Annotated in this window: 47 protein-coding genes, 1 other RNA gene and 1 pseudogene; 19 read left to right on the top strand and 30 right to left on the bottom strand. The window is 45.6% G+C overall.

Going from position 1 to position 44,125, the window contains the following annotated elements; translation table 11 throughout:
- The 11 genes and pseudogenes from KIH43_RS00280 to gyrA all read right to left on the bottom strand — a co-directional run.
- On the bottom strand, nt 1-1,009 hold a 1,009-nt coding region (locus tag KIH43_RS00280), incomplete at its 3' end, for a UDP-glucose/GDP-mannose dehydrogenase family protein (protein WP_297716609.1).
- A gap of 74 nt (nt 1,010-1,083) precedes the next feature.
- Nucleotides 1,084-2,295 carry a lipopolysaccharide assembly protein LapB gene (gene lapB, locus KIH43_RS00275; protein WP_296968092.1) on the bottom strand — a complete coding sequence of 404 codons (1,212 nt, stop codon included), beginning with the start codon at nt 2,293-2,295 and terminating at the stop codon, nt 1,084-1,086.
- Between the two features lie 108 nt (nt 2,296-2,403).
- Nucleotides 2,404-2,700 (bottom strand): annotated as a pseudogene (locus tag KIH43_RS00270) (integration host factor subunit beta); the annotation flags it as partial.
- Between the two features lie 50 nt (nt 2,701-2,750).
- On the bottom strand, nt 2,751-4,424 hold the full coding sequence (gene rpsA, locus KIH43_RS00265; protein ID WP_296968094.1) for a 30S ribosomal protein S1: 1,674 nt from the start codon (nt 4,422-4,424) through the stop codon (nt 2,751-2,753).
- A 150-nt stretch (nt 4,425-4,574) separates the two neighbouring features.
- Nucleotides 4,575-5,237 carry a (d)CMP kinase gene (cmk, locus tag KIH43_RS00260; RefSeq protein ID WP_297716606.1) on the bottom strand — a complete coding sequence of 221 codons (663 nt, stop codon included), beginning with the start codon at nt 5,235-5,237 and terminating at the stop codon, nt 4,575-4,577.
- A gap of 4 nt (nt 5,238-5,241) precedes the next feature.
- Entirely contained in the window at nt 5,242-6,561 is a 1,320-nt protein-coding gene (aroA, locus tag KIH43_RS00255; RefSeq protein ID WP_297716613.1) for a 3-phosphoshikimate 1-carboxyvinyltransferase, read from the bottom strand.
- Between the two features lie 5 nt (nt 6,562-6,566).
- A complete protein-coding gene (locus KIH43_RS00250) occupies nt 6,567-7,451 on the bottom strand; it encodes a prephenate dehydrogenase/arogenate dehydrogenase family protein (RefSeq protein WP_297716605.1) in 885 nt (294 codons plus the stop codon).
- The gene (gene hisC, locus KIH43_RS00245) at nt 7,448-8,569 is read right to left on the bottom strand and encodes a histidinol-phosphate transaminase (RefSeq protein WP_297716603.1); all 1,122 of its coding nucleotides are present in this window, start codon (nt 8,567-8,569) and stop codon (nt 7,448-7,450) included. Before hisC ends, KIH43_RS00250 begins: the two co-directional genes overlap by 4 nt.
- A gap of 33 nt (nt 8,570-8,602) precedes the next feature.
- Nucleotides 8,603-9,682, bottom strand: coding sequence for a prephenate dehydratase (gene pheA / locus KIH43_RS00240; protein ID WP_297716601.1), 1,080 nt, complete (start codon nt 9,680-9,682; stop codon nt 8,603-8,605).
- On the bottom strand, nt 9,682-10,779 hold the full coding sequence (serC, locus tag KIH43_RS00235) for a 3-phosphoserine/phosphohydroxythreonine transaminase (RefSeq protein WP_297716599.1): 1,098 nt from the start codon (nt 10,777-10,779) through the stop codon (nt 9,682-9,684). Before serC ends, pheA begins: the two co-directional genes overlap by 1 nt.
- Nucleotides 10,780-10,806: 27 nt before the next feature.
- Nucleotides 10,807-13,515, bottom strand: a complete 2,709-nt coding sequence (gene gyrA / locus KIH43_RS00230) for a DNA gyrase subunit A (RefSeq protein WP_297716598.1) — start codon at nt 13,513-13,515, stop codon at nt 10,807-10,809.
- A 158-nt stretch (nt 13,516-13,673) separates the two neighbouring features.
- Here gyrA and ompA point away from each other — a divergent pair, with 158 nt between their 5' ends.
- The 4 genes from ompA (at nt 13,674) to ssrA (ending at nt 16,131) form a co-directional block, all read left to right on the top strand.
- The gene (gene ompA / locus KIH43_RS00225; RefSeq protein WP_297716596.1) at nt 13,674-14,240 is read left to right on the top strand and encodes an outer membrane protein OmpA; all 567 of its coding nucleotides are present in this window, start codon (nt 13,674-13,676) and stop codon (nt 14,238-14,240) included.
- 100 nt (nt 14,241-14,340) lie between these two features.
- Nucleotides 14,341-15,030 (top strand): bifunctional 2-polyprenyl-6-hydroxyphenol methylase/3-demethylubiquinol 3-O-methyltransferase UbiG, encoded by a 690-nt coding sequence (ubiG, locus tag KIH43_RS00220; RefSeq protein WP_297716594.1) that lies wholly within the window; start codon nt 14,341-14,343, stop codon nt 15,028-15,030.
- Entirely contained in the window at nt 15,027-15,713 is a 687-nt protein-coding gene (locus tag KIH43_RS00215) for an HAD-IA family hydrolase (RefSeq protein WP_296968110.1), read from the top strand. Before ubiG ends, KIH43_RS00215 begins: the two co-directional genes overlap by 4 nt.
- Nucleotides 15,714-15,772: 59 nt before the next feature.
- Nucleotides 15,773-16,131, top strand: a transfer-messenger RNA (tmRNA) gene (ssrA, locus tag KIH43_RS00210).
- A 54-nt stretch (nt 16,132-16,185) separates the two neighbouring features.
- Here the strand turns inward: ssrA and KIH43_RS00205 are convergent.
- The 3 genes from KIH43_RS00205 to KIH43_RS00195 are packed head-to-tail and all read right to left on the bottom strand — an operon-like array spanning nt 16,186 to nt 18,773.
- Nucleotides 16,186-17,349, bottom strand: a complete 1,164-nt coding sequence (locus tag KIH43_RS00205) for a class I SAM-dependent methyltransferase (protein ID WP_297716592.1) — start codon at nt 17,347-17,349, stop codon at nt 16,186-16,188.
- Nucleotides 17,349-18,203: a pirin family protein gene (locus KIH43_RS00200; protein WP_297716590.1), complete on the bottom strand. Its 855-nt coding sequence runs from the start codon at nt 18,201-18,203 to the stop codon at nt 17,349-17,351. The genes KIH43_RS00205 and KIH43_RS00200 overlap by 1 nt, the downstream gene beginning before the upstream one ends.
- Nucleotides 18,204-18,221: 18 nt before the next feature.
- Nucleotides 18,222-18,773, bottom strand: a complete 552-nt coding sequence (locus KIH43_RS00195; protein WP_297716588.1) for a carboxymuconolactone decarboxylase family protein — start codon at nt 18,771-18,773, stop codon at nt 18,222-18,224.
- Nucleotides 18,774-18,876: 103 nt separating this feature from the next.
- On the opposite strand from KIH43_RS00195, the gene KIH43_RS00190 reads away from it, so the two are divergent.
- From KIH43_RS00190 to KIH43_RS00170, 5 genes are read left to right on the top strand one after another with little or no spacing between them, the layout of a single operon-like run.
- Nucleotides 18,877-19,644, top strand: a complete 768-nt coding sequence (locus KIH43_RS00190; protein WP_297716611.1) for a sulfurtransferase — start codon at nt 18,877-18,879, stop codon at nt 19,642-19,644.
- A gap of 42 nt (nt 19,645-19,686) precedes the next feature.
- On the top strand, nt 19,687-20,664 hold the full coding sequence (locus KIH43_RS00185) for a D-2-hydroxyacid dehydrogenase family protein (protein ID WP_297716587.1): 978 nt from the start codon (nt 19,687-19,689) through the stop codon (nt 20,662-20,664).
- A 13-nt stretch (nt 20,665-20,677) separates the two neighbouring features.
- On the top strand, nt 20,678-21,214 hold the full coding sequence (locus KIH43_RS00180; protein WP_296968805.1) for a chromate transporter: 537 nt from the start codon (nt 20,678-20,680) through the stop codon (nt 21,212-21,214).
- On the top strand, nt 21,211-21,735 hold the full coding sequence (locus tag KIH43_RS00175; RefSeq protein WP_296968803.1) for a chromate transporter: 525 nt from the start codon (nt 21,211-21,213) through the stop codon (nt 21,733-21,735). The genes KIH43_RS00180 and KIH43_RS00175 overlap by 4 nt, the downstream gene beginning before the upstream one ends.
- Before the next feature lie 21 nt (nt 21,736-21,756).
- The gene (locus KIH43_RS00170; protein WP_296968802.1) at nt 21,757-22,734 is read left to right on the top strand and encodes a tripartite tricarboxylate transporter substrate binding protein; all 978 of its coding nucleotides are present in this window, start codon (nt 21,757-21,759) and stop codon (nt 22,732-22,734) included.
- A gap of 47 nt (nt 22,735-22,781) precedes the next feature.
- Here KIH43_RS00170 and crcB read toward each other — a convergent pair whose 3' ends face one another.
- From crcB to KIH43_RS00150, 4 genes are read right to left on the bottom strand one after another with little or no spacing between them, the layout of a single operon-like run.
- Nucleotides 22,782-23,159 (bottom strand): fluoride efflux transporter CrcB, encoded by a 378-nt coding sequence (gene crcB, locus KIH43_RS00165; protein ID WP_296968801.1) that lies wholly within the window; start codon nt 23,157-23,159, stop codon nt 22,782-22,784.
- A gap of 10 nt (nt 23,160-23,169) precedes the next feature.
- Nucleotides 23,170-23,949 carry a 4,5-DOPA dioxygenase extradiol gene (gene ygiD / locus KIH43_RS00160; protein WP_297716584.1) on the bottom strand — a complete coding sequence of 260 codons (780 nt, stop codon included), beginning with the start codon at nt 23,947-23,949 and terminating at the stop codon, nt 23,170-23,172.
- A 9-nt stretch (nt 23,950-23,958) separates the two neighbouring features.
- On the bottom strand, nt 23,959-24,096 hold the full coding sequence (locus tag KIH43_RS00155; RefSeq protein WP_172793433.1) for a hypothetical protein: 138 nt from the start codon (nt 24,094-24,096) through the stop codon (nt 23,959-23,961).
- 44 nt (nt 24,097-24,140) lie between these two features.
- A complete protein-coding gene (locus KIH43_RS00150) occupies nt 24,141-24,308 on the bottom strand; it encodes a hypothetical protein (RefSeq protein WP_296968799.1) in 168 nt (55 codons plus the stop codon).
- Between the two features lie 28 nt (nt 24,309-24,336).
- Here KIH43_RS00150 and KIH43_RS00145 point away from each other — a divergent pair, with 28 nt between their 5' ends.
- Entirely contained in the window at nt 24,337-24,999 is a 663-nt protein-coding gene (locus KIH43_RS00145) for a site-2 protease family protein (RefSeq protein WP_297716581.1), read from the top strand.
- A gap of 98 nt (nt 25,000-25,097) precedes the next feature.
- Nucleotides 25,098-25,550: a cytochrome c gene (locus KIH43_RS00140; RefSeq protein WP_297716579.1), complete on the top strand. Its 453-nt coding sequence runs from the start codon at nt 25,098-25,100 to the stop codon at nt 25,548-25,550.
- 17 nt (nt 25,551-25,567) lie between these two features.
- Here the strand turns inward: KIH43_RS00140 and KIH43_RS00135 are convergent, their stop codons facing one another.
- Nucleotides 25,568-26,248: a cytochrome b/b6 domain-containing protein gene (locus tag KIH43_RS00135; protein WP_297716577.1), complete on the bottom strand. Its 681-nt coding sequence runs from the start codon at nt 26,246-26,248 to the stop codon at nt 25,568-25,570.
- Nucleotides 26,249-26,303: 55 nt separating this feature from the next.
- Entirely contained in the window at nt 26,304-27,245 is a 942-nt protein-coding gene (locus KIH43_RS00130) for a 3-hydroxyacyl-CoA dehydrogenase NAD-binding domain-containing protein (RefSeq protein ID WP_297716575.1), read from the bottom strand.
- Nucleotides 27,246-27,327: 82 nt separating this feature from the next.
- Here KIH43_RS00130 and KIH43_RS00125 point away from each other — a divergent pair, with 82 nt between their 5' ends.
- From KIH43_RS00125 to KIH43_RS00110, 4 genes are all read left to right on the top strand, one after another.
- Nucleotides 27,328-28,257, top strand: coding sequence for a 2-hydroxyacid dehydrogenase (locus KIH43_RS00125; RefSeq protein ID WP_297716573.1), 930 nt, complete (start codon nt 27,328-27,330; stop codon nt 28,255-28,257).
- 12 nt (nt 28,258-28,269) lie between these two features.
- Complete coding sequence (locus KIH43_RS00120) at nt 28,270-29,196, top strand: dihydrodipicolinate synthase family protein (RefSeq protein ID WP_297716571.1); 927 nt, start codon at nt 28,270-28,272, stop codon at nt 29,194-29,196.
- A gap of 35 nt (nt 29,197-29,231) precedes the next feature.
- Nucleotides 29,232-30,182, top strand: coding sequence for a TAXI family TRAP transporter solute-binding subunit (locus tag KIH43_RS00115; protein ID WP_297716569.1), 951 nt, complete (start codon nt 29,232-29,234; stop codon nt 30,180-30,182).
- Nucleotides 30,183-30,276: 94 nt separating this feature from the next.
- Nucleotides 30,277-32,292, top strand: coding sequence for a TRAP transporter fused permease subunit (locus tag KIH43_RS00110; RefSeq protein ID WP_297716567.1), 2,016 nt, complete (start codon nt 30,277-30,279; stop codon nt 32,290-32,292).
- 80 nt (nt 32,293-32,372) lie between these two features.
- On the opposite strand, the gene KIH43_RS00105 is transcribed toward KIH43_RS00110, so the two are convergent.
- Nucleotides 32,373-33,506, bottom strand: coding sequence for a mandelate racemase/muconate lactonizing enzyme family protein (locus tag KIH43_RS00105; RefSeq protein ID WP_296968785.1), 1,134 nt, complete (start codon nt 33,504-33,506; stop codon nt 32,373-32,375).
- Between the two features lie 131 nt (nt 33,507-33,637).
- Between KIH43_RS00105 and KIH43_RS00100 the strand changes: the two genes are divergently transcribed.
- Entirely contained in the window at nt 33,638-35,086 is a 1,449-nt protein-coding gene (locus tag KIH43_RS00100) for a M23 family metallopeptidase (RefSeq protein WP_297716565.1), read from the top strand.
- 73 nt (nt 35,087-35,159) lie between these two features.
- Here KIH43_RS00100 and KIH43_RS00095 read toward each other — a convergent pair whose 3' ends face one another.
- Nucleotides 35,160-35,600: a universal stress protein gene (locus KIH43_RS00095; RefSeq protein WP_296968781.1), complete on the bottom strand. Its 441-nt coding sequence runs from the start codon at nt 35,598-35,600 to the stop codon at nt 35,160-35,162.
- An 87-nt stretch (nt 35,601-35,687) separates the two neighbouring features.
- Between KIH43_RS00095 and KIH43_RS00090 the strand changes: the two genes are divergently transcribed.
- The gene (locus KIH43_RS00090; protein ID WP_296968779.1) at nt 35,688-36,089 is read left to right on the top strand and encodes a DUF2177 family protein; all 402 of its coding nucleotides are present in this window, start codon (nt 35,688-35,690) and stop codon (nt 36,087-36,089) included.
- A gap of 7 nt (nt 36,090-36,096) precedes the next feature.
- Complete coding sequence (locus KIH43_RS00085; RefSeq protein WP_297716563.1) at nt 36,097-37,725, top strand: SulP family inorganic anion transporter; 1,629 nt, start codon at nt 36,097-36,099, stop codon at nt 37,723-37,725.
- Here KIH43_RS00085 and KIH43_RS00080 read toward each other — a convergent pair.
- Complete coding sequence (locus tag KIH43_RS00080) at nt 37,722-38,420, bottom strand: sulfite exporter TauE/SafE family protein (protein WP_297716562.1); 699 nt, start codon at nt 38,418-38,420, stop codon at nt 37,722-37,724. The genes KIH43_RS00085 and KIH43_RS00080 overlap by 4 nt on opposite strands.
- Nucleotides 38,421-38,508: 88 nt before the next feature.
- On the opposite strand from KIH43_RS00080, the gene KIH43_RS00075 reads away from it, so the two are divergent.
- On the top strand, nt 38,509-39,279 hold the full coding sequence (locus tag KIH43_RS00075) for a helix-turn-helix domain-containing protein (protein WP_297716560.1): 771 nt from the start codon (nt 38,509-38,511) through the stop codon (nt 39,277-39,279).
- Here the strand turns inward: KIH43_RS00075 and KIH43_RS00070 are convergent.
- From KIH43_RS00070 to ccoN, 7 genes are all read right to left on the bottom strand, one after another.
- Nucleotides 39,276-39,536 (bottom strand): hypothetical protein, encoded by a 261-nt coding sequence (locus KIH43_RS00070; RefSeq protein WP_296968773.1) that lies wholly within the window; start codon nt 39,534-39,536, stop codon nt 39,276-39,278. The genes KIH43_RS00075 and KIH43_RS00070 overlap by 4 nt on opposite strands.
- Nucleotides 39,533-39,733 carry a FixH family protein gene (locus KIH43_RS00065; protein WP_296968771.1) on the bottom strand — a complete coding sequence of 67 codons (201 nt, stop codon included), beginning with the start codon at nt 39,731-39,733 and terminating at the stop codon, nt 39,533-39,535. The genes KIH43_RS00070 and KIH43_RS00065 overlap by 4 nt, the downstream gene beginning before the upstream one ends.
- A 30-nt stretch (nt 39,734-39,763) precedes the next feature.
- The gene (gene ccoG, locus KIH43_RS00060) at nt 39,764-41,221 is read right to left on the bottom strand and encodes a cytochrome c oxidase accessory protein CcoG (RefSeq protein ID WP_297716558.1); all 1,458 of its coding nucleotides are present in this window, start codon (nt 41,219-41,221) and stop codon (nt 39,764-39,766) included.
- Between the two features lie 22 nt (nt 41,222-41,243).
- Nucleotides 41,244-42,170: a cytochrome-c oxidase, cbb3-type subunit III gene (gene ccoP / locus KIH43_RS00055; protein WP_297716556.1), complete on the bottom strand. Its 927-nt coding sequence runs from the start codon at nt 42,168-42,170 to the stop codon at nt 41,244-41,246.
- Entirely contained in the window at nt 42,167-42,325 is a 159-nt protein-coding gene (locus KIH43_RS00050) for a CcoQ/FixQ family Cbb3-type cytochrome c oxidase assembly chaperone (RefSeq protein ID WP_296968810.1), read from the bottom strand. The genes ccoP and KIH43_RS00050 overlap by 4 nt, the downstream gene beginning before the upstream one ends.
- Nucleotides 42,326-42,353: 28 nt before the next feature.
- Nucleotides 42,354-43,001, bottom strand: coding sequence for a cytochrome-c oxidase, cbb3-type subunit II (gene ccoO, locus KIH43_RS00045; protein WP_296968765.1), 648 nt, complete (start codon nt 42,999-43,001; stop codon nt 42,354-42,356).
- A 10-nt stretch (nt 43,002-43,011) separates the two neighbouring features.
- Nucleotides 43,012-44,125, bottom strand: a 1,114-nt coding sequence (gene ccoN / locus KIH43_RS00040) for a cytochrome-c oxidase, cbb3-type subunit I (RefSeq protein WP_297716554.1), incomplete at its 5' end; no start/stop codon positions are given.

Below are 44,125 nucleotides of genomic sequence, written 5' to 3'. Positions count from 1 at the left end.
AGATGTGTATAAGAGACAGTGCTAGACCCCACAAAGCAAATTTCATATTAGATAGATCTTTGCCAAAACGCTTTTCAATTTTCTCAACCAAGACATACTTCTGAATCTCGTTGACCGTTTCCACGGCATCCAAAATCTTTAAATCACGGCCATGTTCTTTAGCAGTTTTTGATAATGCCGATACATCTTTCGGAAAACATGAGCCGCCATAACCTGTGCCAGGATACAAAAAGCCAAAACCAATACGGGAGTCAGAACCAATACCCTGACGCACTGCTTCGATATCAGCACCCACCAGATCGGCTAAGTTAGCCAATTCATTCATAAAAGAAATGCGAGTAGCCAACATTGCATTTGCAGCATATTTAGTTAACTCGGCACTTTTCACATCCATGTAGTAAGTGCGCTCATGATGACGATTAAATGGCGCATATAGTTTGCGCATCTGCTCTTTAGCTCGCAGACCAGCTGGCGTATTTTCAGTGCCAATGACAATACGGTCTGGACGCATAAAGTCCTCTACTGCCGCGCCCTCTTTTAAGAACTCTGGATTGGACACTACAGAACAAAGTTCAGCGGGCAAGCCTCTTTTTTCTAATTCTTCTGTAATGGCCTCATGCACTTTATCTGCAGTCCCTACTGGCACGGTCGATTTATCGACTATGACCTTCGCGCTAGTCATATGGCGTCCTATATTGCGAGCCGCTGCAACTACATACTGCAAATCAGCCGAGCCATCTTCATCTGGCGGTGTACCTACAGCAATAAATTGAATATCGCCATGGGCTACTGAAGCTGCAATGTCAGTGGAAAATTGCAAACGTCCTGCGGCACGATTGCGCTCAATCATCTCTTGAAGTCCAGGTTCATATATGGGTACTCCACCAGAATTCAAAATCTCAATTTTTTTGGGATCTAAATCCAAGCAAAAGACATTATTTCCCTGTTCTGCTAGACAAGCGCCAGTTACTAAACCAACATAACCGCTTCCAATAATCGTAACTTTCAATTTAACTCCTATGCTTTATCTATTTATTTGGCTGCCATGCCGGCACCACCACCAAACAAAAATTCAAAATACTATTACATCGAAGGACCGCTCGGCGTAACCCCTTCGGTGCGCCTTGGGGAATATGCTTCCCAGTGATTGCATCCAGGGCATTGCCAATAAAATCTTCGCGCACGAAAGCCACAATTACCGCAGGTATAACGCGCAAGACTGGTAGTGCGTTGGCGCAATAAATGCAAAATCGATTGCAACTCATTTATTCTTTCAGAATTTGCGCTACCCTCTTCTAGTGCTAAACGCGTTTCAGCAAGCTTAGATAATGCGCTCAAGCTGGGCGAATGTTGCATCACGTCTGAAAGCATTTGATTTGCAGCCTCTGGACCACGAATCTTCATCACCTGCTTGTGTACTACATCTAATAACTCACCCGATGCCTGAGTCTTTAATAATTCGCATAAGCGCTCAAGCCCTTCATTCTCTTTACCAATAGCAGTATGTGCAAGCATCCAACGATCAGCTAATAGATGCATATAGGCAGGGTGTGAGGTTGCCACCAAACTCCACGCTTCTATTGCTTGAGCGGGGCGCTCAAGTGCCACTAAATAATCCCCTTGCAAAATTAAAGCGCGTGCATGATTTGGTACTGCTTGTAAAGCACGCTCAATCGACTGTTCAACCTCTGCCAAATCTTTACGACGCAGTGCATCTTGACCAAGCTCACAATGAAATTGCGCAATCTCCGTTTGATGTGATTTGCCCTGCAAACTCTCTAACTCCGTTGCAGCAATAATGGCTTTTTTCCAATCACGTTCGATTTGATACATTTCCAGCAAGCTTTCTTTTGCTGGAATCGCATACTTACCATTCCCTACGCGATTTAAAGACGCCTCCGCCCGATCAAGCAAACCCGCACGCAAAAAATCTCGACCGAGTTCATAAGCAGCATGATCACGATCACGCGGCTTCAAATCATCTCGATTGGCTAAATGTTGATGCACCTTAATGGCGCGCTCAGTCTCACCACGGCGCCGAAACAAATTACCAAGAGAAAAATGTAATTCCACTGTCTCTGGATCTAATTGAGCAATCTTCACGAGGGTCTCAATTGCCTGATCAGGCTGCTCATTCAATAGAAGACTCAAACCTTTAAAGGTAGATCTCTGCTGGCGCATACGCTCACGCTCATCCATGCGATATTCCAGCCTGAGATCCCAGCGCGATGCCAGCCAACCTATACCAAACATCACTGGTAAAAGTAATAACCAAGAAGTTGCGATCTGAATCATGATGCGCAGACTCTCAATAAAAAAATGGTCCGAATGGACCACTGAGGATGAGCCAAAATACTAGGCACCAGAACCCTCTTTGGGTCCCGCCTGTTTTAACGGCTTGTAATCAACTCGTTCACGCAATTCTTTGCCAGGCTTGAAATGCGGTACACGTTTTTCTGGAATTAATACTTTTTCACCAGACTTAGGATTGCGCCCAGTTCGTGCGGGGCGATGGTGGAGAACAAAACTACCAACTCCACGTAGCTCAATACGCTTACCCTCAGCCAACGCTTGGGTCATCGTATCTAGCAATGTCTTTACAGCTAACTCCACATCTCTAGGTAAAAGCTGCGGAAACTGTTCCGCCAGACTCTCCACTAGTTCGGAGCGGGTGATTGCTTGTTGCTCTTGATCTGTCATGATCTATCAATAAAAAATCGCCGCCCCCACATGGAAGCGGCGATATTGATTTAGCCTTGATTATCCAATTTAGCTTTTAACAAAGCGCCCAAATTGGTAGTGCCAGACTGCGCATCACCTTGGAGTTTGTTCATAGCATCTTGTTGATCAGAGCTGTCTTTTGCCTTGATTGAAAGGTTGATTACACGTGACTTGCGATCAATGTTAATGATCATTGCAGTTACGCTATCGCCTTCTTTCAACACATTACGCGCATCTTCAACACGATCTGTTGAGATTTCAGAAGCACGCAAATACGCTTCAACTTCATCTGCGAGATGAATTGTTGCGCCTTTAGCATCGACTGCCTTAACAGTACCGGTAACCAAAGCACCTTTGTCGTTAACAGAAGTGTAGTTATTGAATGGGTCGCCAGACAATTGCTTGATGCCAAGGGAGATACGCTCTTTCTCAACATCAATGGCCAAGACAGTAGCCTCAACTTCATCACCCTTTTTGTATTTCTTGACAGCTTCTTCGCCTGGCTCATTCCAAGAGAGGTCTGAGAGGTGAACTAAACCATCGATACCGCCAGGCAAGCCGATGAACACGCCGAAGTCAGTAATAGACTTGATCGCACCAGAAAGCTTGTCGCCCTTCTGTTGTGAACGTGCAAACTCTTCCCATGGATTTGCCTTGCACTGCTTGATGCCCAAGCTGATACGACGCTTGTCTTCATCAATATCCAGAACCATTACTTCAACTTCAGTTCCTAATGCAGTAGCTTTACTTGGAGCAACGTTCTTGTTAGTCCAATCCATTTCAGAAACGTGTACCAAACCTTCGATACCAGATTCAATTTCAACGAATGCACCGTAATCAGTCAAGTTGGTTACTTTGCCGAATAAACGGGTATTTGGAGGATAGCGACGAGCGATACCAACCCATGGATCATCACCAAGCTGTTTCACACCGAGTGAAACACGATTCTTCTCTTGATCAAACTTCAAGATCTTGGCAGTGACTTCTTGGCCAACAGTCAACACTTCGCTTGGGTGACGCACACGACGCCATGCCAAATCGGTAATATGCAAGAGACCATCGATACCACCGAGGTCAACGAATGCGCCGTAATCAGTGATGTTCTTCACGAGGCCAGTAACCACTGCGCCTTCTTTCAAGTTAGACATCAACTTCGCACGCTCTTCACCTTGGCTAGCTTCAACCACTGCGCGACGTGACAACACCACGTTGTTACGTTTACGGTCAAGCTTGATCACCTTAAACTCCATCGTCTTACCTTCGTAAGGGCTGGTGTCTTTGATTGGACGAGTATCTACGAGTGAACCAGGCAAGAATGCGCGGATGCCGTTCACCATCACTGTCAAGCCGCCTTTAACCTTACCAGTAACAGTACCGGTAACGATTTCAGCTTGCTCAAGGGCTTTCTCTAAATTCAACCATGATGCCAAGCGCTTCGCTTTATCACGGGAGAGGATAGTGTCGCCATAGCCGTTTTCAAGGGCATCAATGGCAACAGAAACGAAATCGCCGGGCGCTACTTCAATTTCGCCAGCGTCGTTATGGAATTCTTCAACAGGAATAAACGCTTCAGACTTTAAGCCAGCGTTAACTACAACGAAGTTATGGTCGATACGCAGGACTTCAGCCGAAATAACTTGGCCAGTCTTCATGTTCGAGCGGGTTAATGATTCTTCAAATAATTCTGCAAATGATTCAGACATGTATATTCACTTTGTGCCGTCAGAAGGCCCGACGGGTTAGGTTAAAAAAGTCTTTTAGAAACACGCTGATGAAATAAATGCGTTGTGGAGTTTCTAAAGACGCCAAAACTACTACTTACAACTCACTGCCAACTACTTTGCTACCAAAAACTAGACAGTAGCGGATTGATACCAATCTAAAACCGTCTTAACTGCTTGATCTATCGAGAGATCTGATGTTTCAAGCACTTTTGCACCATCAGCTACGAGCAAGGGTGCAGTACCACGGTTACTATCTCTGGCATCCCGCTCCTGCAAATCATGCAGTAAGTCCGACAGTTTAGCAGAAATTCCCTTAGCTATCAATTGCTTATAGCGACGTTCGGCCCTGGCAGCAGCTGTGGCAGTCAAAAAAACCTTCAAAACTGCATCAGGAAATATGATGCTCCCCATATCCCTACCATCGGCCACCAGACCGGGAAATTGACGAAAACTGCGTTGCAAACCGACTAAAGCACTTCTTACCTCAGGATGTACGGCCAATGCTGAGGCTCTAAGCCCTATATTTTCCGTCCGAATCGCATCAGTGACATCCTCCCCATCAAGCCAAATTTGACTATTTTTGAATGAAATCAATAACTTAGGAACTAATAGACCAAGCTCAGAGGCATTTTTGACATCAATACCCCGCTTTTCACTTGCTAAAGCCACTAAACGATATAACGCACCACTATCCAAATAATGAAAACCCAATGTTTCAGCAACCAGCGCCGCAACCGTTCCTTTGCCTGAGGCGGTAGGCCCATCAATCGCAATTACTGGATAGTTACTCATGAAGTTAGTTCACGATCTTTGCAAACTCTGCAAAATAGGTAGGGAAAGTTTTGGCTACGCAGTTTGGGTCGTTGATGGTGAGTGCGCTTGGACCAAAAGCAGCAAGCGAGAAACACATCGCCATGCGATGGTCATCGTAAGTATCAATACCATCAACTGGAGACTTCCAATCACCTAATGATGCAGGTGCGTTAACCAGAATGTAATCCGGCCCCTCTTCAACCATGGCGCCCACTTTTTTTAGTTCTTTTGCCATAGCAGCAATACGATCAGTTTCTTTGACGCGCCAACTCGCAATATTATTTAAGCGCATCGGGCCTTCTGCAAATAAAGCGGCCACTGCCAGCGTCATCGCAGCATCCGGAATTTCCGTGCAATCCAAAGTGATGCCGTTTAATTTTCCATTGGCATTCTTGACGCCAGACACCTCGATCCAATCTTCTCCGGCTGAAATATTTGCACCCATTAATGCGAGTGCATCCGCAAAAGCAACATCCCCTTGAATGCTATCTTTACCGACACCTAACACTCGCACAGGTCCTTGCCCAATGGCGCCTAGCGCCAAAAAGTATGAGGCGGATGAGGCATCCCCCTCCACCGACAACTGACCTGGACTCTTGTAGACCACATCTGAAGTTTTAGCGGGGATAACAAAAGACTGAGAGTCTGGACACGCAACTTTCACCCCAAAACGGGCCATCAGTTTTAAAGTGATATCAATATAGGGCCGAGAGATCAATTCGCCAACCACTTCTATGCAAACAGGATCTTTAGCCACTAACGGCAAAGCCATCAATAATGCCGTTAAGAATTGACTCGATACATCACCACGCACTTTGACAACATCCTTGATCGCAATATCTGCCGCCAAGATCTTGATAGGCGGATACCCTTCTTGCAATTCATATTCAATCTTGGCGCCGACTTGACGCAAGCCATCGACTAAATCGCGGATAGGTCTTTCATGCATACGAGGTACGCCCGATAAGCGATAGTTGCCACCTTGCATCGCTAAAGCCGCAGTCAAGGGGCGAATCGCAGTACCAGCATTGCCCATAAAGAGATCGGCATCTCGCACAGGGAATTGACCGCCACATCCCTCTACTACGCAAACCTTGTCATCCTGATCAATGACAGTGAGACCCAATTGACGCAAGGCATTACGCATCACCTGCGTATCGTCAGCGTCCAGTAAGTTTTTAAGAGTAGTAGTGCCTGAAGAAAGAGCTGCCAACAATAGAGCGCGATTCGAAATACTTTTAGAGCCCGGTAAAACAATGGAGCCTTGCGCTCTTGTAAATGGACCAATACTGATGGAAGGCAAACCACTCATTCCATTGCATCCAAATCTTGACGGGCTTTACTTGCTCTATTAAATAATTTTTCTAAGCCTGCACCATCATTTTCAGCAATTAACTTACGCATATGATTCACAATCAGTAAATACTGATCGAGTTCTTTCAAAATCGCTGTGCGATTGCCCAAACAAATATCACGCCACATCTCAGGACTCGATGCAGCAATACGTGTGAAATCTTTAAAACCAGCTCCTACATGACCAAGCTTTTGCTCTGCATCTTCAGAGTTCACAACACTGGCCATGAGTGCATAAGACAAGATATGAGGCAAATGAGAGACAGCAGCATAAATCGCATCGTGCTGCACAACCCCTATCTTTTTCACAACAGAGCCAACAGACTCCCAAAAACCAATGATCAACGCAGTATCTTCAGGAGAATTTTCCTGCAAAGGACAGATGATCGTTTGCTTGCCTTTGAATAAATCTGCTTTTGCAGCGCTTGCGCCATGTTGTGCACCACCAGCAATAGGATGTGCAGGAACAAATTGGCACGCTTTTTTACCTAATACTTCTTTAGCAGCCAAAATGACATCGCCTTTGGTGCTCCCTGCGTCGGTAATCATGGTGCGAGACTCAAGATGTGGTTCCATCACCTCAAATGCAGCACGCATTTGCGCTACTGGCACACAAAGCACAATGACATCAGACTGCTTTGTTGCTTCAACCAAATCTACTACACCGTCAATCGCCCCCATCTTTTGCGCTTGATCTAGATTTTCTTTGCTGCGACCCACACCTAAAACTTTATTCACAACACCGGCTTGCTTTAACGCCAATCCCAAAGAAGCGCCAATCAAACCAACACCTACAATGGTGACTGTGCCGTAATTGCTTGCAGACTGGATAGTGGTCATAAAGAAAGAATTTCTTTTAATGCGGCAATAAATGCAGCGTTTTCTTCTGGCAATCCAATAGAAATCCGAAGCCACTGTGGCAAGCCGTAGTTGCCTACTGGGCGAACAATGATGCCACGTTTTAGTAACTCCAAATTGATGCGTGCGCCAGCCTGATCATCCTCGCCGACTTTCACTAATACAAAGTTTCCAGCAGATGGTAAGTAACGCAAACCGAATTGATCGAACGCTTTTGTCAGCTGCTCGTAACCAGCGCGATTGAGTTCAAAGCCCTGCTGTAAAAATGTCTTGTCCTGAAATGCTGCAATTGCAGCTGCCTGTGCGAGGCTATTGACATTGAACGGCTGGCGAATGCGATTGAGCAAGTCTGTCAAATGGGGTTGCGCCACACCATAACCAATACGCAATCCCGCTAAACCATACGCCTTAGAAAAACTGCGCGACAAAATCATATTGGGAAAGCGCCTCACCCAAGCAATCGCATCGTAGCGTTGCTCTGGTGTGAGGTATTCGTTATATGCCTCATCAAGCACCACAACCACATGTGCTGGCAAGGCAACCAAGAAATCTTCAATCTCTTTGGCTGTCAGATAGCTACCTGTTGGATTATTAGGATTTGCTACAAATACCAACTTCGCTTTATCACCAGCAGCTTTAATAGCTGCCAACATCGCAGGAAGATCATGGCCATAAGTATCTGTGGCAGCCACTTCGATAGACTTTGCACCTACTGCCTGGGTAGCCAAAGGATAAACAGCGAAAGCATGTTTAGAAAAAATCACCTCATCGCCTGCTTGCGCAACAGCGCGAGCAGCTAACTCCAAAATGTCATTGCTACCATTGCCCAAAGTGATCCAATCACTTGGTACCCCCAAAGAACTGGAGAGGACATTTTTCAGCTCAAAGCCATTGGAATCTGGATAACGGCCTAACTCACCAGCAGCTTTAAGCATGGCCTCTTGGGCGGACTTTGGCATTCCTAATGGATTTTCATTAGATGCTAATTTCACAATCTTGTTTTCATCCAAACCATACTCGCGTGCAACTTCGCTGATGGGGCGACCACCAACATAAGGTGCAATTGCATGGATATGTTTTAGACCAATCTTAGATGCCATTTGGTTTTTTAAGCGTTCTTATTTTTAAATAAATTAAGCAGAGTGCGGATAAGAACCCAAATTCTTATAGAACGCAGCCACTGCTTTCAGTTCTTTTAGCGCCTCAACCACCTGCGCATCATCTGCATGACCTGCAATATCGATGTAAAAGTGATATTCCCAAGTACCTTTGCGCGCCGGTCTTGACTCAAAACGATTCATGGAGACGCCATGCTTGGCCAAAGGAGCCAAAAGACGATGCACTGCACCGGGTTGGTTATCTACTGAGAGCACTAATGAAGTTTGATCTTTACCAGTAGGCTGGCACTCATAGTTACCCACAACGACGAATCGAGTGCGATTATGGGGATCATCTTGAATTTGCGCTGCCACCGCTTGCAAGCCGTAAGCTTCTTGCGCGGGATCGCCCGCAATAGCAGCTATGGTGGAATCATTCGCAGCCAATCTCGCTGCTTCTGCATTACTACTGACCGCCTGACGTTTCAGTTGGGGCGCATGCACACTCAACCACTGCTGGCATTGCGCCAGCGCTTGTGCATGAGCACAAACGGTTGTGACGCCATCTAAGTTTCCAGTTTTAGTGAGCAAGTGATGACGAATCGGCAAAACTACTTCGCCACTAATGCGCATCGAAGAATCTAATAACAAATCTAAAGTACGTGAGATTGCGCCCTCACTCGAGTTCTCAACAGGCACCACACCAAACTGTGCCGCACCTTTATCAACCGACTTAAACACTTCGTCCAAACTGGCACATGGCAAGCCTGCAATCGAGTGACCAAAATAGGTTTGCGCCGCTTGTTCTGAGAATGTTCCCACCGGCCCGAGATAGGCAATCGTTTGACGCGCTTCTAGTGCGCGGCAGGCTGACATCACTTCTCGCCAAATCGCAGCAATTCCATCTGGCAACAATGGGCCCTGGTTTATTTCCTGAAGGCGTGCAACAACTTGACGTTCGCGCTCAGGGCGAAACACTGGCGAGGAGAATCCTCCCTTAACATGGCCCACTTCTTGCGCCGCTTTAGCACGTTGCGTGAGTAAATCTAAAATTTGCGCATCTAATGCGTCTATTTTTTCCCTTAAGGGAGCTAAGCGCTGTTCTTCAGTACTCATCAAGCCCGCCTTTCAAAGTCACGCATAAATTCCACCAAGGCTTTTACCCCTTCTAAGGGCATCGCGTTATAAATACTAGCCCGCATTCCGCCAGCTGCTTTATGACCACGCAAAGCAACTAAACCAGCAGCGTTAGATTGCGCCAAAAATTCTGCGTTCAGATTCTCATCTTTTAAGAAGAAAGTCACGTTCATACGTGATCGATATTCTTTTGTGACGCGGTTTTCATACAAACTGCTTTGATCGATAAAGTTGTAGAGCAAGGCAGCTTTTTCTTGATTGCGTTTTTCCATTGCCTTGACGCCGCCTTGCTTTAACAACCACTTAAACACCAGGCCTGCCATGTAGATAGAAAAAGTGGGTGGGGTATTAATCATCGATTGGGTATTGGCTTGAATAGACCAATCCCAAATCGTGGGAGTAATTCCCATGCTATGTCCAATCAGATCCTTACGAACAATCACAATGGTTACCCCTGCAGGGCCAATATTTTTCTGCGCACCGCCAAACCATACTGCGCCCTTAGCAATATCCATTTCTTTAGAGAGAATATTGCTAGAGATATCGGCGACCAGCGGAACATTGCCAACATCAGGCACATCAGGAAATTCCACCCCACCAATCGTTTCATTGGCACAGTAATGAACATAAGCTGCATCACTGGACAGCTTCCATGTTGATTGCGGCGGAATCGTATTAAATTTTTCTGCAGCTGATGAGGCGACAAGATTCGCTGTACCGTATTTCTGTGCCTCTTTGTAGGACTTTTCAGACCAAATACCAGTGACTAAAAAATCGGCCTTAGGGCCATTTTTTGCCAGGGGCATCAGATTCATCGGAATCGCCGCATTTTGTCCGAGACCCCCACCTTGCAATAGCAAGATCTCATGGGAATCAGGAATATTCATGAGTTTGCGTAAATCAGCAATCACTTCTTCATACACTTGCATGAATTCTTTGCTGCGATGACTAATCTCCATTACGCTCGTGCCCAATTTTTGCCAATTGAGCATTTCATCGGCAGCCTGCTTCAGCACCTCTTCCGGCAAAGTAGCGGGTCCCGCAGCGAAATTAAATATGCGGCGGTCAAAAGTCATGATGTGTTCTGGTCTAAAAGGTGACGCTTAAGCGTCACCCGCCGTATCGTCAGTAGAATCCGTTGCTGGATCCGCAGCGACATCACCTTCATCTGCATCATCCGCTTCATCATCTGAATCGCTTTCAGCAATACGCTGCAAACCAGACAAACGAGTTCCTTCATCGACGTTGATCAATGTGACGCCTTGGGTAGCACGCCCCATCTCACGAATCTCAGAAACACGAGTGCGAACCAATACGCCGCCAGTAGTAATCAACATGATTTGATCTTCTGGAGAGACTAGGGCAGCGGCAACGACTTTGCCATTACGCTCCGTTGTCTGAATCGCAATCATGCCCTTAGTACCGCGACCATGGCGCGTGTATTCAGCAATCGGTGTACGTTTTCCAAAACCGTTTTCAGTGGCAGTCAATACGCTGCTTGGAATCGTTACGCCGTTGGCATCCACATGAGCGGCTTGCGCACCTTCTGCTGCTTCTGCAGGTGCAACGAGCATAGCGATCACTTGATGACCTTCACCTAAATTCATACCACGCACACCACGCGCTGTACGACCCATAGGACGAACATCATTCTCATCAAAGCGTACTGCTTTACCTGCATCTGAGAACAACATCACATCATGCTGACCATCGGTAATAGCAGCACCAACTAAGAAATCGTTGTCATTTAAATCGACTGCAATAATGCCGGCCTTACGAGGGTTTGAGAAATCCGACAAACGCGTCTTCTTCACAGTACCCAAGCTGGTCGCCATAAAGACGTAATGATCATCTTGGTAACCCTTAATCGGCAAAATCACAGTGATTTTTTCGCCTTCAATCAATGGGAACATATTGACGATCGGCTTACCGCGAGAAGTACGACTGCCTTGCGGTACCTCCCACACTTTGAGCCAGTACATACGGCCACGATCAGAGAAGCAAAGAATCGTATCGTGCGTGTTCGCTACGAACAGAGTGTCAATCCAGTCTTCATCTTTCGTTGCAGCCGCTTGTTTACCGCGACCACCACGTTTTTGCGCGCGGTATTCGCTAAGCGGTTGACTCTTCATATAACCAGTATGTGAGAGTGTCACCACCATATCTTGTGGCGTAATTAAATCTTCGGTAAAGAGTTCGGTGGCATTCATTTCAATAAATGAACGACGACCTGTATCGCTACCAGCCGCACCATACTCTGACTGAACTTCTTTTAATTCGCTTTCGATCACTTGTGTAACGCGTTCTGGTTTTGCCAACAAATCTAGCAAGTCAGAAATCTCTGCCATCACCTCTTTGTATTCATTGACAATCTTGTCTTGCTCAAGACCAGTCAAGCGTTGCAAACGCATCTGCAAAATCTCTTGCGCTTGACTATCTGAAAGACGATACAAGCCGGTCGATTGCATGCCATATTCAGGCAGCAAACCTTCTGGGCGGTAGGCATTACGGCCGCCTGGTGTATCGGATTCAGCACGCGCCAACATCTCGCGCACCATAGATGAATCCCAAGCTTTGCCCATCAACTCTTGTTTGGCAATAACAGGGTTTGCAGCCGCTTTAATAATCGCAATGAACTCGTCTATGTTTGCCAATGCAACAGCAAGGCCTTCTAAGACGTGACCACGCTCACGCGCTTTGCGCAATTCAAAAATGGTGCGACGTGTGACCACTTCACGACGATGCTGCAAGAAATATTCCAGCATCTGTTTCAAGTTCAACAAGCGTGGTTGGTTGTCCACCAACGCAACCATGTTCATACCGAAGTTGTCTTGAAGCTGCGTACTCTTATACAAATTATTGAGAACAACTTCAGGCACTTCACCGCGCTTGAGTTCAATCACAACGCGCATGCCGGATTTATCTGACTCATCACGCAAATCAGAAATGCCTTCGATTTTTTTCTCGTTCACAAGCTCCGCAATACGCTCGAGCAAGTTCTTTTTATTCACCTGGTAGGGCAACTCATCCACGATGATGGCTTGGCGCGCACCCTTGTCTAAATCTTCAAAGTGAGTCTTGGCACGCATCACTACCCGACCGCGACCGGTCCGATACCCTTCGCGCACCCCCTGGAGGCCATAAATAATCCCTGCCGTCGGGAAATCTGGGGCTGGAATGATCTCAATCAGCTCATCAATTGAGCATTCTGGGTTGCGCAGGACGTGTAAACAGGCAGAAATCACCTCATCTAGGTTATGAGGGGGGATATTGGTCGCCATACCCACCGCAATGCCAGAACTGCCATTAATCAGCAAATTCGGCACTTTGGCCGGCAAAATCAGGGGTTCTTTCTCGCTACCGTCGTAATTTGGCCCAAAATCGACGGTTTCTTTGTCCAAATCGGCCAAAAGGTCATGGGCGATCTTGCGTAGGCGGATCTCGGTATAGCGCATTGCAGCAGCGTTATCCCCGTCCACGGAGCCAAAGTTACCCTGGCCGTCAACCAGCATATAGCGCAAGGAGAAGTCCTGTGCCATACGAACGATGGTGTCATACACCGCAGAATCACCGTGCGGATGGTATTTACCGATTACATCGCCAACTATACGGGCAGATTTTTTGTAAGCTCGGTTCCAATCGTTGTTTAATTCATACATTGCGAATAAGACCCGGCGGTGAACCGGTTTGAGGCCATCACGCACGTCTGGCAGGGCTCTGCCGACGATGACACTCATTGCGTAGTCCAAATAGGACCGCCGCATTTCGTCTTCGAGGGATATTGGTAGTGTTTCTTTAGCGGCTTGTTCCATCTAGAAATAATATCATTTTGATGACAGAGGGGCGCTATGCTAAGATTCTGTCAGTTTGTACGAAATTGAGATGTGTCGCTTTGCAGTTTTGGCTTTAAGGTAGGGCGAATTACATTTAAGTTTGACTTTAATTAAAAAGAGATTTTTGAGGACTAAAAATGAACAAAACCCTAAAAGTGTTGCTCGCATCTGTTATTACTGTTTCTGCTTCTGCAGCAATGGCTTCTGACAACTGGGAGAACAGCTCTGGCTTGAACTGGAGAAACGGCGATGGCACATTGTGCTGGCGCGATAGCAGCTGGACTCCAGCTACTGCCGCTAAAGGTTGCGATGGTGCATTGGTAGCTAAACCAGCATCAGGCGTTAGCCAAAGCAAGATCACTTTGCAAGCTGACACACTCTATGACTTCGATAAATCTACATTGAAGCCAGAAGGCAAAGCAACTTTGGACAAAATCGCTGCTGATTTGAAGAAAATCAAATTGGAAGTGATCATCGCTGTTGGTAACACTGATAGCGTTGGTACAGATGCTTACAACATGGCTTTGGGTCAACGTCGTGCACAATCTGTTAAAGCTTACCTCGTAAGCAAAGGTGTTGACGGTAGCCGCATCTACACAGAATCAAAAGGCAAGAGCAATCCAGTTGCATCTAACGCAACTGCTGAAGGCCGCGCTAAGAACCGCCGTACTGACATCGAAGTTGTTGGTACAGCAGCTAAGTAATTCACTTTACTTGTAAAAAAGCCCGCTTCAAGCGGGCTTTTTTATTTCCGCTATATTCGTACTTCATACACCTATTACAGTTAAAACAACCACCTATTCCATGAATGTAGATCAATCCGAAATCGCTAAATTTAGCGCCCTCGCCCATCGTTGGTGGGACCCAAATAGCGAATTTAAGCCTTTGCATGCCATCAATCCTTTGCGTTTAAATTGGATTCAATCTTTTGTAAACCTAGATGGCAAAAAAGTGGTTGATGTTGGCTGCGGCGGTGGCATTTTGGCTGAGTCGATTGCGCAAGCAGGAGCTGATACCACTGGCATCGACTTATCAGAAAAGGCACTCAAAGTTGCAGAATTACATGCATTAGAAGTAGGCGCCAATCTTACTTATCGCTCAATTTCTGCGGAAGCATTAGCCGATGAGCAATCAGAACAATATGATGTGGTCACTTGCATGGAAATGCTAGAGCACGTACCAGACCCCGCATCTGTAGTTCGCGCCTGCGCAAAACTGTGCAAACCCGGTGGAACACTTTTTTTCAGCACTTTGAACCGTAATCCCAAATCGTATTTATTTGCCATTATTGGCGCCGAATACCTACTCAAACTCTTGCCCAAAGGTACTCACGAATACGCAAAATTTATCAAGCCATCAGAATTGGTAGGTTTTACTCGTGATGCCCATTTAGACATGCTGGGAATGAAGGGTATGAGTTATAACCCGATGACACAGGTTTACAGCCTCACTGATGATGTGGATGTGAACTACATGATTGCCGTACGTAAATGACAAAGTCTGCATCCTACAGCCCTTTTCAGGGCGTATTTTTTGATCTAGATGGCACCCTAGCAGATACCGCCCCCGATCTCGTTGCTGCTACCAATCAACTCCTTATTGCCCGCAATCTCACACCAAAGCCTTATGAATTTCTAAGGCCCTATGCTTCGGCTGGCGCAAGGGGGTTATTAGAAGGGGCATTTGGCATTCATCCAGACCATCCAGATTTCATTTCACTAAGAGATGAATTTTTTGGTAACTATGAAAAAGCTTTGTTGGTCGAAAGTAAGTTGTTTGATGAGATGCATCATCTGCTTGATCAAATGGATAGCGCCAAACTTCCTTGGGGCATTGTGACCAATAAAAGCGCGCGCTTTACTAATCCATTGGTTGATTTAATGGGATTAGGACAACGCGCCATTGCTACAGTTTCTGGCGATACAACACCACATTCAAAACCCCACCCTGAACCGATATTGCATGCCGCAAGATTGGCCAATATTGATCCCACTAAGTCAATCTATGTTGGCGATGACATCAGGGATGTTGTGGCAGGCAAAGCCGCAGGCATGAAAACAGTTGCTGCTGCATATGGTTATTGCGGCTGCAAAGAGCCTCCAGAAGCTTGGGGTGCGGATTACATCATCTACCAACCACTTGAATTGCTGCCAATCCTCTTTCCCAATCAGGGATAAAAGATATTCTGCAATTTCGCTCAAGCGGCTTTAAAATAGTACTTCCAGTGCATAACTCCGGGGTCGACATGGTTTCGACGTGGATTACAAAGCATCAAGGGCATACCGAGGACCCGTTATCTCGTAAATCAATGGGAATGTAATAACTGCTAACGACGAACGTTACGCACTAGCCGCTTAATTGCGGTTGCCCCTGAACTGATTCTCTCTTGGGTCAGGTAGCGCAAGCTACATCAGGGTCATATACAAGAGATAAGACTATTTTGCGTCACGAAGAATAGTACGAAAACCTAGTGAATCGTCAGTAATGAACGTGTCAATCCGTGCCTTATTGATTAAATCAAACGATATGACTAAGTATGTAGAACTTGTTGTGGAGGATTTGCGGACGCGGGTTCGATTCCCGCCGACTCCACCATATTAGTAGGCCGCTCTGTTTACAGAGAGGTTATTTCTTGAGAATCAGCTCGAATTACCGCGGTGCCAAGCGCCACAGTGAAGTCATTTCACGTGATCGGGCAACATACAAGGGATTTGTTGAATCAGACGCTTTTGGATGACGAGGTTTGATCTCCATGCGATCAATGACTTTTAAATCCGCATCTTCAATCCACGACAGCAATTGTTCGCGAGATCTCAAGCCTAAATGCTCAGCCAAATCGGATAACACCAACCATCCCTCACCCCCAGGCAACAAATGATCTTTTAGGCCCGCCAAAAAACCTTTCAGCATTTGACTACCAGGATCATAGACCGCATGCTCTAAAGGGGAGCTTGGCCTAGCAGGAAGCCAGGGGGGATTGCAAACAATCAGCGCTGCTTTACCTTGCGGAAATAAATGGGCTTTCTCAACGCTAATACGATTTGCAAGGCTTAAGCGCTCAATGTTTTCTTTTGCGCAAATCATTGCGCGATCATCCTGGTCTGTTGCTACTATTCTTTCGATCTGACGTGATGCAAGTAGCACTGACAAAACTCCACTACCCACGCCTATATCAAAAGCCGTGGAGCTCGCTTGCAAAGCCTTTGGTAGCGGCGCATTAAGAACAAGGTCTATGTATTCACCGCGCACAGGAGAAAACACACCATAGTGAGGGTGAATGCGAATTTCCCCTCCCTTCCCCAGCGAAATGGGCACCCCCTTTTTACGCCACTCATGTGCACTAATAACACCCAGTAATTCACGTAATGAAACCACATATGATTGAGTTTGTGTGCCATACACTTCTTGACACGCTTGCCTCACATCCGGAGCACGCCTCAGAGGAATCGTGTGATCCGCCTGAATGTGCACCAATATCATCCCCAGTATTCGTGCACGCTGCGATTGTGAAAGTCGGTATTGATTAAAAATATCAATGGGATTCTGAACCGCTGGAGATACTGAATTTTTCTTTTCCAGACGCTGCGATTTTTTCGATGGCCTCTCGACCCTTCTGACTAAAGCCTGAAGCAGCTGTCGGGCATTCTGAAAATCCCCCCGATACAAAATGGCGGTTCCTTCACATGCGTATCGGTAAGCTTGATCAGCTGTGAGTGTGTCATCACTAATCAGAATGCGCTTATGCGGCAATATGCCATTTTCCGAATGCCACCGAGCAAAGAAGAGCTCGCCATTCTCTTGCCACTGCATCATCAAGAAGTCACAAAACGATTATTTTGATAATCATCAATTGCCTGTTCAATTTCTGCACGAGTATTCATAACAAAAGGTCCATACTGAACAACCGGTTCATGAAGAGGTAATGCCGCAAGCACTATAAATTGCGCACCCTGGTTTCCAGATTTGGCTCTTAACAAGTCGCCATCGCCAAGCACAATAGCAGCTTGTTTTGGGACAGCTTTTGTTGGAGCGCCAAGCTCTAACTCGCCCTCATATACATAAACAAAGGCGTTGAGTTCTTTGGGGATCCGTTGCTCAAACGTCGCATTCGCCGGCAGAGTCACATCCAAAAATAATGGGGCGGTAGTAATGCCTTGAATAGGGCCTTGAATTTGAAGATCACCATCACTATAAGTGCCAGCGATGACCTTTACGCTTCCGCCGCTATTAAGCGGCACTTTGGGGATACTCTCAACCTGAATATCTTGATAGCCAGCAGGCTTCATCTTTTCTTTCGCTGGCAAGTTAATCCACAACTGAAAACCACGCATTGCGCCGGAGACTTGCTGTGGCATTTCAGAATGAATAATGCCACGCCCTGCCGTCATCCATTGCACGCCGCCAGTTTTGAGATGTCCGCGATTACCTAGATGATCTTCATGCAACATGTGCCCTTCGAGCATATAAGTAACCGTCTCAAAACCGCGATGAGGATGCGGCGGAAATCCTGCTACATAATCATTAGGATCATTTGATGAAAACTCGTCTAGCATTAAAAAAGGATCTAACCTGACTTGTTGCTGACCCCCTAAGCTACGACGCAGCTTTACACCAGCACCATCCGAGGTAGCAATCCCAGGAATAATCGTTTGGACATCACGAATCATCTACAAACTCCTCATCATCTAAGCAGGTGGATGATCTTCTGGATGAACATCAAGCGCAATTAAGAAACGAGAAACCATGTTGTATGCCGCTATCACGGTGACTAACTCCACTGTGTCGGTATTACCCAAAGATTTTTGCAAACGCTTCATCAGCTCTGGATCCACTTTAATATTTCGCGTCATTTGCAAGGATAAATCTGCTGCATCATTCTCCACTTGAGAGAACAACTCTCTAGGAAAATGCGCTTGTCCGATCAAACGCAAAGCCTGCACTTGCTCTTCGGTGCCACCAGCCTTTTTAAATGGTGGTGCGTGATGAAAAAATTCGTATTCAGCGTCATTCAGAACCGCTACGCTACACATTGCGAGCTCACGCAATTTCGGGTCCAAGGAAAGTCTATTACGAATACCTCCAATAAACTGATTCCACCCCTCAGCAATGGGCACACTGTGCAGCAACATGCGATCCAAATTCATAAATTGACCGCCACGACGCTCACGAATCGCAGCCACTAATGCTGCAGGTTCTGCCAAATCCATTGGCTGATATGGAATTAAACGTTCTGACATATGTGTATTCTTTTTAGGAGTCATTTTTTCGATTAAGGTCTCAAGATTACCACCGCCTGAGCTGATTTGCTCGATAATGAATATCTGCTCTTGGAAAGAAATGATGAAGTCAATTCTAAATATTGCCGCCTATTTGTTTGTCACTCTTGATGAGCTGACGAAGCTGCGCGACAAAATGCTCAGCGAATGCCATATCAGAGAACTCAAAGGCACTATATTGCTCACCGGCGAAGGCATCAATCTTTTTCTTGCTGGCAAACCCGAGCAATTAAGAGGTTTCCTAAGTTGGCTAAGAGAGGATCCTCGGTTTGCTCCACTGCAAGCAAAAGAAAGTTGGTCTGATGAGCAGCCATTTAAAAAAATGCTTATTAAAATTAAGAGCGAAATTATTCGCATGAATCATCACAGCATTCAACCAGAAAAAGGTCGAGCAAATTTTATTTCGCCAAAAAAATTGCAAGAGTGGCTTGATCGTGGCACAGATGATCTGGGGCGCCCAGTTGTCATGATTGATACCCGCAATGCTTTTGAAGTTGAGTATGGCACTTTTGAAAACGCCGTGCACTTTGATATCAAAAGATTCACAGAGTTTCCAGCGGCTATTTCTGCTCAGAAAGAAGCGTTAAGCGATAAGACGCTGGTTAGCTTTTGTACGGGCGGCATTCGCTGTGAAAAATCAGGGCTTTATATGCGCGAAATTGGCATGGAGCACAGCTACCAATTGGAAGGGGGCATCCTAAAATACTTTGAAGAAGTGGGCTCTGCTCACTATCAAGGTAGCTGCTTTGTCTTTGATGAACGGGAAGCACTGGATCCAAATTTGGATACTATTCCAATAGAGCGTTCGATTCGCAAAAAAAATCAAACCTGAGTAACTACATCATCAAAATGACAAAAGAAGGAATGGGAAGCAATGACTTCATTGGCTAATATTGTTATTCTGGGCGATTATGAACGCGCATTAAAACGCTTTTCCCATTGGGACAAAATAGAAAAACAAGCTAACATCACGATTCATCACGAACCCCTGCGTGATGAGGCTCTCTATAACGCCGTCAAAGATGCAGATGCTATTGCGATTGTGCGCGATCGTTCCCCATTTAATGAGGCCATGATTGCGCGTTTGCCGAGACTGAAATTTTTTATGTTTACTGGCGAGCGCAATGGCACTCTAGATGCAACAGCACTGATGTCCCGCAATATTCCAATTGCATGTACTCCTGGCGGACCTTCAAAGGAGACGACCGCCGAGTTAACCTGGGCCCTGATTCTTGGAGCTTCTAAACGCTTGATTGAGGAAAACAAACTCATTGCATCAGGAGGTTGGCGCGATTCGCTTTCAGTGCTACCCATGCTATCCGGCGAACGCTTGGGGATTATGGGACTTGGAGCGATTGGCAGCCGAGTGGCCCGCGTGGGAGCTGCCTTTGGCATGGAAGTGGTGGCTTGGAGCCCTCGGATGACGCCGGAACGTGCAGCAGCTGAAAATGCAAAAGCCGTTAGCCTGGAAGAATTGCTTTCTACCTCCAAAGTAGTATCTATGCACTTGGTGGCTGGACCCGGAACCAAGGGACTTATCAGCGCAGATCAATTAGCTTTGATGCGCCCAGACTCTATCCTCGTCAATACATCTCGGTCGGCCCTAATTAATATGAGCGACTTACAAAATGCGTTGGCAGCAGGCAAGCCTGGTCAAGCTGCCGTCGATGTATTTGATATCGAACCACTGCCAGCAAATGATCCTTTACGTAATACACCTAATCTTTTGGTAACCCCTCACTTAGGATTTATTGCTGAACCTATCTTTGCGACTTTCTCCAAGGGAATTACCGATACACTTGAGGCTTGGTTAGAAAACAAGCCAGTGCCCCACCCTTACGCGCCAAAGTAAAAAAACATCCATCTTGAAAACGCTTACCCCAAAAGATCTTTTTATTGGATTTAGCAAAATCGGCATGTCTGGATTTGGCGGGGTTTTGCCTTGGGCTCGCCGCACGATAGTAGAACAAGAAAAATGGTTAACGGCCGAAGAATTTAGCGCAATGCTAGGTATTTGCCAAATTGTCCCGGGACCCAATATTGTCAATCTTGGTGTCTGCGTGGGCAGTCGTTTTGCTGGCATCCCAGGTGCCATTGCTGCTGTCTTAGGCTTGATGCTTGGGCCGGTCGCACTTCTACTGATCCTGGCCGTACTGTATGAACACTACAGCTATATGCCTATTGTTCAAGGCATGTTAAGAGGAGTATCAGCGGTGGGGGTTGGTTTAATTGCAAGCACAGGATTTAAGATGTTGCGCACTGAGCTGAAGTATCCACTCATGCTCTCGGTCATTATCTTTGTCATACTTGCAGCCACTGTATTTCATTTGGGCCTAGGTTGGGTTGTGTTACTCGCCTCACCTCTCGCCATTCTTTTAGCATGGAAGAAGACTCAAAAATGATCAGTACCCTATTGAGTCTTTTTCTGAAATTTTCTTTATTTTCCATATTTGCTTTTGGTGGCATCAATGCCCTTCTCCCTGTCTTGTATGACTTATCAGTCAATCAAGAGCATTGGATTAATGGACAAACCTTCTCAGATTATTTTGCAATAGCGCAGGCCGCTCCTGGCCCGAACTTAATGACAGTGACATTGATCGGCTGGAATGTAGGGGGCGTTATTGGTGCCCTCATTGCAACGCTAGCCATTTCCTGGCCTTCATCAATCATGATTTATTTTCTGCAACGCTCTATTTTGAATATGCAAAATAAGCAACGGCAGCAAATGATTCAATATGCTGCAGGAGCGCTGGCTGTTGGACTTGTCTTAGCGGCAGCTTGGCAAATCGCCCATCAAATTAACCAAAGCCTAGCCGCATACCTATTGACGGTAGGAACTATTGCGATTACCTTTTTTACACGCTGGCATCCTCTTTATTTAATTGCTATTGGCGCATTATTAGGCATCTTTGGTTTCATCTAATGAAGGTGAAAAATGAAAAATATGAAATTATTTAAATGGGTCTTTCTTGCCGTGCTAGGGGCAGAAACACTGATAGGTTCAGGCGCTTATGCTCAATCAAACTACCCGAATAAACCGATCAATTTCATCGTGCCTTATGCCGCCGGAGGAGGAGCGGATGCTCGCAGCCGTCAGATGGCACAAAAAATGAGTGTGATTTTGAAACAACCCATTGTTGTTGATAACAAGCCTGGCGCGGGTGGAAATATCGGAACTGAATTTATTGCTCGTGCAGCACCAGATGGCTACACCATTGGCATGGGGAATTTTGCACCCATGGCTGTTAATAAGACTCTCTTTAGCAATTTGCGTTACGACCCAGAAACGGACATCACTCCTATTATTTTGATTGAAAAAGGACCTTTGGTACTAGTCGTCAATCCAAGCTCTCCTTATAAAAACCTTCAAGACATTATTAATGCTGCAAAGGCAAAACCTGGTGTACTCACGTTTTCATCGGGGGGCATTGGCGGTAGTCACCAACTATCTGCTGAGATTTTTGAGCAAAGTGCCGGAATTGACATGATTCATGTGCCATATAAAAGTGGCTCTGCCGCACTTACAGATCTGATGGCGGGTAATGTGAACATGATGTTTGATCAAATGTATTCTGCAATGCCATCGATTAAAGCTGACAAATTGCGTCCGATTGCGATCACTAGTAAAAAACGCTCCCCATTATTGCCAAATGTCCCTAGCTTCACCGAGCTAGGTTACCCAAAAGTAGAAGTATTAAATTGGCAAGGATTGATAGCACCCAAAGGGACGCCCAAAGAAATTATTGACAAACTTAATGCTGCAGCGAATGAAGCTCTCAAAGATCCGCAATTAAGAGAGCTTATGCTTTCCCAAGGAAATGAAATTGGCGGAGGCACACCCGCCGATTTTGCAGCACTTATTCGCTCTGAGTCGATTCGATGGGGCGCAGTTGTAAGAATTGCAAAAATCAAGCCAGAATAAATCGAAACCTCGCTACTCTAATAAATAAGGGGGCTTTGCCCCCTTATTTATTTCAAAGCTTGATAAGTCAAAATACCCAAGAAGGTCAACACAATTGAGCCTAAGAGATTCAGCAGCGCTGTACCCAATGCCCAAGTTAACTCTCCGCGCTGAATCAACGCTACTACTTCAGCAGAAAAACTGGAGAAAGTGGTTAACCCCCCTAGAAATCCCGTAACTACAAGGAGTCGCCACTCTGGAGATAATTGGGGATTGTTACCAAAAAATGCTACTGCTAAACCGATTAAATAGCCGCCAACCATATTGGAGATAAAAGTGCCCAGGGGAATAGTTGATGCGGCACTCACCGTTAAAAAATTAAATCCCGCCCTCAATAAAGCACCTAGTCCAGCGCCGCAAAAAATGACAAAAATGGAGAGCCACATAATAGTTTCTTTATTGAACGGTAAACCCGAGCATACTAATCGAGCTCATTTCAATGCCATCAACAAATACATTGGCACGTTCATCATCTCGTTGCAATGCTAAGGTGTATATCGCTGGCCAATAATGCTCAGGGGTTGGAATGGACATATGAGCAGCTTGCCCATATTTTTCCCACTCTATCAGTGGCTCATGACGGTTTGCTTGCATCATGGAAATAAAAAAAGCATTGAAATCTTTCGCCCAAGGATATGGCTTAGCATCCTCTTGCCAATGAATGGTGCGCAGATTGTGAACTATGTTGCCACTGGAAAGTATGAGAATATTTTCATCACGCAAAGGTTGCAATTGTTTTGCAAGGTGATAGTGCTCGCTCGCCGATATAGACCCATCTAAGCTAAGTTGCACCACCGGCACATCGGCGTCGGGATAAAGATACTTCAGCACCGACCAAGCACCATGATCTATTCCCCATTCGTTTTCTTCTAGTACTACAGGTACATCTAATAATTCCTGGACACGATCAGCAAGCGCAGGGCTTCCCGGTGCAGGATATTGAATATCGAAAAGCGCTTGAGGAAAACCGCCAAAATCATGAATCGTTTTTGGGTTTTTCATAGCGGTAACCCACGTACCTCGGGTTACCCAATGAGCTGAAATTACCAGAATGGCGTCTGGGCGCTTGAGTGTTTTGCCTAAAGCAGCCCAAGCATCGGTAAAACGATTGGGCTCTAGGGCATACATCGGACTACCATGGCCAGCAAATACAGCAGGTTGGCGATGGCTAGTCATTAAAACGGTTTAACCGAATACGTAACCAGTATGAGCAGCTACTAAAGCAAACAAAATCGCTAGGCTTGTTGCAGCAGCCAACATCACGATCAGAGTAATAATTTTCTTATTAACTTCTTCTTTAGATTCGTTATGCCATTCGTTCATGCTAATTCCTCTGTAAACACATTAATGATGAGTGCCATTATCCACTATCGCCCCCGGCCAGCCTTGCGCATCATACCTTTTCCGCCGCCAAAGCCTGCCTGAGGCCTACCTGCCGGGCCAGATGGCCCTTTTGGCGCAGGCGGCCGAGCCGGAGGTTTAGCTGCTACTGGCTTAGAAGGGGTTTTAGGGGTGGTTTTCTTTTCGTCAGTCACTTTAGGCTCCTGTGGATATCATATTGCCATGATTACCGACTATTCTATCCAAGCTGTCGCCATTAATGCGATTCCATTGATTTTTGCCATCACCATTCATGAGGCCGCCCATGGTTACGCTGCCCGAAGATTTGGCGACAATACCGCTTATATGCTTGGTCGGGTAAGCCTCAATCCCGCAAAGCATATTGATCCTGTGGGCACTATTCTCATTCCCTTAGCGCTGATCTTGACCGGATCCCCCTTCTTGGTGGGCTATGCAAAACCGGTCCCCGTGAATTTTGGGCGCTTACGCAACCCCAGAATTGACTCTATTTGGGTCGCCCTAGCAGGACCGGGCTCTAATTTCTTTCAGGCGCTGTTTTGGGCTATTTTGCTGATCTTGTTGCTAGGTTTTGGCATCAATGAAAAATTCTTTATTTCAATGGCGCAAGCGGGTATTACCTGGAATTTAGGCTTGCTCGTTTTTAATCTTTTTCCACTACCCCCTCTAGATGGCGGACGCATCCTCTCCAGCTTATTGCCCACCCGTCAATCCATTGCCTTAGGCAAACTTGAGCCCTGGGGATTTTTTATTGTCCTTGCACTGGTATTTACTGGAATTATCAGCAGCCTCTGGATGGAACCTTTAATGGCTTTTTTCAAATGGGTTGTTTACCTACTCACTATTCCATTGCAAATGCTCTTTTGATAAATCTTTGCAGAAAACTGTGTTTTCTAGAGTATCCTAAGTCCAGCACACACGCTGTCGCACTATTTAGCCGTCCAATCCATTGAATCGAGGTCAATATGAAACTACAAAAACTGATTCTAGTTACTACTGCAACCACTCTATGCATCAGCGCAGGCTCTGCTCTCGCGCAATTCCAAAAGCCAGAAGATGCCATCAAATATCGCCAAAGTGTTTTTACTGTGATGGCGAACGCATTTGGAAAAATGGGCGCAGTTGTCAAAGGTGAAGCCCCATACAACAAAGATGACGTTGCCAAGAATGCTGCAATTGTCGCTACTTTAGCCCCCCTGCCATGGCAAGCGTTTGGCCCAGGCACTGAGGGTGGCAAAGCCCAGCCTGCTGTTTGGTCTGATAACGCTAAATTCAAAGCAGCATCTGAAAAAATGCAATTAGCGGTAGCTGATCTCAATAAAGCAGCGCAATCTGGAGATGTTGAAAGCTTTAAAAAATCATTTGGCGCTGCCAGTCAGACCTGCAAAGGCTGTCATGATGATTTCAAAAAGAAATGATTCGGCCGTAACTCTTTTTATTGAGTGATCAGGTAACCGACCACGATAGCAATAGCGCTAAATAAAATCAGCGCTATTGTGCGATGCATGACTCCATCTTTCGATGGTTGACCCAAGTCAGAAGGTAAATAACTTGCCTCTTCGCTTGGGTCGATTTCTTTATCGCCGGTGAGCATAGGTTTAATTAGATTTTCACCCTTGAATTTTTTATAAAACCAAATCGCAGAAATATGGATCGTGATCAAGGTATATATCACTACTTGGTTGCCTTCATGAATCTCGGATAAAAAAGAGACGATGAAATTGGGAACATATTTAGCTAAAGGACCCTGAAAAGCAATTTCGTCATCCACAAACAAGCCGGTAATCACTTGAACGCTCAAGACAAACAACAACGCAAACACCGAGAGCGCCCCAATGGGGTTGTGCCCGAGGACGCGTACAGTCCTGCCCTGTAGATACTCCAAGATTGCCCTACGTGTTGGGATAAAGGAACTAAAGCGGGCATGTTTGGAACCTATAAATCCCCAGATAAACCTAAAGATGAGTAAGGTAAGAATGCTGTAGCCAAAATAGGCATGCCACTCAATCGCATTGCCACCTAAATTGACACTGATAAGGCTTCCAGCGATGCATAACACCAAAAGCCAGTGAAATAAGCGAATTGGCAAATCCCAAACACGAATAATCTTTTTCATATCCTAAGGATAAAGCACAAAAAGCTAGTTCTTTCTAAGCGCTTTAAGGGCTGGGTTATTTGATCTTCGGCAAATCTTGCTGAATAATTTTTAAACCCTCGCGCAAAGCCTTCTGATAACGCTCACGTTCCGTTTGTATCGACTCAGAAGTCCAGGTATAAAAGCCTTCACCTGTCTTCATGCCAAATTTTCCACCCTCTACTCGATCACTCAAACATTTCGCAATGGTAGATGAATTACTTAAGGTCGGATAAATGGTTGCCCCGCCTGCAGCATGCACCTCCAACCCAGCATGATCTCTTTGCATGGCTGGCCCAGCAGCAATATAGCGAAAGCCAAAACCATAACGGACCGCTTTATCAATATCTTCAGGAGTGCATACCCCAGCGTCCACCAATGCAAATGCTTCCCGCGATAAGGCATGTTGTAGTCGATTAGCCAAAAATCCAGGCAAATCTTTTTTCACAGTCACTGGCACCATACCGCATGCAGTCATCAATCGCGTCAGGCTATCGGCAACCATTGGTGAAGTTTTCTCACCATAAATCACTTCAACACAAGGAACCAAATGTGCAGGCATAAAAAAATGAAGGCCAATCATGCGTGCGGCAGTTTTTAAACCTTGTGCAATTTGGCTAATCGGAAAACTTGTGCTGTTGCTCGCCAATACGGCCTCTGATCTTGCATATCTCTCCAGCTTGGCAAATAATTCTTGCTTGACATCTAAGCGTTCTGGAACACATTCAATCACCAAGTCAATGTCGCCCCAGTCAACCTCTTCCAAGGTTCCAGCTACGGACAATAAATGAATGCGGTGCTCAAAGCCTAACTCAGTCATAGTCCTGGCAAAGTAGTCAGGAAGAAGAGCGCGTCTTTCAGTGGTTGGCTCTACTACTTGAACCGCGCAGCCACCGCGAGCACAAACAGCCGCAACATCAGCTCCCATCGTGCCACCACCAACTACGACCACCTTGGTTTCAGCAGGTGTAAACAACATAGCTATTCTCCTTAGAGCCCAACCTAATTTAAAAAATCCTCATACAATGGGGCCATTATTCCAATAAAAATTAGAGACAAACATGATCCCCGTCAATTCAGTATTGCAGGTGGGCCATTTTCCTGAGGTGATGCAGGCGGAAATTGACCGCCGTCTTACACCTGTGCAATTGCTGGACGCTAACTCGCCGCCTCCCGCAGGGAACTTTGAAGCAATTCTGGTGCGCTCAAACACCAAGCTTCCAGAATCTTTAGTGGCACAGATACCGAGCATTCGCCTAGTTTCCACTTGCGGTGTCGGCTACGATAACCTTCCTTTGAGTTATCTTAAAAAACAAGGCATTAAAGCCACTAACACCCCTGGTGTTTTAAATGATGCAGTTTGTGAACTCGCTATAGGGATGATGATCGGCTTGATGCGACGCATTCCCCAATCCCAAGAACACGTCAAAAGCGGCGCATGGTCAAAAGCGGTTTTTCCTTTAACCACTACTCTAGCTGGCAAAACTGTAGGCATCGCTGGCATGGGTCGAATTGGACAAGAGCTTGCAAACCGCTTGTTGCCATTTAAGGTAAAAATCGCTTACTCAGGACCGCATGAAAAACCTGTTCCTTACGCCTACCATCCGGATATTTGTGATCTCGCAAGGATATGCGACGTCCTATTCCTGACATGCCCAGCCACATCAGAAACAGATAATTTGATCGATGCTAAGGCACTGAGGGCTTTGGGACCCCATTCTTATCTGATCAATATCGCCAGGGGTAGCGTAGTAAACGAGACCGATCTTTTATGTGCACTGCAACAAAATGTCATTGCCGGTGCTGCCCTAGATGTGTTCAATAATGAACCAAATCTCAATGCTTCATTTTTAAGTCTTGATAATGTTTTGCTGACACCCCATATTGGAAGTGCCACCTTAGAAACACGGATAGCCATGACAAATTTAGCCATAGATAATCTAGAGGCATTTTTTAAACAACAACCGCTTTTAACAGAAGTTCATTATTAAATTGGAGACAGTATGACCATCGCTTTGCATCCGTCCACATTGCCAGCAGTGTTATCACCTGTTCTGACGCCCTTCAAGGCTGATGGTAACCCAGACGCACAAAAACTACTCAAACAATGCAAATGGCTTGAATCCAACGGTGTTGGTCAGGCCATCTTTGGGACAAACTCTGAAGCAAACTCCATGTCAGCGCCTCAGAAGATGGGTACGCTAACCGCTTTAATTGAGGGTGGATTAAACCCCGCGCATATGATGCCTGGCACTGGCGCAACATCCATTGATGCTACGGTCAATATGACACGACATGCAGTAAGCCATAAATGCGCTGGTGTTTTGATGCTTCCACCGTTCTACTATAAAGACGTGACGGATGATGGCCTCTTTGCTTACTTCTCTGAAGTGATTCAAAAAGTAGGTGATGCAGGATTGCAAATCTATATTTACAACATTCCACCAGTCACAAAAATTAATCTAAGCCTTTCCTTATTGGAGCGCCTAACAAAAGAGTACCCTAAGACTGTTGTCGGCATGAAAGATAGCTCTGGTGACTGGGCCTACACAGAATCTGTGATCAAACTCTTAGCCCCCTCTGGTTTTCGCGTCTATGCAGGTAGCGAAGTATTCTTAATGCGTACATTGCGTGCTGGCGGTGTAGGTTGCATCTCTGCTACTGCAAACGTCAATCCTCATGCTATTGCAGACCTAACAGCACATTGGAGAGAAAAGAATGCGGATGAGCGTCAAGCCGATTTGGATAAAGTGCGTAGTGTATTTGCTAAATATCAAATGATTGCTGGCATGAAGACTGCAGTAGCACACTACAGCAACGATCCTGAATGGCTGCGTGTACGTCCACCACTCATGCAATTGAGCGCTGAGCAACAAGCTCAATTACTGAGTGAGCTCAAGCAAATCAATTTCAGCATGCCGGGCCTTTGAAGTGTATTTATAAATTAAATCAATAGGAGACAAATATGAAACTATTTAAGTTAATCGCATTAACACTCAGTTTTTTGTGGGCGAGTGCAAATGCACAAAATGTTTCAATCGCTACCGGCGGCACTGGTGGTGTTTATTACCCAATGGGCGGCGGTCTTGCCGCCGTGCTATCTAGCAAAGTACCAGGAATGTCAGCAACTGCCGAGGTCACTGGTGGATCTGTTGATAACTTGAAGTTGGTCGGAACAGGCAAACCTTATGTAGCCTTTTCGATGGCTGATGCTGCTAAAGATGCATCTTCTGGGGTAGATAAATTTAAAGACAAGCCCATTGACGTTAAAGCACTCTTAATTCTTTACCCAAATCTCATGCACGTCGCCACTGTTGAATCGACTGGTATTAAGACCATGAGCGATCTCAAGGGCAAGCGTGTTAGCACTGGATCTCCAGGTAGCGCTACTGAAGTCATGGCCTTTCGCCTTCTTGAAGCTGCAGGCATTGATCCTAATAAAGACATTAAACGTGAGCGCCTCAGCGTAGCAGAATCAGTCAATGCCGTGAAAGACAGAAAAATCGATGCATTTTTTTGGGTAGGCGGATTACCCACTGCTGCAGTTACTGATTTAGCCAACAGCCCAGGAATGAAGATTGTCATGGTCGATACAGCAGCTGAGGTACCTGCAATGAATAAAAAATATGGCAACCTATACTTTCCATCTGTGATCACGAAGCAAACCTACAGCGGCATGAGCAAAGACAATAATGTTGCAGCGGTAGCCAATCTATTGGTTGTAAATGCATCTATGCCTGATGACGAAGCCTACAAAATTGTGAAGGCTGTTTTTGATAATCAGCTCGAACTAGTACGTTCACACGCTGAATACAGAAATGTCAAATTAGATGCCCAAAAAGCTAATGCCACACCGATTGCTTATCACCCAGGCGCCTTGAAGTACTTCAAGGAAAAAGGAGTTAAGGTTAACTAATCACGACAGACGTAATGATAGGGGTGAGTAAATCTCACCCCTTATGCATTAAAGTGGCGCAATATAACTAAAAAAAATATCAATAGAGCGAGACATGGAACAAAACGTCATTGACAATGAAACCCAAGAGAAATTAGACGCATTCATTAAGCAAGAAGAGGGTGACTCAAACGACTACAAGGGGTTACTAGCTAAGTTCATCACCTTGGTGGCAGTCGGCATGTCCATATTTCATCTTTATGCCGCCTACTCGATTGTTCCAACACAACAGCTGCGGGTTATCCATGTTGCCTTAGTTCTATTTCTTGTTTTTTTAAGCTTCCCCATCATGGCACGATTTAAGAATCGTCTCATGCTGTGGGATCTCGTTTTTGCCTTTGGATCCATTGCCATTGCTTATTACATTTTGAGTGGCGGCGATGACTTTATGGATAGAAACACCGCACCAAATTCAACAGATGTCATGGTGGGGATAGGCCTCATTCTGCTAATTCTTGAAAGTGTGCGCAGAACCAATGGCATGGTGCTAGTCACCGTAACCGTTTTATTTTTACTCTACGCATTATTTGGTAACTACTTACCTGCGCCTTGGACTCATAAAGGTTATGGCTTAGATCGTTTGGTGGGCTATATGTACATGACTCTTGAGGGGATCTATGGCACCGCTGTTGACGTTTCAGCCACCCTCATTATTCTGTTCACCATCTTTGGCGCGTTCTTGCAATTTACCGGTGCTGGAAAATTCTTTATTGACTTCTCTTTTGCGGCGATGGGAGGTAAATCATCTGGCGTTGGAAGAACAATCGTTTTGTCATCTTTTCTTATGGGCGGACCGTCGGGTTCAGGAGTGGCAACAACAGTCACAGTAGGCTCAGTAGCTGCGCCGATGCTGGACAAAGTCGGCTATGAAAAGAATGCTGCGGGTGGCCTATTGGCGGCAGGTGGTCTTGGCGCCATTATTTCTCCGCCTGTTTTGGGTGCTGCGGCTTTCTTGATTGCCGACTTTCTCAAGATCTCCTATTTAGATGTCTTGCTAATGGCAACCATTCCAACCATCCTGTTTTATCTCGGCTTATTTGTCATGGTTGAAATTGATGTTCGCAAATATGGAATGAAAAATATCCATTTTGAATCCGCTGAGTCTGCATGGCAATTGACTAAAAAATATTGGTTCCATTTTTTCTCATTGATCTCCATCGTTGTCTTCATGATGCTCGGCTTCTCACCAGTGATGTCCGTTTTTTGGGCAACGGTGGTGTCTGCAATCTCCAGCATGCTGCGAGAAGACACTGCCATTATTCCTTGGGCATGGTTTAGGGGTAAGGAACCTATTTTGTCAGGTCTTTATAACTCCAATCTAACCAAAGCATTAGCCTCTGGTTCAACTGGCGTCCTCGCAATCGCAGCGACCTGTGCGGGAGCCGGCCTGATAGTCGGAACCGTAACCCTCACTGGCCTAGGCTTGAAATTTAGTTCCATCGTGATTCAGTATGCTGGCGGATCTCTACTGCTGACAGCTATATTCACCGCATTAATCGTATGGATAGTAGGCCTTGCGGTTCCCGTCACTGCTTCTTACATCATCTGTGCTGTGATTGCAGCGCCAGCCCTCATTAACCTGGGTGTACCGGCATTTGCTGCCCACATGTTTATTTTCTACTACGCTGTGTTATCTGAAGTCTCCCCGCCTACAGCATTGTCACCATTCGCAGCTGCGGCGATATGTAAAGGCAATCCATATAAGACCACCTTACAGACTTGGAAATATGTCGCCCCAGCAATCTTAGTTCCCTTTATGTTTGTGCTTGATAAGTCTGGAGTTAGCTTACTCTTAATGGGTTCTAGCACCGCACTAGAGCAAGCGAATTGGTCGCAAATTGGTTGGATTTCCTTTACTGCAGTCGTTGGCATTATCTGCTTGGCCGGAGGCCTTCAGGGTTGGTTCATTGAAAAAACCAAAGTATTTGAACGCATCATCATGGTGATCTCTGGCGTAGCATTAGCCTATCCATCTACCGAAGCAGACTTTATTGGATTTATTGGATTTGGCCTTGTTTTGGCGACGCAATTATTTACTTACTTCCGACTTCAGCGCAAACCGACGACATAGTCAAAATAAATACATTAGATACTCCACAAAATATTAAGCCCGCATTAGCGGGCTTAATATTTTGTAGGAAAAAAATCACATTACGCGATCTTGGTCCACGCTGCTTTGCCAGCGTATTTTTGGATGGCTTTTTCATCAAACTCAAAACCAAGGCCTGGTGTTTGATGCAAAATCAAATCGCCATTTTTAAAGGCCAGCTGTTTGTTAATCAGTCTACGGAAATTTAAGACCTGATCATCTAAGAAAAATTCTACAAAGCGTGCGTTAGGAGTGGCTGCTACGAGTGGGGCATGCAGATCATGAAACCAGTGCGGGCAAACCGTTATACCCTTGACATCAGCATAAGCTGCTATGCGTCGCCACTCGGTAATACCGCCACAAACCGCGGCATCAGATTGCAGTATGACAGCGCCGCCGGCATCAACTAACTCCCTAAAACGCCAACGCCCTACCTCCATTTCGCCTGTAGCGACATTAATAGTCGTTTGTCTTGCCAACGCCGCATGCAGATCAATCGCATCTGCGGAGAAAGGCTCCTCTATCCAATAAGGGTTATATGCTTCAAAGCGTCTTACATATTCAAGCGCTGTTGGCAGATCACGCCAAGCATTGTTTGCATCCAAAGTGAGCAAAACATCATCGCCAATTGCTTTACGCGCTGCTTTAACGCGAGCCTCTTCCTCCGCAGGAGAAAGGCGCCCTACTTTCATTTTGACAGCTTTAAAACCCTGCTTCACATAGGACTCCATCTCTTTTCCTAGTTTTGCAGGTGTTTTACCCTCAAGATAGTATCCACCACTGGCATATGCTGGCACGCGATCATCAACCACAGATCCAAGGTATTGATGTAATGGCAATTTAGCTGCGCGCGCATTTAAATCCCAAAGCGCAGTGTCCAATATCGAAATTCCGCGCATGACAGCGCCAGCACGACCCTGCAAGACGGACTCGTTATACATTTCCATCCAAAGACCTTCGCTTCGATGGCTATTTTGACCAATGAGCTTTGGAGCAAGCAATTGCTCTACGGCAATTTTGGCAATTTCTCCACCCGCACTTCCAACATAGCAAAAGCCAATGCCCTCGGGGCCGTTTTTAGCCTTCACTTTTACCAGGCAATAATGCCGTTCTGATACTGTGCGGGTAGAAAATGAAGTGACTTTATCTAGAGGTACAGCGACTGATGCGACATGCACCGATTCAATCATTGGCATCTGATCTCCTTTTTTTTAAAAAATTATTGTAGCTATTATTGCTTTTCTCGACTTGTACCATTTTTGGGGGTATTTATTGCGGCACAACAAATTTATCAGGTAGCGACCCAACAATATTAGATAATGAGGGCGTGAATATAAAAGGTTCTCTACATTCTCGACTTTCCAGAGGCATCACACTGCTATTTGGCATGGGTTTACTTTGCCTCTCTATGGGATTAGTCATTCCGGCGCAAGCGCAAACCACCCAAAACCAAAATACTAGCGCTCAAGGCAAAACCAAAGTGACCGTGCCTAACACCAAACAAGTTGGTCTGAAGGATACATCCAAGGGGAGTACTCAGAAAACCAGCAGCATGAGCCTTAATCCATCGCTATTTCTGAAGAAAGATCCCAAAGATCTGCTGCTGGATAATGACGCCAATCTCGACTACAGAGTCATGCAGGGATGCCTGCAACGCAGCCTGACAGAAGAAAATCTACCATCAAGTATCGGCATCGATAATCTTCAATTTGCCGAATTCTTTAAGAATCAGACCAAAGTATTTTTTGAAAATATGCGAGGCAATTGCATCCCTTACGCAGTTGCCTTTACAACGCGCAATCGCTTCCAGTCTCTGAGTATCATGAATGGCCCCATCCAAGACAGCAAAACGGAAGTTTGGACATTCACCCCATCCACCTTTGGTGGATTTTTGGTTCAACGAGATTTTTTGAGAAATGAATCCAAAAATCTAACGGAGATTCAAGTTCCGCTAAAAGAAGTTTTATATGATCAACGAAAATTGGGTGATAAGTTGCCCGTTGAGTTGGTGTGGGAACTCAATTCCATCATCAAACAAATTTATCCTGAAGAAAATAACTCCCTTGAAAATACGAATAGCACAGTAAGAATCATTGTCGATTTTGGTGATCGAGAAAAATGGGCGCAAATTTGGGCCGTTGAAATTATTGATCCTAGCGACAATGATGTTTTTGCTAGCGCCTTCTGGATTGACCGGGGAGATATTCCAGGGGGATTTTTTACCGGCAACGGTGAATCCTTAGAAAGATCTTTTTGGACTAATCCATTAAGCTATCGACGCATCTCGCGCGGCGTGGGCATGGTGCGAGCAGGTGCACCAAAACGCTCTAATAACAATCCGGCTGTCACGCAACCGCCACAAAATAAGCAACGCTATCGCGCCCATATGGGTATTGACTATGCAGCCCCCGTGGGGACCCCCATTTTTAGCGTAGCGAATGGCAAAGTCGTCCATCTTGGCTACAGCGGTGCGTTTGGCAACTTAATTGTTTTAGAACACCCGGGCGGATATCACACCTACTACGCCCACCTAAGCGGTTATAACCGAGAGCTTGAAGTTGGTAATGAGGTGCGTCGCGGTTTGGAAATTGGTTATGTTGGTTCAACAGGCCGCTCTTCAGGACCGCACCTACATTTTGAATTACGAAAAGATGGTATCTATATCGATCCTTATGCCGCCAAAACGCAACTTGATCTTTGGTCTATGCGCGCCAATGAAGGTGGCCAACTTACTCGGGAAGTTCTCCTTTTAGGAAGCCCTATTACCCGCCAGTAAATCCATCATTAAGTTTTGCACAAATCAATAAGGGGTCCTTGAGACCCCTTGTTAACTAATGACTCAGAGCGAATTATCCCAATACCAAGACTGGCAATTTTGAATGAACAATCACTTCATGTGTTTCACTTCCCAATAAGACACCTTTAATACCGGTGCGCTTGTGTGAAGCCATCACAATGACATCCGCTTTTGCTTTTTTTGCTCCATCTAAAATACCCTCTGAAAGATTGGTATTAGCAATATGCAGTGCATTCGATTTAACACCAGCGCCAAGCGCCGTAGTAGCTTTTTTAAATACATCTTTTGCATACGCATCACAAGCACTTTTATGCTCTTTTGCAGACACCCCATAACCCATGGTGCTATCTGAATAGACTAAAGGAGGGAGCGGATCAGAGACGTAGACAAGAGTGACTGCAGCGCCATCCGCTTTTGCGAGTTCTGCTACCTTTTTTAAAGACTTTTTACTGACATCAGACCCATCAACTGGTACTAACATACGCTTAAACATATCTATCTCCTCTAAATTGACCTACTCATATCATCTTTCCATCATAATGCTTATTATTGACCTATAAAAGCTCTAAGGGTAAAAGAATTGCTCAAGTATTTTGGTGTCTATTTTTCCTTTTTGATTGCCCTGATCGCGGTAGATCTAGTTTGGCTGTTAGGTATTGCAAAAAATCTCTATCGCAGTGAGATGGGGGATTTAATGGCTAACGAACCCAAGCTCATGGCAGGCCTTGCTTTTTACTTGCTCTATACCTTAGGCGTTTGTATTTTTGTCATCGCTCCAGCACTCTCCAAGCAATCCCTAATATATGCTCTCCAATATGGCGCCTTGTTTGGATTGTTTTGCTACATGACGTATGACCTAACAAACCTTGCTGTTATCCGCGACTTCCCCACAAGACTGGCATTCATCGATATTGCTTGGGGTTCTCTGGTCACCGCCATCTCTTCTGGAGTTGCCTACTGGGTAGGCAATCGACTTTCGTAGTTTGCCTATGCTTTTTCACCCCAGAATTTTTGACTCTTTTAAGGGCTATAACCGCACCCTATTGATCAAGGATGTTTTAGCAGGAATAACTGTTGGCATCGTGGCGCTACCCTTAGCCATGGCGTTCGCCATTGCCAGCGGATTAAAACCCGAGACGGGCATTTTTACCGCCATCGTCGCCGGCGGACTCATTTCATTATTAGGTGGCAGTCGCGTCCAAATTGGTGGTCCTGCTGGAGCATTTATTGTCATTGTGTATGGCATTGTGGAGCACTATGGCGTAGCAAACTTGTTGGTAGCTACCGCAATGTCTGGCGTATTTCTATTACTAATGGGCATCTTTAGGCTCGGAACTTTAGTGCGATTTATCCCCGTCGCAGTCATCATTGGATTTACTAATGGTATTGCGGTATTAATTGGTCTATCCCAAATTAAAGATTTCTTTGGGCTCTCAATTGATAAGATGCCTGCAGAATTTTTTCAGGCTATTCAAGCTCTATATCAAGCAGCCGATACAGTAAACCCAACCGCTCTCGCCATTGCCTGCGGCAGCCTTGCCATCATTATTGTCTGGAAATTAATCCAAAGACACTTGGGCTGGTTTAGCCATTTACCCGGAACAGTTGTGGCTATGGTTGCTGCAACTATCATTACCTCCCTTTTGAATCTACCGATAGATACGATTGGCACCCGCTTTGGAGGCATTCCTTCATCATTGCCACATCTTGAGTGGCTGCCGATAAGCTGGAGCACTGCACAATTTATGATCGCTCCAGCATTAACTTTGGCGCTACTTGGCGCCATTGAATCCCTGCTTTGCGCCCGTATTGCCGATGGCTTAATTCATGATCGACATGAATCCAATCAAGAACTCATGGCTCAAGGTATTGCGAATATCGTATCGCCTTTTTTTGGAGGCATGCCAGCTACAGGGACCATTGCGCGCACAGTCACCAACATTGAAAGCGGTGGCACCACACCGCTTGCTGGAATTGTTCACTCACTGACATTATTACTAGTGATTCTGTTTGCGGCGCCACTGGCAAAAAACATTCCCCTGGCTAGTCTTGCGGCAATTTTGATGTACGTGGCCTGGAATATGGGTGAATGGAAAAAGTTCGTCGACTTAAAGCAGTTCCGCTTACCTTATCGATTAACGATTCTGAGCGTATTTATATTAACGGTGGTTTTGGATCTTACTGTCGCTGTACAGGTTGGCTTACTAAGTGCATTCATCACTTTTATCTATCGTATTTCCAGCCTATCGCGCTGCGAGCCTGCAGACCCCAATCTTTTCCCAGAGCTTAATCAACATCGCGGTCAAATTGATGCTTACCGTATTTATGGCGCTATCTTTTTTGGAGCAGTAAAACTATTAGAAAAGATTGAAGAAAATCTTCCCTCTAGAACTTTAATCCTCGATCTTAAAAATGTGATCTATATCGATACTTCCGGTATGGAAACTCTTGCAGAACTGACTCATCTATGCAAGATTCGCAACATCACACTCATCATTTGTGGCTTAGATCACCAGCCTTATGAAATGGCCCAACGTAGCGCCTATTTAGAATCTATAAAACCAGATTGTCTTTACCCTGATTTATCTTCAGGGATAGCAGCAGCAATCGCAAATTAAGAAATACAAAATCCGCCTTTAAGCAACGCTTCCGGCAATACCCAGGCGCGATATAAACCGAACCCACCAGCAGTAAAGAGTAAAAGCACCGCAAGATATCGCACCCAGGCATATTGACCAAACTGCGTCAATGCTGCTGAAAATTTAGAGATCAATAATAAGTTGGGCAAAGTACCCAAACCGAAAGCGAGCATCAGAGCAGCGCCGGTCATCACATCGCCAGATAAGAAAGCCAATGGCAATACGCTATAAACCAGACCGCATGGTACTAAACCCCAAAGCATGCCGCTAAACCAGCGAGATGATCCGCCAGCAAAGCGGCCAAGATATTTAGCCCAATAGTGAGCTATTTTGGTATTGAGCCATTTTCCACCCAAGCGGGCTTCCGCCGCATTCCGGACTAACAATCGAAAGCCCATCCATATCAATAACAAAGAGGTCAGCACAAAAAGTGCCCTTTGAATTGGTAGTAAATTTTGCTGCCAAACCACCACCCCCAACCAGGCTGCTAGGGCCCCTAGCAAAGCATAAGTTGCAATCCGACCCAAATGCATAATGATCTGGAGGTAAAAAAGTTCTGATTTTGAGCGTATAGGCGCTTGAGAAGCTTTGGGACGCTCGATTGCAGCAGCAATTCCACCGCACATCAGCGCGCAATGCCAGCCACTGACCAGCGCCCCCAGAAATACGGCCAAAACAAGGCTATAAGTGAGCATTTTTCTGAAAGATCAAGGTAAAACACGTTTCCATCCTAGTAGAATAAACTGTCTGCATATAACGCTTATGAATTACAAACCCACCGATACTCCCACTAGCAAGTGCTCAGTTTGTGTGCTGGGGCAATTCTGCCTTCCGGTTGGCTTAAGTAGCTCAGATGTCAGCAAAATAGACTCACTAGTAAAAGAACGGGTTCACCTCCAAAAAGGTGAAAGCCTCTATCGCCATGGCGATCCACTGAGCTCTGTATACAGCGTGCGTTTTGGGACCCTCAAAACTGAATACTGCCTGCAAGATGGTCGACAACAAGTGATTGGCTTTCACCTGCCTGGTGAGATTTTGGGGCTTGATGGCATCGGAGAAGGTCACTATCAATCCGATGCGATTGCCCTAGAAGAGAGTGAGGTATGCATTATTAAATATGAGGCTTTTGAAGATTTGGCTCGGCAAATTCCCGTGCTACAAAATCAGTTTCATAAAATTATGAGTCGCGAGCTGACGCAAGATCAGCGACATTTACTCTCTTTGGGAACCATGCGTGCCGAAGAAAGATTAGCCGCATTTTTACTAAGCTTCTCACAACGCCTAGCAGCACGCGGATATCTCAATAATGAATTTGATCTACGCATGAGTCGCGTAGAAATCGGTAGCTATCTTGGCATACAAATTGAGACTGTGAGTCGTATGCTATCCCGCTTTGCGGAATCTGGCCTCATTCAGATCAAACAACGTCATATCAAATTGGTCGATATGAATGGTCTTTATGAATTAGCAGGTATTCCCAACCCCGATAGGACCGCCTGCGTCAGTCCTGACATACCTGTGAAACAGGCTTAAATTAAGCCCCGATCAATAGGCTTTCCGTCTGGCGATTCAATGCCAGGAAGAATGTATGCAGTCAGTGCACTAGAGGCGGCGCAGAATGTCCAAATCACAAAAAATCCGATAGTGTAAATACCCTCATCAGAAATTTCCGGGTGATACCCAAAAAATAAAAGGTCTTGGGGGTGAATGATGGTAAAGAGCAAGCCCTCTGCCATACCAGCGACCAAGAAAGATGGCCATAGGATCCAAATTAGGAGACGGTATTTCATTTGGCGCTCTGCGGATCTTTAATCTGCTCAACCTTTAAACCTTGCTTTACAACACCATCACGTAGAGGCTTATCAGTATGCATATTCATTGCCAACCAGATGGTGATAATGCAACCAATCATAGCAACTGCAGGACCACTAATGAGTAGCCAAGGCCACAATTGCTTCCACCAGGGCTTGCTAGTTTGTTCAGTCATTTGCATCATCTCCATTCTTTTCCTATCTTACTATCGAGGAATAATAAAGGTCGATTTTTCTTCGCGCTTTCTGGCTATCAATTCATTTCCAGACATTTCTTGCGCAATTACATCAAAATAAATGGGGTAGTTACCAGGCTTATTAATGCCAATCTCGCTGCTCACCTTAATTGGCATCAGCAAATTACTTGCTGGAGCAACCTCAATCTCAGTCACCACTTGGCCTTGAGAATTCAGAATCTTCAAACCTTCTAGTCCGGTCGCTTTCACTGAAACATTCATATTATTTTCAGAGGCATTCATGATCTGAATGCGGTAGATGTTCTCAATTCTCACACCCTCAACCTCACGAGCCAAGGCGCCACGGTCTCGCATCACATCAACTCGCAATGGATTGCGCGTGAATATTGAAAATAAGAACGCGGAAGTGAGTACGGTAATAAAAGCGGTATAAATCAAAACGCGTGGACGCAATATATGTCGAATCGCGCTTTGGTTAGATTCGCGATCTTCAACAGCACGCTCGGTGGTATAGCGTATAAGCCCTTTTGGATAATGGACTTTCTCCATCACCTGATCACAAGCATCAATACAGGCTCCACAACCAATACACATGTATTGCATACCATCACGAATATCAATGCCAGTAGGACAAACTTGAACGCAAATACTGCAATCGACACAATCTCCTAATCCCAAAGCATTGTGATCGGCAGATTTACTGCGGCTACCCCTAGGCTCGCCGCGGACTTTATCGTAAGTAACTAAGAAAGTATCTTTATCCACCATCACGCTTTGGAAGCGTGCATAGGGGCACATATATTTGCAAACCTGCTCGCGCATAAAGCCGGCATTACCCCAAGTTGCAAAGCTATAAAAACATAGCCAAAAGGTTTGCCAAGGGCCCAAAGATAGATGCAATAGTGCGGAACCGAGGGTAGTGATCGGCGTGAAATACCCAATAAATGTAAAGCCCGTCCAGAAAGCTACGAATAGCCACAGAACATGCTTAGTGATCTTTAAGCGCCATTTGCGAAAACTCCACGGCCACTCCTCACCATCCAAGCGAATGCGCGCAAAACGATCGCCTTCAACTTTGCGCTCGATCCACATAAAGATCTCGGTGTATACCGTTTGTGGACAGGCGTAGCCACAAAATAAACGGCCCGCGATTGCAGTAAATAAAAATAGTGCTAAGGCAGAGAGAATTAATAACAGCGTGAGGTAAATCACATCTTGTGGCCAAAGCACAAGACCAAAGATATAAAACTTACGCTGAATTAAATCAAAGAGAACTGCTTGACGACCATTCCAGCTAACCCAGGGAAGGCCATAGAACAAGAGTTGGGTGGCAAGAACAAGAATGATGCGCCAGCGGGCAAAAAGCCCCGAAACTGAACGCGGGTAGATCTTACGCCGGACCTCGTAAAGAGATTCCTCAATGACTTCTATTGGAACAGGCTTTCCGCCCGGCGTATCGCTTGCCACTATCTAAATCAACCAATCAAAATTATTTTGCTGCGGCTGGTTGCTTATTGTTAGATAAGCCCCAAACATATGCAGTCAATAACTGAATCTTCTCAGGGCTCAATACTTTATCTTGAGCAGGCATTTGTGCCATACGACCCTTCGTTACTGTCTCAATGATGGTCGCTTCAGAGCCACCATAAAGCCAAGTTTTATCAGTTAAGTTTGGTGCGCCAAGAGCAATATTGCCTTTGCCTTCTGGGCCATGACATGCTGCGCAATTCGCTTTAAATACTTCTGCGCCACGTGCCACTTTTAAATCATCGGCAGGCAAACCAGACAAACTGCGAACATAGTTAGCTACATCCACAATTTGCTTGCTATCTAATTGAGGGAATGGGGGCATTACGCCAGCACGACCATTCACAATCGTGGTTTTAATATTTTCTGGTGAACCACCGTAGAGCCAATCACCGTCAGTCAAATTAGGGAAACCTTTAGCACCACCAGCATCAGAGCCATGGCATTGTGCACAAGAATTTAAGAACAAACGTTGACCCATTTCACGCGCTTTGGGATCAGCAGCGACTTGTTCAATGTCCATCTTCACGTATTTGGCATAAACAGGCTTGAGTTCATCATTAGCGGTTGTCATTGATTTCATCAATGCGCCATCAGTGCTGTAACCCAAAACGCCAGGATAAGAACCTAATCCTGGATAAAGTACCAAATAGACTAAAGCGAAGATGCAAGAAAGCAAGAACATCCACATCCACCAACGTGGCAATGGGTTGTTTAATTCGCGCAAGTCATCATCCCAAACGTGACCAGTATCAGAAACTGCGCCATCAGGCGTGTGAACTACCTTTGCCTTGCGTTGAGAAAATAATAACCAGATGCACCAAACAATACCGACCAAAGTTACTAAGGCGATATAGGCACTCCAACCGGCACCAAGAAAGTCACTCATGATTTATCCTTACTGAATTCATCGGGAAGATCGAACGGAAGTTCGGCGGATTCTTTGTTGGCAGGCTGTCTTTTTGCAGACCAAGCCCACCAAACGATTCCTAAAAAAACTACCAAGCCAAGCACGGTAGAAAGCGCAGAGAGGTACGGTGCGATATTTTGCATAGTTCCCAATAGCTAAGAATTACTTAGCTACTACCTCATCAACAACAATATATCTGCGGTTCACACCTAAACCCTGAAGATAAGCAATCAAAGCATCTTCTTCAGTTTTACCTTCTAGCTCTTTTGGTGCATTTGCAATTTGCTCATCAGTGTATGGAACACCCAAGCGACGCATTGCAACCATATGAGAAGAAATGGTGTCAGCTGCAACAGGCTTTTGTAAGTATGGATAAGCAGGCATATTCGATTCAGGCACAACATCGCGTGGATTACGCAAGTGAATTTGATGCCATGCATCCGAATAGCGACCACCTACACGCGCTAAATCAGGACCAGTACGCTTACTACCCCAAAGGAATGGGTGATCAAAGACAGATTCACCGGCAATAGAGTAAGGACCATAACGCTCTACTTCGGAACGTAAGGTACGAATCTGCTGTGAATGGCAGCCTAAGCAACCTTCACGTTGATAGATATCGCGACCCGCCAAGCGAAGCGCAGAGTATGGCTCGACTCCAGGGCTTGGCTCAGTTGTAGAGTGCTGGAAAAACAGGGGCACGATCTGCACCAAGCCTGCGATTGATATCACTACGATCGTAGTGATAATCAACCAGCCTACATTACGCTCAAGCGTTTCGTGGGAGAAAAATCGACGTTGTTCTGACATGTTCTTATCCTTAGTGAGCGGCGATGGACGCTTGTGGAATCGGAGCGTCTACGAATTTTTTGTTAATCACTGTTTTGTAGACGTTGTAAGCCATCAACAACATACCGCTTAAGTAGCACAGACCGCCTAATAAACGAATGACATAGAAAGGATAGGTCGCTTTTACTGACTCAACAAAGCTATAAGTCAAAGTGCCATCAGGCTCAAAAGCTCTCCACATCAAGCCTTGCATTACCCCTGCAATCCACATAGCTGCGATATAAATTACCACGCCAATGGTTGCAATCCAGAAATGCAATTCAATCAATTTGGTGCTGTACATTTCTCTCTGACCAACCAAGCGTGGAATGAGGTAGTACAAAGAACCAATGGTAATCATGGCAACCCAGCCCAATGCACCAGAGTGCACGTGACCAATAGTCCAATCAGTGTAGTGAGACAGGCTGTTCACTGTCTTAATCGACATCATGGAGCCTTCAAATGTAGACATACCGTAGAAGGACAATGCGACTACCAAGAACTTCAAGATTGGATCGCGACGCAATTTATACCATGCGCCCGATAAAGTCATGATGCCGTTGATCATGCCGCCCCATGATGGCGCCAACAAGATCAATGAGAAAACCATACCCAATGACTGAGTCCAATCAGGCAATGCAGTGTGCTGCAAGTGGTGAGGACCTGCCCACATGTAAGTGAAGTTCAATGCCCAAAAGTGAACAATCGACAAACGGTAAGAATAGATTGGACGCTCAGCTTGCTTAGGAATGAAGTAATACATCATGCCCAAGAAGCTAGTGGTCAAGAAGAAGCCCACTGCATTATGTCCATACCACCATTGAATCATGGCGTCTTGTGCACCAGCATAGGCTGAATAAGACTTAAAGAGACTTGCTGGCATTTCGATATTGTTCACAATATGCAATACCGCAATCGTCAAAATATATGCGCCAAAGAACCAGTTTGAAACATAAATATGTTTTGTCTTACGTTTGATCACAGTACCAAAGAACACGATGGCATAAGCAACCCATACAACAGTAATTAATAGGTCGATTGGCCACTCGAGCTCTGCGTACTCTTTAGAGGTAGTGATGCCTAGTGGCAAAGTGATTGCTGCAGAT

The organism is Polynucleobacter sp. (genome assembly GCF_018500155.2).
Classification (GTDB): domain Bacteria; phylum Pseudomonadota; class Gammaproteobacteria; order Burkholderiales; family Burkholderiaceae; genus Polynucleobacter.
The sequence above is the reverse complement of the archived record's forward strand: the minus strand, read 5'-3'. Positions and strand labels throughout refer to the sequence as shown.

Excerpts from the sequence above, each read along its gene's own strand:
- KIH43_RS00135 (WP_297716577.1), bottom strand. The coding sequence starts at position 26,248 with ATGAAAAAGATTATTCGTGTTTGGGATTTGCCAATTCGCTTATTTCAC.
- KIH43_RS00200 (WP_297716590.1), bottom strand. The coding sequence starts at position 18,203 with ATGATTCGTGATGTCCAAACGATTATTCCTGGGATTGCTACCTCGGAT.
- KIH43_RS00190 (WP_297716611.1), top strand. The coding sequence starts at position 18,877 with ATGAAGTCAATTCTAAATATTGCCGCCTATTTGTTTGTCACTCTTGAT.
- KIH43_RS00140 (WP_297716579.1), top strand. The coding sequence starts at position 25,098 with ATGAAACTACAAAAACTGATTCTAGTTACTACTGCAACCACTCTATGC.
- KIH43_RS00070 (WP_296968773.1), bottom strand. The coding sequence starts at position 39,536 with ATGAAATACCGTCTCCTAATTTGGATCCTATGGCCATCTTTCTTGGTC.
- ccoO (WP_296968765.1), bottom strand. The coding sequence starts at position 43,001 with ATGTCAGAACAACGTCGATTTTTCTCCCACGAAACGCTTGAGCGTAAT.
- KIH43_RS00075 (WP_297716560.1), top strand. The coding sequence starts at position 38,509 with ATGAATTACAAACCCACCGATACTCCCACTAGCAAGTGCTCAGTTTGT.
- gyrA (WP_297716598.1), bottom strand. The coding sequence starts at position 13,515 with ATGGAACAAGCCGCTAAAGAAACACTACCAATATCCCTCGAAGACGAA.
- KIH43_RS00170 (WP_296968802.1), top strand. The coding sequence starts at position 21,757 with ATGAAATTATTTAAATGGGTCTTTCTTGCCGTGCTAGGGGCAGAAACA.
- KIH43_RS00120 (WP_297716571.1), top strand. The coding sequence starts at position 28,270 with ATGACCATCGCTTTGCATCCGTCCACATTGCCAGCAGTGTTATCACCT.
- rpsA (WP_296968094.1), bottom strand. The coding sequence starts at position 4,424 with ATGTCTGAATCATTTGCAGAATTATTTGAAGAATCATTAACCCGCTCG.
- KIH43_RS00145 (WP_297716581.1), top strand. The coding sequence starts at position 24,337 with ATGATTACCGACTATTCTATCCAAGCTGTCGCCATTAATGCGATTCCA.
- KIH43_RS00205 (WP_297716592.1), bottom strand. The coding sequence starts at position 17,349 with ATGATGCAGTGGCAAGAGAATGGCGAGCTCTTCTTTGCTCGGTGGCAT.
- KIH43_RS00065 (WP_296968771.1), bottom strand. The coding sequence starts at position 39,733 with ATGACTGAACAAACTAGCAAGCCCTGGTGGAAGCAATTGTGGCCTTGG.
- ccoP (WP_297716556.1), bottom strand. The coding sequence starts at position 42,170 with ATGAGTGACTTTCTTGGTGCCGGTTGGAGTGCCTATATCGCCTTAGTA.
- serC (WP_297716599.1), bottom strand. The coding sequence starts at position 10,779 with ATGACTTTTGACCGCCGCATATTTAATTTCGCTGCGGGACCCGCTACT.
- KIH43_RS00175 (WP_296968803.1), top strand. The coding sequence starts at position 21,211 with ATGATCAGTACCCTATTGAGTCTTTTTCTGAAATTTTCTTTATTTTCC.
- pheA (WP_297716601.1), bottom strand. The coding sequence starts at position 9,682 with ATGAGTACTGAAGAACAGCGCTTAGCTCCCTTAAGGGAAAAAATAGAC.
- KIH43_RS00195 (WP_297716588.1), bottom strand. The coding sequence starts at position 18,773 with ATGTCAGAACGTTTAATTCCATATCAGCCAATGGATTTGGCAGAACCT.
- KIH43_RS00110 (WP_297716567.1), top strand. The coding sequence starts at position 30,277 with ATGGAACAAAACGTCATTGACAATGAAACCCAAGAGAAATTAGACGCA.
- KIH43_RS00085 (WP_297716563.1), top strand. The coding sequence starts at position 36,097 with ATGCTTTTTCACCCCAGAATTTTTGACTCTTTTAAGGGCTATAACCGC.
- ygiD (WP_297716584.1), bottom strand. The coding sequence starts at position 23,949 with ATGACTAGCCATCGCCAACCTGCTGTATTTGCTGGCCATGGTAGTCCG.
- KIH43_RS00095 (WP_296968781.1), bottom strand. The coding sequence starts at position 35,600 with ATGTTTAAGCGTATGTTAGTACCAGTTGATGGGTCTGATGTCAGTAAA.
- cmk (WP_297716606.1), bottom strand. The coding sequence starts at position 5,237 with ATGAGTAACTATCCAGTAATTGCGATTGATGGGCCTACCGCCTCAGGC.
- ubiG (WP_297716594.1), top strand. The coding sequence starts at position 14,341 with ATGAATGTAGATCAATCCGAAATCGCTAAATTTAGCGCCCTCGCCCAT.
- ompA (WP_297716596.1), top strand. The coding sequence starts at position 13,674 with ATGAACAAAACCCTAAAAGTGTTGCTCGCATCTGTTATTACTGTTTCT.
- KIH43_RS00115 (WP_297716569.1), top strand. The coding sequence starts at position 29,232 with ATGAAACTATTTAAGTTAATCGCATTAACACTCAGTTTTTTGTGGGCG.
- KIH43_RS00155 (WP_172793433.1), bottom strand. The coding sequence starts at position 24,096 with ATGAACGAATGGCATAACGAATCTAAAGAAGAAGTTAATAAGAAAATT.
- KIH43_RS00105 (WP_296968785.1), bottom strand. The coding sequence starts at position 33,506 with ATGCCAATGATTGAATCGGTGCATGTCGCATCAGTCGCTGTACCTCTA.
- lapB (WP_296968092.1), bottom strand. The coding sequence starts at position 2,295 with ATGATTCAGATCGCAACTTCTTGGTTATTACTTTTACCAGTGATGTTT.
- KIH43_RS00250 (WP_297716605.1), bottom strand. The coding sequence starts at position 7,451 with ATGACCACTATCCAGTCTGCAAGCAATTACGGCACAGTCACCATTGTA.
- crcB (WP_296968801.1), bottom strand. The coding sequence starts at position 23,159 with ATGTGGCTCTCCATTTTTGTCATTTTTTGCGGCGCTGGACTAGGTGCT.
- KIH43_RS00125 (WP_297716573.1), top strand. The coding sequence starts at position 27,328 with ATGATCCCCGTCAATTCAGTATTGCAGGTGGGCCATTTTCCTGAGGTG.
- KIH43_RS00185 (WP_297716587.1), top strand. The coding sequence starts at position 19,687 with ATGACTTCATTGGCTAATATTGTTATTCTGGGCGATTATGAACGCGCA.
- hisC (WP_297716603.1), bottom strand. The coding sequence starts at position 8,569 with ATGGCATCTAAGATTGGTCTAAAACATATCCATGCAATTGCACCTTAT.
- KIH43_RS00215 (WP_296968110.1), top strand. The coding sequence starts at position 15,027 with ATGACAAAGTCTGCATCCTACAGCCCTTTTCAGGGCGTATTTTTTGAT.
- KIH43_RS00130 (WP_297716575.1), bottom strand. The coding sequence starts at position 27,245 with ATGTTGTTTACACCTGCTGAAACCAAGGTGGTCGTAGTTGGTGGTGGC.